This window comes from Variovorax sp. P1_G12, from assembly GCF_056405555.1.
The window spans coordinates 1-54,947 of record NZ_JBFUBW010000030.1 but is presented as its reverse complement, the minus strand read 5'-3'; the positions used below and the strand labels follow the sequence as shown (position 1 = coordinate 54,947).

Below are 54,947 nucleotides of genomic sequence, written 5' to 3'. Positions count from 1 at the left end.
TCGTAGGTGTCGTCGGGCACGCCGTGCTCGGGCAACCGGGTCAGGATCTCGGTCCAGGCCAGCGCGGCGCGCTCGCGCGGGCTGAACAGGGTCGACTCGCGCCAGATGGCCACGTGGTGGAGGCGCAGCTCGCGCTCGCCGTGCAGATTGGCTTCCTTGACGTGCATGTCGAGGCAGAAGCCGCAGCCGTTGATCTGCGAGGCGCGGATGTGCACGAGGTCCAGGATCTTCTGCTCGATGGCGCCTTTCTTCTCCAGCATGCTGAACTCGACGAATTTCTTGAACAGCTCGGGCGATTGCTGCATGGCGTTGAGGCGTTGGGTCATGGTCACTTCCTGAAGAGAGGGCCCCAGATCGGCTGAGGCATCCGCTTGCGAAACTTCGCGGCATGGACAATTTTTTTGCATCCATGCCCACAAGACGTTCCAGCTCGTCGGTTTGTGACAGACCCCGCCTCAACGCCCCCGGAAGGCCGCGGCCAGCCGCGCCAGCTTCTCGGGATTGCGCTGCACGTGGATGCGCGTGATGCGCTCGCCGTCGGTCTCACAGGACTGCGCGGACTCGAGCACGCCGTCGATGAAGCGCAGCAGCGCCCATTCGCCGTTGATCATCGCGAGCTCGATGCGCAGGCCGTCGCCGTAGCGCCGGTTCGCGGAATAGAAGAGCTGGGCGATGCGCCGGCCGCCCAGCAGCGGCTTGCCGAAGCTCGGCACGATGCCGCCGCCGTCGCCGATCAGCTCGGCGTTTTCGGCCAGCATCCTGTTCATGGCGGCGAAGTCGCCGCGCGACAGCGCTTCGGCGAAGCCGCGCATCAGCTGGCGGTGCGTGTCGGGCGGGACCGCGAAGCGCGGCCGCTCCTGGCGCAACTGCGTCTTCGCACGGTGGACGATCTGGCGGCAGGCCGCTTCGCTCTTGCCGATCGCCTGGGCCACCTCGTCGTAGTCGGCATCGAACACCTCGCGCAGCAGGAAGGCGGCCCGCGCCTCGGGCGCCAGCCGTTCCAGCAGGAACAGGAAGGCCACCGAGACATCGTCGGAAAGCTCCTTGGTCTGCTCGGGCGTGCTGGGCGCGTCGGTCAGCACCGGCTCGGGCAGCCAGTAGCCGACGTAATGCGCGCGCTGCACCTTGGCCGCGCGCAGCCGGTCGATCGAGATCCGCGTGGTGGTGGTTACCAGCCAGGCTTCGGCGTTGCCGATGCTCGCCTGCTCGGCCTCGTGCCAGCGCAGCCAGGCGTCCTGCACCACGTCCTCGGCTTCGGCCACGGAGCCGAGCATGCGATAGGCAATGCCCTGCAGGCGGGAGCGGAGGCGGTTGAAGGTGGCGGTGGCGTCGGTCGTCATATGCACTCAGACGTTCGAGGCCTTCGTGTTGTGACAGGAGCCCGACGCGCCCCCCTCACTCGATGTTCTGCACCTGCTCCCGCATCTGCTCCACCAGCACCTTCATGTCCACGCCGATGCGCGTCAGCTCCAGGGTCGCCGACTTCGAGCCCAGGGTGTTGGCCTCGCGGTGCAGCTCCTGGATCAGGAAATCGAGCCGCTTGCCGATCTCGCCGCCCTTCTTGACCAGCCGCTCGATCTCGTCGAGGTGCGAGTCGAGCCGGGTGAGTTCCTCGGCGACGTCGATGCGGATCGCGAATGCCGTGGCTTCCGACAGGGCGCGGTCCTGCGCCGCCTCGGGCGGGGTGGTGCCGCCGCCCAGGCCCATGGCGTCCTGCCAGCGTTCGAGGAAGCGGTTGCGCTGCTGCTCCACCAGCTGGGGCACCAGCGGCAGGGCCTGGGCCGCCAGCTTGCGCAGTTGCGCGAGGTGGTCCAGCAGCATCTTCGCCAGCCGGGCGCCTTCGCGCTCGCGGGCGGCCAGCAGGGATTTCAGGGTCTTTTCGGTGAGCTCGGCCAGCTCGGGTCCCCAGTCGCCGCGCGGCGCCGAATCCCCGGCCGCCAGCCGCAGCACGTCGGCCACGCTGAGGTCGCGGGCGTCCGGCAGCCACGCCTTGATGCTGTCCTGCACGCTGTTGAGCCGCTGCAGCAGCTTGGGCGAGGGGTCGCCGATGCCCGCTGTGGCGGTGGTCTCGATCGCGGCCCGGACCTCGACCTTGCCGCGCTTGAGCTGGCCGGTGAGCAGCTCGCGCAGCGCCGGTTCGTGCTGGCGCAGTTCCTCGGGCAACTTGAAGCTCAGGTCGAGGAATCGGCTGTTGACCGAGCGGATCTCGACCCCGAGACGACCCGCCGTGGAGGGGCGCGCTTCGGCGTCGGAGTGGCTGCCCGTGGGGCCGTTCTGGCCGCTGGCATAGCCGGTCATGCTGTAAACTGGCATCGCGCCTCGCTGTGGTTTGTTTGCTTTTCACCGAGGGCTCGGCACAGCGTTCGCTTGCCGCACCATCGCCTTCGGGCGAAACTCCCTGATTATGTCAAAGGTCAAACCTTCGCCCTTGCTTCCCGATACGGTGATCGGGGGATACCGCGTCGTGCGCCGGCTGTCGGCCGGCGGCTTCGGTGTCGTCTACCTGTCCGTCGACTCGAGCGGCCAGCAGGTCGCCATCAAGGAGTACCTGCCCTCGTCGTTGGCCACCCGCGCCACCGGCGAGCTGGCGCCCCAGGTGCCGCCCGAAAAGCTCTCGCTCTACCGGCTGGGCCTCAAGAGCTTCTTCGAGGAAGGGCGCTCGCTGGCCCAGATCTCGCACGCATCGGTGGTAAGCGTGCTGAATTTCTTCCGCGAGAACGAGACCGTCTACATGGTCATGAACTACCTGGAGGGGGCGACCCTGCAGGATTTCATCGTTACCGCGCGCGACCTCAAGAAACAGAAAGTATTCAGAGAGTCGACCATCCGATCGCTCTTCGACGAGATCCTGCGCGGCTTGCGCATCGTGCACCAGCACAAGATGCTGCACCTGGACATCAAGCCCGCCAACATCTTCGTCACCGACGACGACCGCGCCGTGATGATCGACTTCGGCGCCGCGCGCGAGGTGCTGTCCAAGGAGGGCAACTTCATCCGCCCGATGTACACCCCCGGCTTCGCCGCCCCCGAGATGTACCGGCGCGATTCGTCGATGGGCCCCTGGACCGACATCTACGCCATCGGCGCCTGCATCTACGCCTGCATGCAGGGTTATCCCCCGAATGACGCGCCGCAGCGCATCGAGAAAGACCGCCTGGGCCTGTCGCTCTCGCGGCTGCGCGGCGTCTACTCCGACAACCTGATCGAGGTGGTCGAGTGGTGCATGTCGCTCGACCCGCTGTCGCGTCCGCAATCGGTGTTCGCGCTGCAGAAGGAGCTCAGCCGCGAAGGCGAGCGCCGCTACACCAAGCTCACGGTCGGCGAGAAAGTCAGGCTTTCCATCGACAACATGCGCTCCTTCGAGAAGAAGGGCCTGCCTAAGGCCGCTGCTCCTACGACCCGCCCAGCATGAAATTCTCCGTATTCCAGGTCAGCCGCAAAGGCGGCCGTCTCAAGAACGAAGACCGCATGGGCTATTGCTACACGCGGGAGTCGGGCCTCTTCGTGCTGGCCGACGGCATGGGCGGGCATCCCGAAGGCGAAGTGGCCGCCCAGCTGGCGCTGCAGACCATCGCGGCGCTCTACCAGCGCGAGGCGCGGCCGGTCGTCAAGGACGTCAAGGCCTTCCTCACCGCCTCGGTGATGGCCGCGCACCAGCAGATCATGCGCTACGCCGGCAACAAGGGGATGCTCGACACGCCGCGCACCACCGTCGTGGCGGCCGTCATCCAGGGCAACACCGCGAGCTGGATCCACTGCGGCGACTCGCGCCTGTACGTGATCCGCGACGGCGAGCTGCTGACCCGCACCCGCGACCATTCGCATGCCGAGCGCCCGCGCGCCAACGCCGGCCCCGAGCCGGTCAACCGCAACCTGCTGCTGACCTGCCTGGGCTCTCCCACCACGCCGCTGTTCGACATCTCGGCCCCGCTGCAGCTGGAGCGCGGCGACCGCATCATGCTGTGCTCCGACGGCGTCTGGGGCGTGCTCGACGACAGCGTCATCGTGCACATCCTCTCGTCCGGCAAGCCGGTGTCCGATGCCGCGCCCGACCTGGCCGAGATGGCGCTGCGCAACGGCGGCTCCCACAGCGACAACGTGACCCTGATCGCGCTCGAATGGGAAACCGCCGACGAGGCGGGCCAGAAGCGCGGTGTGTCCACCGACAGCATCAGCGACGGCGTGTTCGCCTCCACCATCCAGGCCGGCATGCCGTCCGACAGCGAGCTCGACGACCTCGACGACGACGCCATCGAGCGCTCGATCGCCGAGATCAACGAGGCGATCAAGCGTTCGGCCGCCCGCAAAGCCTGAACCTTCTTACCTTTTCTCCCGGATCACCATGACAGTTTTCGTTCGAAGCGGCGGCCGTGCGGCCGACCAGCTGCGCCCCGTGCGCATCACCCGCGGCTACACCATCCACGCCGAAGGCTCGGTGCTGATCGAGTTCGGCCAGACCCGCGTGCTGTGCACCGCCTCGGTCGAAGAGAAGGTGCCGCCGCACAAGCGCGGCAGCGGCGAAGGCTGGGTCACGGCCGAATACGGCATGCTCCCGCGCGCCACCCACACCCGCAGCGACCGTGAAGCGGCCCGGGGCAAGCAGAGCGGCCGCACGCAGGAGATCCAGCGCCTCATCGGCCGCTCGATGCGCGCGGTGTTCAACCTGGCGGCGCTCGGCGAGCGCACCATCCACCTCGACTGCGACGTGCTGCAGGCCGACGGCGGCACCCGCACCGCGGCCATCACGGGCGCCTTCGTGGCCGCGCAGGACGCGGTCAACAAGCTGCTGGCCGCCGGCAAGATCCAGGCGACGCCGATCCTCGGCCACGTGGCGGCCATCTCGGTCGGCATCGTGCAGGGCACGCCGCTGCTCGACCTCGAATACACCGAAGACTCGGCCTGCGACACCGACATGAACATCGTCATGACCGGCGCCGGCCATTTCGTCGAAGTGCAGGGTACGGCCGAAGGCGCCGCCTTCTCGCGCGACGAGATGAACGCGCTGCTGGCCCTGGCCGAGAAGGGCATCGTCGAACTGACCGTGCTGCAGACGCAGGCGCTCGCCAGTTGAAGCAAACGACCCCGCGCACCCGCGCCCCGTGGCAATGAAACTGGTCCTGGCTTCCAACAACGCCGGCAAGCTCGCCGAGCTGCAGGCCCTGTTCGCGCCGCTTGGCGTGGCGCTGGTGCGGCAGTCCGAACTCGGCGTCGGCGAGGCCGACGAACCCTTCCGCACCTTCGTCGAGAACGCGCTCGCCAAGGCCCGCCATGCCGCGGCCGCCACCGGCCTGCCGGCCATCGCCGACGATGCGGGCCTCTGCGTCGACGCCTTCGGTGGCCTGCCCGGCGTCGACACCGCCCACTACGCCACCCGGTTCGGTTACGAGAAGGGCGATGCCAACAACGTGCGCGCGCTGCTCGAGCAGCTCAACGGCGTGCAGAACCGCCGCGCCGCGCTGGTCAGCACGCTGGTGGCGCTGCGCAGCGCCGACGACCCCGAACCGCTGATCGCGGTCGGCCGCGCCCCCGGCGAGATCACCCGCGAGCCCGTGGGCGACAACGGCTTCGGCTTCGACCCCGTGATGTTCCTGCCGCAGTTCGGCAAGACCTTCGCCCAGCTGCCGACCGACGTGAAGAACGCCAACAGCCATCGCGGCCAGGCGGCGCGCACCATGCTGGCCCTGATGCGCGAGCGCTGGTTGCTGCCGTGACTGCCGTCATCCCGATCGCCGCCGGCGCCGAACAGGCGGCCGATGGCGCGGCCGGCGCCAACGACGTGCTGCACCTGATGCGGCCGGGCCCGCTGCAGCTCGCGGCACTGCCGCCGCTGTCGCTCTACGTGCACCTGCCCTGGTGCCTGCGCAAGTGCCCGTACTGCGACTTCAACTCGCACGAATGGCGCGGCGGCGGCGACGCCACCGACCAGGCCCTGCCCGAGCAGCGCTACCTCGACGCCCTGGTGGCCGACCTCGACGCCGCGCTGCCGCTGGTGTGGGGCCGCACCGTGCACAGCATCTTCATCGGCGGCGGCACGCCCAGCCTGTTCTCGCCGGCGTCCATCGACCGCCTGATCGGCGACCTGCGCGCGCGGCTCAAGCTCACGCCCGACTGCGAGATCACGCTGGAGGCCAACCCCGGCACCTTCGAGCGCGACCGCTTCCGCGCCTACCGCGCGGCCGGCGTCACGCGGCTGTCGGTCGGCGTGCAGAGCTTCAACGACGAGCATCTGAAGGCGCTCGGCCGCGTGCACGACCGCGCCCAGGCGATCGCCGCGGTGGAGGAGGCCGCGGCCTCCTTCGACACCTTCAACCTCGACCTCATGTACGCGCTGCCGGGCCAGACCCTCGAAGGCCTCGACGCCGACCTCGACCAGGCGCTGGCGCTGCAGCCGCCGCACCTGTCGGTCTATCACCTGACCATCGAGCCCAACACCTACTTCGCCAAGTTTCCGCCCGTCATTCCCGAGGACGACGCGGCCTACGAGATGCTCGACCGCATCACGGAGCGCACGGCCGCCAGCGGGCTCCAGCGCTACGAGATCTCGGCCTATGCGCGCGCCGGCCACGTCTGTGCGCACAACCTGAACTACTGGCAGTTCGGCGACTACCTGGGCATCGGCGCCGGCGCCCACAGCAAGCTGAGCTTCGCGCACCGGGTGGTGCGGCAGGTGCGCTTCCGCGAGCCGCGGCTGTACATGGACAACGCGCTCGCCGGCCGTGCCGTCGCCCAGAGCGACGAAGTCGGCATCGGCGCGCTGCCCTTCGAATTCATGCTCAATGCCTTGCGGTTGAAGGACGGCTTCACGCTGGCGCAGTTCGGCGAGCGCACCGGCCTGGCCATCACCTCCATCCAGCGAGGCCTTGAAGAGGCCGAGCGCAAAGGTTTGATACAAAGAGACTTGGCGCGCGTCTGGCCGACGACGCGTGGCTTCGACTTCTTGAGCGATCTGCAGTCCATCTTCCTGCCGGACTGACGACGAGCAACAGCCCATGGACAAGAACGACACGGACAACTCAGAGACAACCAAGCGCCGCTCGCGGGGCCGGCCCAGCCCCGAGCAGGCGGCTGCGCTGCGCGAAGCCTTCCTGGCGGCGGCGCTGGAGTCCTTCCTGGAGAAGGGCTACTCGGCCACCAGCATCGAGGCCATCGCGCGCGAGGCCGGCGTGGCCAAGATCACGATCTACCGCCAGTTCGACAACAAGGAGGCGCTGTTCCGCGAAGTGGCGCACCGTGCGGTCAGCAATGCGCGCGAGACCATGCAGAACGCCTTGGTGCACCCCGGCAGCGACGACCGCCAGACGCTGATCGACCTGGTCGAGCGGCTGTACCTGAGCGCCACCGAGCCCAAGACCCTGGCCCTGATGCGGCTGGTGATCGCCGAGGCGATGCGCTTCCCCGAACTGGCGAAGTCGCTCTACGTGGAGAACAGCTACGTGATCGCGCCGGTGGTCGAGTACCTGGCCGAGGCGCACCGCGCGGGCCGGCTGCGCGTGCCGTCGCCCGAACTGGCCGCCGTGCAGCTGTCGAACCTGGCTTTCGGCGGGGTGCGCTTCTTCATCTCGAAGCCCCTGGCGGGGCCGGAGGAGCGCCGGGTGTGGGCCGAAGGCATCGCGGACCTGGTGCTGCGGGGGTGGGCGCCGGCTTCCGCGACCGGGGCCGTCCACGGCTCAGTCTAAAATCGCGACCCTGCCTTCCCGCGCGACGAAGGCAGTCCAGGAGAGTTGGGTGAGTGGTTTAAACCAGCAGTCTTGAAAACTGCCGACGGGCAACCGTCCGTGAGTTCGAATCTCACACTCTCCGCCGGATGGCGATGTCTCTCATCGACGCTCGGGCAGTTCGATATCCTTACCCATCCGTATACCCATCCGCCGGCAGTGTGACTGGGTGGTATTTACTGAGGGTGTGTGACACTGGTCAACTTCCGCAGTTGGCCCATCAGCCGACATTGCTCAACGTCCGCTCTCGAGCGTCTCATCACCGCCGTAAGTTCCGGCGTGCATTCTTCAAGAATCGCGTTTCAAGCCCAGAATGCGGCGACGCGCCCGACGAACCAGAATCCCGCTACCGCGCCGATGGCATACGGCGCAGCCTGAGCGAAGCGCCGCCCGACGGCGAACGGGACCCCTACCCGTCGCGCAAACCAAAACGCCCCCAGCAAGGTGCCGATGAAGGCAAGTTGCCCCAATTCGACGCCGATATTGAACGACAGCAGTGCAAGGGGGATGTCGCCTCGCGGCAGGCCGATCTCGGACAGGGCGCCCGCGAAGCCGAAGCCATGCAGCAATCCGAAGCAGAAAGCGATCACCCAAGGCCATCTTGCCGTCAGGCTGGATTCGCCTCGCCTTGCGCGAATGATTTCGCTGGCGAGCAGCAGCACGGAAAATGCGATCGCGGCCTCGACTGGCGGTCCTGGAACATGGACCACGCCCAGCGCGGCGAGCGCGAGCGTGATCGAATGTGCGAGCGTGAAGGCGGTGATGGACCCTATCAGCGCGCGAGTACCTCGCGCGATCAACAGCATCGCGAAGACAAACAGCAAGTGATCGTACCCGCCGAGAATATGCTCGATGCCGTGCCTGATGAACGCGCCCGCGATGGCGAGCGGCTCCTCCGCAGGCGCAGATATTTCGACCCAAGGTTGCGATGACCTTACCAATCTCGTCGTCGTCTGACCATCAGCGAGCTGGATGCGTACCAGCACGTCCGTGATCGTGCCTTGCAAACCGGTGAACTCGATGCGGCGACCCGCGAGGCTGCCCGGCACCTCGATCACGCGGCGTTCGACCAGCGAATCCGAGAGCTCCTGGGTGTGCGGCGCGACAACGTCATGCGTCCCGTCGGGAAGCTCGAGCACAACCGGTAGCCTCATGCCCGCGAGCACAGGGGTTCGCCAGAGCACGTCGTAGCGCTCGGTCGTCGTCTGCCTGAGCTCCAAGTAGGCGGGTCGCGCGTCGTGTGCGGCTGCCGGGAAAGCGAGCGCGATCAGCGAGGCGCCAAACAAAGCGAGCGCGCCCCCGCCCATGACGAGGCGACAAAGCGCGAGCATTGCCTTCACTTCGCAGCGCCAGTGGGAGGCTGAGGGTTCGGCCCATCCTTTGGTGCCGGCAGCACGACGTCGTAGCGCGCGCGCATCGCCTCGTACATCCGGCCCTTTACTTCGTCACGTCGGTCCTCGATCCATAGGGACCTGACGTTCGCCTCGACCTCCTCGTATTCAGGGATCCGCTGAGGTGTGATCGACTCTGCGAACACCACATGCCACCCGTAACCAGACTCGATCGGGCCAGCCCACTGGCCCGGCGCGAGCTTCACCAGGGCACGCGCGAAGTTGGGACCGAACTGCCGCGCGATCTCGTCGAACGGTCGATCACCGTAGTACTGCTGGTACATGAACGGATCTCCCGCCGTAGCGATGCCTGGCGAATCCATCGGCTTGCCGTCAAGTTGGGTCAATGCGCTCTCGGCATCCGCCCGGACCTTCGCGCCGCGGCGATCGGGAGAGAAGTAGATGTGGCCGAACGTGATGCGCGGAGGCAGCGCGAATCTCTCACCGTTCTTCTCGTACCACGCCTTCAGTTCCTCTGGCTTGGGCTCCTCCAGCTTGGAGACGTCCTCGGCCAGGAACTCCATCTTGCGTGCGAGCTGGCGCTGAACGATGGTGTCGCCCTTGTCGAGTCCAAGCGCCAAGGCTTCGCGATAGAGCACCTCCTGACGAATCCTGTCCTCCACGAGCCGTTGCATTTGCTCCGGCGTAGGCGGCGCGCGTCCCGCCAACACCCAGGTGGTGGCAAGCTGTTTCAAATCATCGTCGGTCAGCTCGATGCGACTCCTTCTTTCGAGGGCAGTCGAGTCGGGACTGACCGCCTTCCACGTCGCAAAGAGGAGAACGCCGACAATGAGAAATTGGAGCAAAGGCTCCCGCAACAAGCGCGCAATCATCGCGGCTCAATTGAACGGTGCGAGTTCAGTCACGTTGGGAATGATCTCGTAGTTTGCATACCCGAACTCGTTGCTCCGCGCACCGACGTATTTGTCGCCCACCTTGTAGACCGCAATCTCGATCGGGGTGCCTGCGAGCACAGTGACGATCTTCCCGTTGTTGATGAAATACGAGCTGGCATTCGCGAGATAGCTTGCGTCGGCCACATTGCCTGTCAGGCTGGGGAGCGTCATTTTCTTTCCGACGTAACGCAACTGGAACTGCGACTGATTTCCTGCGAATTGTTGCGTGATGTACCCGGGCTGAAGTGGCTCGGCCGGCTTGCCCGACGCGCTTTTGCCCGAGGCTCCATAGACGACCTGGTACTTGTCGCCGGTGACGTTGTTCTGCAGCCACGGCGACTTCGATACGAGCAGTCCTTTCAACTGAGCGTCGTTGAGGCGCACCGCGCCTTTCGCTTTCAGATCGGCCAGCGTCATTCCTGCCTTTGCATTCCTGCGCGCCTCGGGACTGGGCGTGTACCAGATGGGCGAAGTCCACGCCCGTTCTTGGACCGTAGCGGGGACCACGTCGGGAGGTGCCACGCCGACTTGCTTTGCCTGGATCGTCGTCCAGCGTGGCGTCGGGATCTCCAGCACGCGGGCGTAGTAGAAGGCATTGAGGCTCGGATCGAACTCCGGATCGGTCCACATCGTCTTGAGCTCCACGGATCCGATCGTGTTCGTGTACGTGGCGCTTTCGATGTCAACCGTGCTGCCGATCGGCGGCACCACGCCGGTCCATTTGTCAGCCTTTCGATCGCCGGCCCACGTCACATCGAATATCTTCTCGAAGCTCTGACCGCTCTTGGTCCAGCCCTTGACGATCTGGATGCGGTCGAGGTTGCCCGAAGTCGGGTCCTTCAGTGCCCAAACCAGGAATTGCGGCGCCTTGCCTTTCGCGGGAGGCAGGTCGCCGCCCATCGGCACGCCCTTTGCGTAGCCCGTCTTCACCCAGCCCGCGTCGCCCAGCGTGTTCGCCGCGTAGTCCCACCCACCGAACAGGCGAACCTTGATGTGCGGACCGCTGACCGCGAAAGTTTCCTTGCGCTGCATGGCGTCGAAGATCGAGGCGCGCGTGTTCTCTTCCGCCCAGGCACCGGTCAACCCGGCGGGGCCGACGACGCGCGGATCCATGCCAGCGAAGAGACGGCCGGTGAGGCGCTCCTCCGGCGTGCCGTCGGCCACCCCCGCCTGCCCGAAGTAGTTGTTCTGGCGATAGGACACGGCCGTGTTGTGCGAATCGGAGGCTGCGCCGAAGCCGAACTTGAATGGATTGAAGCCCTTGGTGTCCTGCATCGCAAGACCATCCTTCAGCGCCTGCCTGGCGTAGCTGCCCACGATGTGGGGAAAACGGCCTTCCGGATCGCCCAGCAGGATCGACATGACCTCGAATCCCGCGAACTCGTCGTTGGGTGAAAGCAGGGGATGCGTTTCGGACTGCCCCTTGATCTGCTTGATCTCGATCAATCGCTCGTTGCGCTCCCGCGATGCTGCATAGGCGGCGTCGATCGGCCGTCCCTTGGAGTCGACCTCGGTGGGGTACATGCGCCCGTCCGAAAGATTGGCGTTGTGCGAAATGGCCAGCAGCTCATTGCCCGCCTTGCGCTGAGCATCCATCCAGTTCCAGAGGTCCACGGGATGGTGCGAATCAAGCGCGGTGAAAGGCATGATCGGTACCTTGCTGCAGTCCTTGAAAAAGACATTGCGATGCAGGTTCATGTTGTTCGGGGTTGACGTCCACTCGTAGGAGCAGAAGGCCGTGAACTTCCCGGGCTCGTTCGCCTTGTCGGCGAGCTCGGTGTTCTGCTTCCAGACCGTGCCCGCGACCTCCGGCGACATGAGCGACTTGACCGGCGGCCCGCCCATCAGCTTCACGACGTAGGTGAAGATCCTGTTCAACTCAGCCGTCGAATTCGACTTGAGGATCATCGGCTGCGCCGCGGGCACCTTGCTGATCGGCGAGGTCGGATCATTGGCCAGCCGGATCACGCCAACATACTCCGAATGGTCGGTCACGCCGGCCCAGTCGAGCGGGGTGTCAATCTTGACGTCGTAGCCAGACGGGTGCTTGATGGCTTCGCCCTTGAAGTACTTGTACGCGTCGCCGGGATCGGTCCGGTTCCCGCCGAGCCAAGCGTCCAGCGACCAGCTCGTGTGAACGTGCGTCTCGCCGAAATACGCTTCGCGGTCGGGATTCCTCGTCTGGGCGAGGGCTGGGGCAGCAGCAAGCCCATAGCCCCCCATGGCGATCAACGCGCAGGTCAAGGCGCGGGACAAAATCGACCTCTTCAAGTTGCTCAGCATAGGGAGGCGGGCTCGGAAATTGTACTGGTTAGGGATTCGAGCTTTTAACCCAAGCAACGCTTCAGGGGAACTGCCCTTTAGGGCAGGTCCGAGGCCTACGGCCTGGCCGTCGACATGCTTCGCGTGATCAATGGGCCTCCCACCACTTTTGAGCCTTGTCGCGATCAAAGCCTGGAAGGATCGCCTTCGTAATCTTCGCGTCGGCTAAAGCTGGGAACTTCGAACGGAACACCGCTTCGTCGGACGCGAATTGGTCCGTGATCTCGACTTCAAACGAGCCCCCGGAGGCACCGGCAACAGCCTGATCCAGGAGCGGCAAGGAGGGGCCGGCCTTGAACTCTTCACCCTGACGTTCACGAACTGTTGCCGCAACATGCCCGAGGTAGTAGACCCCCGGCTCCTTCGACTCCAGGGGCGAGTGCATAGGAGCAAAGAAGAAACCGTTGATGGGGAACGAACTCGCCAAACTCGTTAGTCCACGAATTTCGTAGTGGCCTGGTTCAAGCTGCAAACGCAGCAAATAGGTGTTGCCGGACTCTGCCGAGCCCGTCTCGTTCTTGGCCTTCTCGTCCATGACGAAATTGAGCCGGTCGGCAGCCTCCTTTGCTTCGGGCTTCTCCACATTCACAACCAGCAATTTCGGCTGGAAGGAGGTCCGATATGTGTTCTTGATTGTTGCCGTCATGAGAAAAACTGGCTTGCTTTTCTCCGTCAGGCGATCGGCATCGTTCTGAAAAGGCATCTGCGTTCGAGTAGCACAGCCGGTCAACGCAAAAGCAAGGCAGATTGCCCCAAGTACTGGAAGTCGATCTTTCATCGAGAAGTATTCTGGTGATTGAGTAAGGAGGGGATGAGTCAGGCTACTGGCTCTGGCTGCGTGACTTTAGGCGCGCTCGTACCGACGGCCCCCGTCCCTTTTCAGTTTCTCGGACGTTCTGGGCAATTTGTCACGCGGCGCATTGTCGAACGAGCCGCTTGCTGTGGTTTTTTTCTTGCGGCAGCTGTATGGATGGAAACTGAGCGGCACGCCGGCAGGTTGATCTGAGTCGCCCTCTCTGCGATGAACTCGTGGTCGAAGGGGCGTAGTGGCGCAGGGGGGCGTTGGCTGGCATACGGCGGTCCGTCAGCGACCTTGATACGTGGATGACTGCCCCGTCGCCCCATCCGTCCCACTGCTCCCGGACTATGCGTTGTCCCCGACCTCATCCATGCCCCCGCGACTGTCATCGGCCGGGTTCGAGGCGACCGACTTGCTCGCATCCGACCACAAAGCGCTGGTGATGACGTAAACGGGACGTCGACTTTGATCACCGACGCAGCGATAGATCCCGTAGCGCCGCTTGCCGTGCTCTTCAAGACTATGAAGGTAGCCCGAAGCACTCAACACACGGCAGACCAAACCCAGGTCGAACCTTGTGAAGATCTCCTTCCTGAAGACTTCGGTATCGATCAAGTACTCCCGTTCGCTGCCGTCAAAGCGCTTGCGCCAACCTGCGCGGTTGTGAACGATCTTAGGCGTCGTCGGAGCGGCAGCGACTTCTCTTGCGTCGATTTCGACGAACCGCGAGTCTTCATGTCGCGAGATGAATGCGCGCAGCGTTTCGATAATCGTTCCTGACTCCGCGTTTGCCGAAGTTCCGCGAGCGGCTAGCCATTCGCCGAAGCAACGTTTGATCGCATCGTGAGCTTCCCCTGGCGACCGACCAGTCAAGCCCCACTTCGTCGCCGGTGCACCGGCGGCCGCCTTCAGGGCGAAACGCTCGGGAAGCATGGCCTGCGTGCAGGGCGTGCTTGACGGCGATCGAAACATGGCGGCGGGCCCGTCCGCCCTGCGCGTAGACTTGATGGGCAGCGGCCTGAGGGCATCCTAGACCTGGAACATGAAAATACTTGCGCTATCGGGGAGCCTGCGCGTGGCGTCCATCAACACTGCGTTGCTACGCGCCACCCGACGACTCGCTCCCGCTGGCATGACGGTGACTCTCTTCGAGGGCATCGGCGCACTGCCCTTGTTCAATCCTGATAGCGAATTGACGCCACCGATCAACGTCGAAGCATTTCGAGCTGCCGTTGCGGATGCTGACGCCCTGATCTTCGCCAGTCCGGAGTACGCCCATGGTGTAACCGGAGTCATCAAGAATGCGCTCGATTGGCTCGTGAGCTTTGAGCAATTTGCGGCAAAACCTGTCGCCGTCTTCAACGCCTCCCCTAGAGCTCACCATGCTGATGACGCTCTCCGAGAAACGTTGCGAACGATGGCTGCGGTCATTGTTGAGCCTGCGTCAATCACTTTGCCCTTGCTGGGATCAAAGCTGGATGAAGACGGAATGGTGTCTACGATGCCAGTGGCGGCATGCATCCGGGATGCGCTTGCCGCTCTTGCCGAAAGAGTTTCCCAGGTCGAAGGAGGAGTTGAGAACGCTGCATTTTCGGTTCGATGACGGGCAGCAGACGGAGATCGTTTCAAGCGCTCAAGCTCGTCGTGGGCGACGACGAAAAACAACTGGAAGCGTTATGCGACCTCATCTGATACAAGCTTCCGTAGTCCTTTGCCTCTCGGCATGGTTGAGCGCCTGCTCGACGCCCCCATCGACTCCGTATGCGCCGGTGCGCGATGGACATGGGCCATTCGGTTACTCGTCGGAAGCGATGGGAGATCAGTTGTTCCGCGTCGAATTCTGGGGATCGGCCAAGACACCCGTTCGAACAGCCAAGGCCTTCGCACTCTTTCGTGCGGCTGAGCTGGCCAACTCGCTCAACATGGCGGCCTTTACGGTGGAGCAGGGTCCGATCGACCGTTCGGTGTTGGAGGGGACGGACACCTTCTCCGTCAATGAATGGATAGCACCAGAGCTCGCATCCCAGGGAGCCGTACCTTCGGTTCAGATGCGCCGGATCCAAACCGCGACGATCTTGGTGCCGATCTATATCGAGACTCCTGAAGCCCGCGACGCGCGCACGGCTTCAAAGCTGGTGATCCTGCGCGTACGCATGCACCCAGTGCGAGTCGAGTCGGAGGATCCCCGAGTGTTCGTTACCGAGGACGTGTTGCGCCGCTTGGGACCTCGAATACTGCGCGGCCAGTCCACATGGGCGCAAGGTTCGCTCAGAACAGAAACTCATGAAGGGCAGGCCGGCTCGGAGCAAGTCGAAGGTCTGCAAAGGGCTGCACAGGTGATCTTCAGCTGACCACGTTAACTTGCTCTGGTGACCGCGAACGTCGCCCAATCCTGCATGAGCCTGTACTCGCTTCTCCAAGAGGTCGCCGCGCCGGTAGGCTGCCTCGACTTTGGAGCCGACCGCGTGAGCGAGCGCCATCTCTGCCACTTCGACTTCATGAACTCCACGCGGCTCGGTAGGCTGATCACCTTGCTATACGCGTCGTGGAGCTTGTCGATGCCTTTCTCTTCGGGCGCTGCCATGTACTCGCCGAGCTTTCGGAACACTTCGGCGCCGCTCGTCGCGGCCTCGAGTTCGCCAATCAGCGTTCAATGGGCCGGGTTGACCCTCTTGCGGGTGGCGGGCCTAAAGCTCATCGTGTTCGCCCGCTGCTGCAGGTTTTCCGCCGACGAGAAACCTAGAACCGAGGAGCGCTTGCCATGATCCGCAAACTGCACCACAACGCCTACCGCTGCCGCGATTCCGAACAGACTCGCGCCTTCTATGAGAACTTCCTGGGCCTGCCCCTGGTCGGCACCCTGGAGATCCGCGAGACCAAGACCGGCCGCGCGACCCAGGTGCTGCATACCTTCTATCGGCTCGATGACGGCTCACACCTGGCCTTCTTCGAGGCGCCCGACATGCCCTTCGACTTCAAGCCCCAGCATGACTTCGATCTGCACATTGCGCTGGAGGTCGACGCGCCGGTGCTGGCCGACATGTTGGCAAAGGGCAAGTCGCAGAGCATCGAGACGCGCGGTGTTTCGAACCACGGTTTCATCGACTCCATCTACTTCCGTGATCCCAACGGCTACGTGATCGAGTTGTGCGCCAAGCGTGCCGGCCACGATGCCTTGATGGACCCGGCGACCAATGGCGCGCGCGACGCGCTGCAGCGTTGGACGGCCGCCAAGGCGAAGGGGTCGTCCGGCGGAGCCGGACGTAGCTGAGCGCAGGGAACCCGCATGGATTCGGATCACCAGATTCGCCAGAACGGACGGCGGCGCGAAGGCGACGATTCGAGTGGGGCGCTCAGCGTGGTGGCAACACCGAAGCGTCGGCGCACCTCGACCTCGTGAAGCCGAGCACGCTTGCCCGACTCGGAATGACCGCGCAAAGCCAGCAGGCGCAGCTGATGGGCTCGGTTGAGCAGCTCTTCATTTTCGAGATTTCCTGGCTCTGTCATGTTCATTCCTCCTGCTCGCCAGTTTTTTACTTGCCCATCCCGAATCGCTGAAAGAGTGCCGTCTTCAGCCGCTTGATCTCCACCATCGCATCCGATTTGGGGGCCTGCTGCCCCGACAAGACTGCGGCGGCTTCAGCTGCGGCGTCCCTGGCAACGCGGGCATCCAGCGAGCATCGAACCAGTTGGCGCTTCCGATCCCTTGGGTCCACAGTCGCAAAATCCTTCATGAGCGCTTCTGCAACATCCAGCGCTGCAACCGCCGCGGACAGTGTCAGATGGATGCCAGCGCGCACGCGATTCCCGTAGTCGGTCTCTTCCTTCACGTTCGACTCTTTCTCCTGTTCGTCGGGAGAAAGCACGCCGATGTTGGTGGGAGCGAAGTACGGAACAGCCTGGACGCCATGCTCGCGCGCCGAGATGACCTGCTGTAGCGCAACTCTGACCCTCACAACTGTTTCGAGGTCTGGGGTTTGCATGGCCGTTCTCACCTTCCTTCTCATTCACCCTCTAGGGCAGGATCTGAAAGTACGAGCGCCGTGCGGTACGGCGCGCCCCGCGGTCTTGGCATCCGCAGCCAGCTTCTCCCATGGGTTCGCGCTCGAGGCGGGTTCTTCAACGGGCATCGCGCGACTCGTGGCGGCTGCGGGGATGCGGGACCTTTGGCCGAATGTAGCCGGGACGGAGGCGCTACCCGGAGACAGCCGAAGGAAAACCGGAGGGTCGTGGCTTAGTTCCGCTTTTGAGCCGGGTCACGGCCCTCGGCGGCGCGACCCAAGCAACCCAACGAAAGCCTTTCCAGATTGAACTCCGGAGTCTTCTGGTGGCTGCTGGGGGGCTCGTGCTCATCGTTGAGCGAAAGTGGCGACGGCCGCCGGCATCGAGGAACCGCCCTCCATGGGCGGGTGCCGAAGCGTCCTCTACCAGCGCCAGCGGACCATCTGCCCTCAGCCTACACCTTGATTGTGATGGTTGCGTGACGCTCGCGTCCGCCACTGCGCTGGCCGCGGTCTTTTTTCACATCCGCTCGAACTTGCGGCAAGCGTCGAAGGCGCTCCGCTCCTGCCGCGTCCTGTTGCCGAGATACCGCCGAGAGTTCGATCTCGCGTGTTTGCGCACATTGCCCTACGATTCGCCCAAGCAACGAGGAGTCGACGATGCGTCTGATCGTTTGTTCATTTGCCGCGATCGCACTGCTTGCAGGATGCGCAGCACCGGACACGCCGATGGCCGAGTACGGCCCGCAAGCTGTGGCCGGCGTCGCGCCCGCGCCAGCTGCCCCGGTTCCCTACGTGCGTGCATCCAGGCCCACCGGCCGGGACACCTACAACGCCGAGAAGCTCGCCAAGAACCGGGCCTGCGCCGCCCAGCCCTTGGCAAGCCTCACTGCCAAGGGCCCCGGCTTCGAGACCTACAGCGTGCCCTGCAGCGACGGCCGCGCGATCGCGATCCGGTGCGAGTTCGGCAACTGCAGGGTGCTCTAGTAATTTCTTCCAAACCTGAAGGGGCGGCCTGCGTGCCCAACTGGGTGAATCGTGCGCTCAAGAAATCTCCATGACCAAAATCGCCAAAGGTACGTTCGTCGTCTCACTCCAATCCATGCCGTTCGAAGGTGAGGACGCCGAGCCGAAGCTGCTGGGCCGCATGTCGATCAACAAGCGGATCTCCGGTGATCTTGAAGCCACCACCCAGGGACAGATGCTGAGCGCAGGGACGAGCATCAAGGGTTCGGCTGGCTACGTGGCCATCGAGAGGGTCACCGGCGTTCTGGCGGGAAAACGCGGCTCGTTCGTGCTGCAGCACACGGGCATCATGAGCCGCGGCGTCCCCTCCCTGTCCGTGACCGTCGTTCCCGACTCTGGAACGCAAGAACTGACCGGTATCGAGGGCGAGTTCAAGATCGTGATCGCAGAGGGCACGCACTTCTACGAGTTTGCTTATCGCCTACCCGGCAACTGAAAGCCCGACGATCGGAGCAGGGCGCGCGAGTGCCTTCTCGTAGGCGGCCTGCAACTCGCTGAACACCGAGCGCGCCGGACGCGGTGCGCCGAGGTGCAGGTGGCGCAGCTCGTCCATGAAGGCATTCCAAAGGGGAGCGCCGCCCTTTTCCAGCAGCTCCGCGCGCACCGACAGTTCCTTGCTCGGACGCGTGTGCCGGCGGCCCCATGCGCCCATGTGCGCGAGCAGGGGCAGGAGCTGAATGGACGATTCCGTGAGGCTGTAGATCCCCTTCTGCCGGTGGTTCGGATCGGGGCGTCGCGTCAGCAGGCCGGAGTCGGTCAAGCGCTTCAGCCGGTCTGCGAGGATGTTCGAGGCGATGCCTTCCTCGCTCTGCGCAAGCAGTTCGCCATAGCTGCGCCTGTTCCCGAACATGAGGTCGCGGATGACGATCAGGCTCCAGCGGTCGCCGAGCTGTTCGAGCGTCAGGTTGATCGGGCAGCCTGATCGTCCTGTTTGCGTCACGGCGACTCTCCTTGGATTAGTACTTGCATTATGCAAGTGGCATGAGTAGGATTCGACCACTTGCACAATACAAGTAGTATGAACAAGGAGATTCCACCATGTCGCTCGCGCTCTACGGCCATCCCTTCTCCTCGTACACGCAGAAAGTGCTCATCGCGCTGTATGAGAACGGCACGTCCTTCGAATTCCGCTGCCTCGGGCCGGATACGCCGGAGCATTCGGCCGAGTGGCTGCGCCGTTGGCCGCTGCGCAAGTTCCCGCTGCTGGTGGACGACGATCGCAGCGTCGTCGAGACCAGCATCATCATCGAGTACCTGCAGCTCGCGCATCCCGGGCCGGTGCGCCTTCTGCCTGCGGATCCGATGGCCGCGCTGGACGTGCGCTTTCTCGACCGCTTCTTCGACCTGCATGTCATGAACGTGGTGCAGCATGCGGTCGGCGGTGCGCTGACGGGCGACCCGGTGAAGCGCCAGGAAGGATTGGCGTTTGCCGCGGAAAAGCTGGAACTCGCCTACGCCTGGCTCGAAGGGCAGCTGGCCGGCAGGACCTGGGCCGCCGGTGCGGACTTCACGCTGGCGGACTGCGCGGCCGCGCCCTCGCTGTTCTACGCCGACTGGACGCACCGGATTTCCGAGGCGTATCCGGTGCTGCGCGCCTACCGCGCGCGCTTGCTTGCCCGTCCGTCCTTCGCCCGGGCGGTGGAGGAGGCACGGCCACTGCGGCCGCTCTTCCCCCTGGGAGCGCCGGACCGGGATTGAGGCGCGCTGCTGAATTCAGTGGGTCGTCAGCAGCCCCGCGATCCCCGCGTCTCCGACGGCCGCTCCCCAAACCGCGCGCGGTACTGCGCCGCGAAGTGCCCCAGGTGCAGAAACCCGTACTTCTGCGCCACCTCGCGCACACCGCTCCCGGCGACGCTGGCGGACGCCAATAGTTCGGCCCGCACCTTGTCGAGCCGGAGTTCGCGCAGGAACTCCATCGGCCCCTGGCCCGCATGCTGGCGAAACGCCAGTTGCAGGGCGCGCGCGCTGCAGCCGACCTCGCGGCACACGTCGGCCAGCGACAGCGGCTGCTCAGCATGCGCCGCCATGTACTCCTGTGCCTTGCGGACCACGCGCGGCAGCAGGCTGCGCTGCGCTTCGCCGGCCAGGGCGCGCGAATAGCTGTGGCCAGCCGACAGGAGCAGGCTCGACATCAGGTACTCCTCGGCATGCTCGGCGAGGCGGCCGCCGGACTGCAGCGCGTTGCCGGCGTCGAGCGTGAGCCGCAGGTAGTCGATGAAGTGCACCAGCGGCGCCAGCGCGGGGTTGTCCAGCGGCACGCCGAGGTCGAACACCAGGTGCTGCCGCACGGGCGCCTGCAGCAGGGATTCGAGCCGCGAGAGCAGCGCCGAACGGGCCAGCCGCACGATCAGGTGCGGACTGTCGTCGGCCCAGCGCATCGACAGCGGCTCGGTGGGCGAGGGCAGAGACGCGAGGGTGGGGGTCGCATCCACCTGCTGCGCGCCGCAGCGGATCTCGGCGCCGCCGCGCAACGGAATTTGCAACAAAAAGAAATCCTGCAGGTAGCCGGGGTCGATCTGCACGCCCGGGCCGTACTGCACGTAATTGAGGCTCACATCCCGATACAGGCGCGCGCTGTGGTGGCAAGCGTCGAGCTCGGTGCGAGGCCGCAGCATGACCAGGCCGTGCGGGCAGAACACGCGGGCCACGCTCTCGCGCGCCTCGTCCATGTCGTGGCTCTCGAACAGTCGGTAGCGCTGCAGCGGCAGCCGTGAGGTCGTGGCGGTTTCCATCGGGTCGGTCACCGTAGCAAAATCCATCCCCGCCCACAATTCGGGCCAGCCCTTTGATGAAAGCTGCGCGCCAGGGACAGCGCCTGCGTTTCCGGGATCCGCCAGCGCCCCGCTTGCCCCTAACGTTCGCCCCACAGGCCAACCCGGCCTGCCCGATCAACCGAGGAGAGCAAACGTCATGTTCAAGGGACTCGAAGGCAAGAGCGCCATCGTCACCGGTGGCTCCACACTGATAGGCGCCGGCGTGGTGCGTGCGTTGCATGCGGCCGGCGTCAAGGTCGTCATCGCCGACATCGACGCCGACCACGGCCAGCCGCTGGCGGATTCGCTCGGCGCCGGCGTGCGCTTCGTGCGCACCGACATCACCGACGACGCCCAGGTGCAGGCGTGCGTGGCGGAAGCGGCCGCGCGGCACGGTGGCGTGCACTTCCTGGTCAACCTGGCCTGCTCCTACGTGGACGACGGCTTCAAGTCGCCGCGCGCCGACTGGCTCACCTCGTTCAACGTCAACGTGGCGAGCGCCGTGGCCATGCTGCAGGCCGTGCATCCGCACATGGTCGCGGCCGGAGGCGGGGCGGTGGTCAATTTCACGAGCATCTCGTCGCGCGTGGCGCAGACGGGGCGCTGGCTCTATCCGGTGAGCAAGGCCGCGATGGCGCAGCTCACCCGCAACATGGCGATGGACCTGGCGCCGGACCGCATCCGCGTCAACAGCGTGTCGCCGGGCTGGACCTGGTCGGCGGTGATGGACCGGCTCAGCGGCGGCGACCGGGCCAAGACCGACCGCGTGGCCGCGCCCTTCCATCTGCTCGGGCGTGTCGGCGATCCGGACGAAGTGGCGCAGGTGGTGCTGTTCCTGTGTTCGGACCATGCCAGTTTCGTGACCGGCTCCGATTACGCGGTGGACGGCGGTTACTCCGCCATGGGCCCCGAGCAGGCCGTGCCCGCCATTCCCAAGTTGATGGACTAACCAGATCAAGGAGCAAGCAATGAAACGCATCGCCATCGTCGGCGCGGGCCAGTCGGGCCTGCAATTGGGGCTCGGCCTGCTCGCGGCAGGCTACGAGGTCACGCTGTTCAGCAACCGGACGGGGGAGGACATCCGCCGCGGCAAGGTCATGTCGAGCCAGTGCATGTTCCACACCTCGCTGCAGATCGAGCGCGACCTGGGCCTGGACCAGTGGGGGCGCGATTGCCCCACGGTGGACGGCATCGGGCTGGCCGTGCCCCATCCCGAGCTGAAGGGCGCCAAGGCCATCGACTGGGCCGCGCGGCTGAATTCGAGCGCGCAGTCGGTCGACCAGCGCGTGAAGATCCCGGCCTGGATGGACGCGTTCCAGAAGAAGGGCGGCGAACTCATCCTCAAGGACGCGGGCATCGACGAGCTGGAGGCCTGCACCCAGAGCCACGACCTCACGCTGGTCGCCAGCGGCAAGGGCGAGATCTCGAAGCTCTTCGAGCGCGACGCCCACAAGTCCACCTACGACCAGCCGCAGCGCGCACTGGCACTGACCTACGTGAACGGAATGACGCCGCGCGAGCCGTTCTCCGCCGTGTGCTTCAACCTCATCCCCGGCGTGGGCGAGTACTTCGTGTTCCCGGCGCTGACCACCACGGGGCCCTGCGAGATCATGGTGTTCGAAGGCGTGCCCGGCGGCCCGATGGACTGCTGGGCCGACGTGAAGACCCCGCAGGAGCACCTCGCGCGCAGCAAGTGGATCCTCGACACCTTCACGCCCTGGGAGGCCGAGCGCTGCCGCGACGTCGAACTGACCGACGACAACGGCATCCTCGCGGGCCGCTTCGCGCCGACGGTGCGCAAGCCGGTGGCGACCTTGCCTTCCGGGCGCAAGGTGCTGGGCCTGGCCGACGTGGTGGTGCTGAACGACCCGATCACAGGCCAAGGCTCCAACAACGCGGCCAAGTGCGCCGACACCTACCTGAAGAGCATCCTCGCGCGCGGCGACGGTGTGGCCGATGCGGCCTGGATGCAGCAGACCTTCGACCGCTACTGGTTCGGCTATGCGCAGTGGGTCGCGCAGTGGACCAACATGCTGCTCGCGCCGCCGCCGCCCCATGTGCTCAAGCTGCTGGGGAGCGCCGGCGCGATCCCGCCGCTGGCCAGCGCCATCGCCAACGGCTTCGACGATCCGCGCACCTTCTTCCCGTGGTTCGTCGACCCCGCGGAGGCCGACCGCTACATCGAAACCTGCGCCGCCGTCGCTTAAGGCCGAGGCATCGTATGAAGCGACGCGTGGCCATCGTCGGCGCCGGACAGTCCGGCATGCAGCTCGCGCTCGGCCTGCAGCGCGCGGGCCACGAGGTGACGGTGTTCTCGAACCGTACCGGGCAGGAAATCTTCGAGGGCCCGGTGATGTCCAGCCAGTGCATGTTCGAGACCGCGCTGCAGACCGAGCGCGAGCTGGCGCTGGACTGGTGGGCGGCCGAATGTCCCTCCGTGGAGGGCATCGGCATGGTGGTGCGCAGCCCGGAGGGCAGCAAGGCCATCGAATGGAGCGCGAAGCTCGACGGGCCCGCGCAGTCGGTTGACCAGCGGCTCAAGATCCCCGCCTGGATGGCGGAGTTCGAGCAGCGCGGCGGCCGGCTGGTGGTGCAGGACGTGGGGTTGGCCGAGCTGGAAGCCTGCGCGGCAACGCACGAGCTCGTGGTCGTCGCCAGCGGCAAGGGCGAGATCTCGCAATTGTTCGAGCGCGACGCGGAACGCTCGCCGTTCCACCAGCCCCAGCGCGCCCTGGCGCTCACCTATGTGAAGGGCATGAAGCCCGCCCTGCCGTATGCGCGGGTGTGCTTCAACCTGATCCCCGGCGTGGGCGAATACTTCGTGTTCCCGGCGCTGACCACCACGGGGCCGTGCGAGATCATGGTGTTCGAAGGCGTGCCCGGCGGCCCGATGGATTGCTGGGCCGACGTGAAGACGCCGCAGGAGCACCTGGCGCGCAGCAAGTGGATCCTCGACACCTTCCTGCCCTGGGAAGCCGAGCGCTGCGGCGACATCGCGCTGACCGACGACCACGGCATCCTGGCGGGGCGCTTCGCACCGACGGTGCGCAAGCCCATAGCCACGTTGCCCTCGGGCCGCCGCGTGCTGGGCCTGGCCGACGCGGTGGTGCTCAACGACCCGATCACCGGCCAGGGCTCCAACAACGCGGCCAAGTCCGCCGACATCTACCTGAAGCGGATCCTCGAACACGGCGATGCGCCGTTCGACGCCGGGTGGATGCAGCAGACCTTCGACCGCTACTGGGAAGGCTATGCCCGCTGGGCCACCGACTGGACCAACAGCCTGCTCGCGCCGCCGAAGCCGCACGTGCAGAAGCTGCTGCAGAGCGCCACCCACACGCCCGCGGTCGCCAGCACCCTCGTCAACGGCTTCGACGACCCGCGTGGCTTCGCGCCCTGGTGGTTCGATGCCGTCGAGGCCGACCGCTTTCTGGAGGCCAAGGCGCGCGAGGCGGCGGCCGACCGCTTCGACCGGCGCGACTTCCGCAAGGCGCTCGGCCAGTTCACCACCGGCGTGACCGTCATTACGACCCGGGCCCTCGACGGCCGCCGCGTGGGCATGACCGCCAACTCGTTCTCGTCGGTCTCGCTGGACCCGCCGCTGGTGCTGTGGAGCCTGGCCCGGCAGGCGCCGAGCGTGGCCGACTTCACCGGCGCCAGCCATTTCGCGATCAACGTGCTGGCGGCGCACCAGCATCACCTGTCGCGACAGTTCTCGACGCCGCAGGCCGACAAGTTCGGCGGCGTGGACTGCTGCGACGGAACCGCTGGCGTGCCCCTGCTGAATGGCGTCATCGCTCGCTTCACCTGCCGCAACGTGCGACAGTACGACGGCGGCGACCACCTCATCTTCATCGGCGAGGTCGAGCGCTACGATCGCTTCGACGGCGAGCCGCTGGTCTTTCATTCGGGCTACTACCAGGTGACGACGCGACATCCGGAATGCGTGCCATGAGCGCGCGGCCCGCACCCCCATCGACCCATTGAACGGAGCACATCACATGCAGGACAAGACAGCCACCTCCCCGCGCCACATCCGCATCGAGGCCACCGACGGCAGCGGAAGCTTCAACGGCTACCTCGCCGTGCCGCGCTCGGGCAGCGGGCCCGGCCTGGTGCTCGCGCAGGAAATCTTCGGCGTGAACCAGACCATGCGCGACGTGGCCGACTACTACGCCGAGGAAGGCTACGTCGTGCTCGTGCCCGACCTGTTCTGGCGCCAGCAGCCCGATGTCGAGCTCGGCTATTCGCCGGACGACTGGCAGCGTGCCTTTGCGCTCTACCAGGGCTTCGACGAGGCCCGCGGCATGGAGGACATGCAGGCCTCGATCACCGCGTTGCGCGGGCGGCCCGAAGTGCAGGACGCCAAGGTCGGCGTGCTCGGCTTCTGCCTGGGCGGCAAGCTGGCCTACCTGGCGGCCTGCCGCACCGATGCGGACGTGGCCGTCGGCTACTACGGCGTGGGCATCGACGCCGCGCTGGATGAGGCCGACCGCATCCGCTGCCGGCTCGCGCTGCATGTGGCGGAGCTCGACGGCTTCTGCCCGCCCGAGGCACGCGAGCGCATCGTGAATGCGCTGCGCGGCCGGCCGAACGTCGAGGTGCATGTGTACCCCGGTGTCGACCATGCGTTTGCGCGGGTGGGCGGCGAGCACTACCACCGGGCCTCGGCGCTGATGGCGCACGAGCGCAGCATCGCCGCGCTGAAGAGCGCCATCGGCCCGCACTACGACCTGGCCGCGCTGTGGGACAAGCACTGCGAGTACGAGTTTGCGACGCGCAACGTCGACGACACGATGGGCACGATGGTGGCCGAGCCCTACGTCAACCACATCCCGACCATGACCGGCGGCGTGGGCTACAAGGCGCTGCACCACTTCTACTCGAACCACTTCGTCAACAGCAATCCGCCCGATACCTCGCTGGTGCCGATCTCGCGCACCGTGGGCGCGTCGCAGGTGGTCGACGAGATGCTGTTCTGCTTCACGCACACCACCGAGATTCCGTGGATGCTGCCGGGTGTGGCGCCGACGGGCAAGCGGGTCGAGATACCGCTGCTGGCGGTGGTCAAGTTCCGCGGCGACAAGCTCTACCACGAGCACATCTACTGGGACCAGGCCAGTGTGCTGGTGCAGATCGGGCTGCTCGATGCGGCGCGGCTGCCGGTGGCCGGCGTGGAGACGGCGCGCAAGCTGCTGGACGAGACGCTGCCATCGAACACCTTGATGGACAGGCAGCGCCCTGAATCCTAGATCGGGGCACGAAACAGGTGCAGTTCGTCATTCCCCATGACCAGACGCGATCAGCGCAGCATCGACGACATGGCTGAACAGCAGTTCAGCATGCGCACCGCCGCTTCCACCGTGTCGGCGGTGAAACGCAGGGTGGCGCCGTCGAGGCGCTCGAACGCGGGCCACTGGCAGAACAGGTCGGCCAGCGAAGGCGACTGGGTGCGCAGCGTGACCACCTGCGGTCCCTTGAAGACCAGTGGGCTGGCATGGGAGCGCGCAGCCAGCGCCTGCGCCACGCCGGCACGGATCGCCTGGCGCGACTGTTCGGGCGAGAGCGACACGCCGCTGTGGAAGCCCGTGGCCCGCTTGGTCTGCACGAAAGTGGCATGCGGAAAGATCGGCCGGTTCTCGGCGATGAACACATCGTCCCCGCTGCCCATCACGACCGGCACGCCGTATTCGCCGGCCAAGGCGCCGTAGAGCCCGGCCTCGCCCAGCTCCTGATCGGCCAGCCAGATGCCGGCAAAGGCAAAGCTGTTGATCGTGTGCGCGAGGATGCCGCGTCCCTGGGCGCGCGAGTGGTAGCCGACCATGCAGACCGCGTCCACGCCTTCCTCGACGCCCGCCACCATGCTCAGGTAGCGCGGCTTGCCCTGCACGACGCGGGCGCGTGGGTCGAGCACGTCGGGCGGCATGTTGCGAAAGCCGCCGTGCGAGTCGTTGACCAGCACCTCGGTGGCGCCGGCGTCGAAGGCGCCGGCGATCGCGGCATTGGCTTCCTGCGTCATCAGCAGGCGGGCGCGTTCGAACTCCGGGTTGCCGGGGCGGGTCTGCTCCGAGTGGTAGACGCCTGCGACGCCTTCGATGTCGGTGGAGATCAGGACTTTCATGTGGGAACGCGCAATTGCGCGAAGGAGGAAAGGCAAGAGGGAGGCAGCAGCTCGCCGAGTGCCGCCCGGTGGTTGCCATCGCGGCCCGTCACGGGCGTGGCGCGCCAGAGCGCGTGCAGGATGGCCTGCTCCGTGCTGTCGGCTGCCGCCTGGAAGAGGCCGTCCAGCAACCCGTCATGCACCATCGCCATGGCCGGCATCGGGCGATCGACCCGGTCCGGCACCGTGTAGGCGGTGGAGAAGGCCAGCACGATGTCGCCGCTGCCATGGCCGAAGACCGAACCGGTGCGCGCCAGCCCGGCGCCCGCGCGCAGCGCCAGCCGGCGCAACTGACGCGCATCGAGCGGCGCATCGGTGGCGACGACGATGATGATCGAGCCCTTTTCCGGTTCTTCGGGCACAGCCGGACTTTGCGCCGCCAGTCGTTCGCCGACCGCGTGACCGGCAAGCACCATCTGCGGCTGGCGCCCGTAGTTGGCCAGTACCAGCGCGCCCACCGTGTGCAGCCCGCCATCGGCTGCCGACACGCGCCGCGAGGCGCTGCCGATGCCACCCTTGAGCTGAAAGCTCGACATGCCGCGTCCGGCGCCGACCGAGCCTTGCGCGAATTCGTCATCGGCGCTGGCCAGTGCGTGCAGGTAGTCGGCTTCGGTGACCGCCAACCGCTGGATGTCGTTGAGAAAACCGTCGTTGCACTCGAAGACCAGCGGATTGACCGTGGGCAGCGACCGGCCGCTCTCGGGATTGGCTGCCACGCAATGGCGGATCTGCGCCGTGGCCACCGTGCCGACCGAGAAGGTGTTGGTCAGCGCAATCGGCGTCTCCAGCACGCCGAGCTCGGCCAGCTGCACCAGGCCCACGCTCTTGCCGAAGCCGTTGAGCACCACGGCGGCCGCCGGCACCTTGTCGCGGAACGGATCGCCGGCGTGCGGCCGCACGACCGTTACGCCGGTCTGCACGTCGCCGTCGTCCAGCGTCTGATGACCGACCGTGACGCCTTCGACGTCGGTGATGGCGTTGCGCGCGCCCTGGAGCAGGTTGCCGATGCGGGGCAGGGGAGTGGATGACATGAAGAAAGAACTACTGCCGGTCGATCTTCGGATCGAGCGCATCGCGCAGTGCGTCGCCCAGCAGGTTGAAGGCCAGCACGGTGAAGAAGATGGCCAGACTCGGGAACAGCGCCACATGCGGCGAGGTGACCATGTCGGCGCGGGCCTCGTTGAGCATCGCGCCCCACTCGGGCGTCGGCGGCTGCGCCCCCATGCCGAGGAACGACAGGCTGGCGGCCGTGATGATCGAGGTGCCCACGCGCATCGAGAAGTACACGACGATCGACGAGATGGTGCCTGGCAGGATGTGCCGCACGATGATGGTCCAGTCCGACGCGCCGATGCTGCGCTCGGCCTCGATGTAGGTCTGCTGCTTCAGCACCAGCGTGTTGCCGCGCACGAGGCGCGCGAAGGCCGGCACGCTGAACACCGACACCGCCACCACCACGTTGGTCATGCTGCTGCCCAGGATGGCGACAACGCCCAGCGCCAGCAGGATGCCGGGGAAGGCGAACAGCACGTCCGAGATGCGCATCACGATGCGGTCCCACCAGCCTTCGTAGTAGCCCGCGAGCAGGCCGAAGGCCGTGCCGATGAAGCCGCCCACCAGCACCGACAGGAAGCCGGCGGCCAGCGAGATGCGCGTGCCCATCAGGATGCGGCTGAAGATATCGCGCCCCAGCGGGTCGACGCCGAACCAGTGCGTGGCCGAAGGCCCGCTGTTCAGCATGTCGTAGTCGAAGAAGTTCTCCGCGTCGAAGGGCGCGACCCACGGTGCGAACACCGCGATGAACACCAGCAGCAGGACGAAGATCGCCGCGACGATGCCCACGGGCTGCTTCTTGAAGCGGCGCCAGCATTCGCCCCAGGGCGTGCGGACCTTGCCCGCGCTTTGCACCGCGGCGACGGGGGAGAGAGGAACGATGGATTCGGCAGGCACGCCGATAGCTTGCGTCATGGCTGCTTGCTCACTTGTAGCGGATGGTGGGGTTGATGAAGCCATAGAGCACATCGACCACCAGGTTGATCAGGATGAATTCGAGCGAGAACAGCAGCACCAGCGTCTGGATGACCGGGTAGTCGCGCATCTGCACGGCATCGACCAGCAGGCGGCCGAGGCCGGGCCAGTTGAAGACCGCCTCGACCAGGATCGAGCCGCCCAGGAGAAAGCCGAACTGCAGGCCCATCATCGTGACGACCGGAATCAGCGCGTTGCGCAGGCAGTGCTTGATGATGACGGTGCGCTCGCGCACGCCCTTGGCGCGCGCGGTGCGCACGAAGTCTTCCTGGATCACCTCGACAAAAGACGCGCGCGTGAAGCGCGCCATCACGGCGGCCACCGCCGCACCCAGCGTGATCGAGGGCAGGATGTAGTGCTGCCAGGTGGCGGCGCCCACCGTGGGCAGCCAGCCGAGCTGGACCGAGAAGATCTGCATCAGCAGCATGCCGAGTGCAAATGCAGGAAAGGAGATGCCCGACACGGCCAGCGTCATGCCCAGCCGGTCGGGCCATTGGTTGCGGAACACGGCAGAGACGATGCCGATGCCCATGCCGAAAATCACCGCCCACGTCATGCTGGTGATGGTCAGCATCACCGTCGGGAAGAAGCGCTCGGCGATCTCCGTCGACACCGGCCGCCGCGTGCGGATCGAGGTGCCGAAGTCGCCTTGCAGCATGCGGGTGAAGAAGCTCGCGAACTGCTGAGGCAGCGGCTTGTCGAGGCCCAGGTCCTGGCGCACCACGGCCACGGTCTGCTCGTCGGCGTCCTGGCCGGCGGCAAGGCGCGCCGGGTCGCCGGGCAGCATGTGGACGAACAGGAACACCAGCACCGCCACGATGAGCAGTGTGGGGATCAGGCCCAACAGTCGTTTGAGAAAGTAATTCAGCATGGGGTGCGGGTGTCGCGAGCGGGCGGCAGCAAGCGTTGCCGCCCACCGGACAGTCAGTCAGAGAACGAAGGACCTGCGATCAGTTCGACACGGAAATCGCGTCGATGTTGATGTTGGCGTCAGGCATCACGAACACGCCCGACAGACGCTTCGAGTGCGCCGACAGGTTCTGCTCCGTGACCAGCGGCACGCGCGGCAGGTCCTTGCGGATTTCGTCTTGCGCGGTCTTGTAGAGCGCGGCCTTTTCCTTGTCGTCCACGGTGATCAGCGCCTTGGCGATCGCGGCGTCCACCACGTCGCTCTTGTAGAACGACATGTTGTTGAGCTTCGGCGCCCACGACTCGGAGGCGAACAGCGGGCGCAGGCCCCAATCGGCCTCACCCGTGGACGAAGACCAGCCCGTGTAGTACATGCGGACCTTGGCCGTCTTGGGATCGGGCCAGGCATCGACCTGCTCCGTGCGCTGGCCCACTTCGAGCGCCAGCACCTGCAGCTTGATGCCCACCTGTGCGAGCTGCTGCTGCACGAACTGGATGGTCTTCTGGCTGGTCGTGTTGTTGTAGGCACTCCACAGCACCGACTCGAAGCCGTCCGGGTAGCCGGCTTCCTTCAGCAGCTCCTTGGCCTTCTTTACGTCGTACGGAATCGGGGCCATCTTCTCGGCGAACTTCACGCCCTGCGGCATCACGCCCTGCGCGGGGAAGGCATAGCCGCCGAAGGCGACCTTGGCGAGCGCTTCCTTGTTGATGGCGTAGCCGATCGCCTCGCGCACCTTCGGGTTGTCATACGGCTTCTGCAGCATGTTGAAAGCCAGGAAGCGCGTGATGATCGAGGGCGACGCCACCACTTCGAGCTTGTCGCTCTTCTTCAGCAGCTCGGCCTGCTCGTAGGGAATGGGGAAGGCGAAGTCGGCCTCGCCGGTCTGCAGCATCGCGGCGCGCGTGTTGTTCTCGAGCACCGGCTTCCACGAGAGGTTGTCGATCTTCGGGTAGCCCTTCTTCCAGTAGCCGTCGAACTTCTTGGCCTTGACGGCATCGGTCTGCTTCCACTCGACGAATTCGAAGGGGCCGGTGCCCACGGGATGGAAGGCGATGTCCTTGTTGCCCCACTTCTGCAGCGCGGTGGGCGAGATCATGGCAGCCGAGGCGTGGGCCAGCGAGTTGATGAAGGGGCCGAAGGGCTCCTTCAGCGTGATGCGCACGGTGCTGGCGTTCACCGCCTCGACCTTGCCCACGCGGTTGAACTGGTTGTAGCGCAGCAGCTTGTTGTCCTGGTTCAGCACGCGCTCGAGCGTGACCTTCACGGCCTCGGCGTTGAAGTCGGTGCCGTCGTGGAACTTCACGCCGGTGCGCAGCTTGATGGTGTAGACCAGGCCGTCCTTCGACACGTCGTAGCTCTCGGCGAGCACGTTCTGCACCTTCAGGTCCTTGTCGAACTGGAACAGGCCTTCATAGAAGGTCTTTGTCACCGCCGTGGTGATGGTGGTGTTGGTGTTGTACGGGTCCAGCGTTTCCGGCTGGTAGCCGATCGACAGCACCACGTCGCGCGCGGCGAGTGCTGTGCCCGATGCGGCCAACGCGGCCAGGCCCAGCAGTGCGGATGCCCATCGCAGGGAGGAAGAGGATTGCTTCATGGAAGAACTCCGGTCGGTTCGTGGAAAGAAAGCAGGAGGGCCTGCGGGATGAAAAATCAGAAAGCGCCGCCGATGGCGTCAAAAATCAAAAGGCCCCGCCGATGGCGTGGCGGGCAACGAAATGGCCGGGTGCGACCTGCACCAGCGGCGGCACGTCGGGCTCGTCGCCGACGGCGCGGATCGGGCTCGGGATCTCGCCTTCGAGCAATGCGTGCGGCTTGTGGCGGCGCGACGGATCGGCCACCGGCACGGCCGCCATCAGCTTGCGGGTGTAGGCGTGCTGCGGCGCCTCGAACACCGCGCGGCGCGGGCCGATCTCGACGATCTGGCCCAGGTACATCACGGCCACGCGGTGGCTGATGCGTTCGACCACGGCCATGTCGTGAGAGATGAACAGGAAGGCCACGCCCAGCTCGCGCTGCAGATCAAGCATGAGGTTGACGATCTGTGCCTGGATCGACACGTCGAGCGCCGACACCGATTCGTCCGCCACCACCACCTTGGGGTTGAGCGCGAGCGCACGTGCAATCGCAATGCGTTGACGCTGGCCGCCCGAGAACTCGTGCGGATAGCGCTGTGCCACCTCGGGCGGCAGGCCGACCTTCCGCAGCAGCCAGTCGACGCGCTGCTGGGCCTCGGCGCCTTTGGCGATGCCGTGGATCAGCAGCGGCTCCATGATCGAGAAACCGACCGTGACGCGCGGATCGAGCGAGGCGAACGGATCCTGGAAGATGAACTGGATGTTGCGGCGCAGGGCCTGGAGTTCGCGCGTGGGCAGCTCGCGGATGTTCTTCCCGCCGAACTCGATCGCGCCGCTCTGGCTCTCGACCAGGCGCAGCAGCGAACGACCGGTGGTCGATTTGCCGCAGCCCGATTCGCCCACCAATGCCAGCGTCTCGCCGGGGTAGAGATCGAAGCTGATCTTTTCCACCGCATGCACGCGGCGCTTCACGCGGCCGAAAATGCCGCTGCGCACGTCGAAGCGCGTGACCAGATCGCGCACGCGAAGGATCGGGCCGGCCTCTTCGCGCACGGTGGTCTGCGGCGTGGTGTTGGTGCACGGCACGGTCTCGGGCCTGCCCTCGGTGCGAAGCAGCTCGAATTTGGCCGGGAGATCGGTGCCCTGCATCGCGCCCAGCTTCGGCACCGCCGACAGCAGGGCCTTCGTGTAGGGGTGCCGGGGCGCCGCGAACACGGCGTCCGAGGTGCCCGCTTCCACCTTGTCGCCGCGGTACATGACGAGCACGCGGTCGGCAATCTCGGCCACCACGCCCATGTCGTGCGTGATGAAGAGCACGCCCATGCGCATCTCCTTCTGCAGCTCGCGGATGAGCTGGAGGATCTGCGCCTGGATGGTCACGTCGAGCGCGGTGGTGGGCTCGTCGGCGATCAGCAGCTGCGGCTTGCACGACAGCGCCATCGCGATCATCACGCGCTGGCGCATGCCGCCCGAGAGCTGGTGCGGAAAGCGGTCGAGCACGTTGCGCGCTTCGGGAATGCGCACCAGCTCCAGCATGCGCAGCGCTTCGGCGCGCGCGGCCGAATTGCTCTTGCCCTGGTGGATGCGGATGGCCTCGGCAATCTGATCCCCGGCAGTGAACACCGGGTTCAGCGAGGTCATCGGCTCCTGGAAGATCATCGCGATGTCTGCGCCGCGAATGCCGCGCATCGTGCCGTCGCGCGCCTGCGCCAGGTCGAGCACCTCGCCATTGCGGCGGCGAAACGCCATGCGGCCGCCGAGTATGCGGCCGCCGCCATGTTCCACCAGCCGCATCAGCGCGAGCGAGGTGACCGACTTGCCCGAGCCTGATTCGCCCACCACCGCGAGCGTTTCGCCATGGTCGACGTGGAAGGACAGATTCTTGACGGCATCGACGGTGCGCTCGGAAGTCGAGAAGCGCACGGTGAGGTCGTCGACGGCGAGAACGCGACCGTCCGGGAGGGCGAGGGCAGGGGTGGACATGCGAGTGCGAGGGGAAGAGGGCGTGTGCGTCAGGCGAAGATGGCCGTGACCGGCGCTTCATCGCCGCGGGCGTGGCCGCGGTACATGCCTTCGGTGTTGAAGGCGAGGCTCAGGTTGCCGTGGCGGTCGACGGCGATCAGCCCGCCGCTGCCGCCGATGGCCGGCAGCGACTGCTGCACGACGGCGTGCGTGGCGGCTTCGAGCGTTGCGCCGCCGTAAGCCATGCGGGCGCAGACGTCGTAGGCCGCGGCAACGCGGATGAACGTCTCGCCGCTGCCGGTGCACGAGACGGCCGCGGTGCGGTCGTCTGCGTAGGTGCCGGAGCCGATGAGCGGCGTGTCGCCGATGCGGCCGACGCGCTTGTTGGTCATGCCGCCGGTCGAGGTGGCTGCCGCCAGGTGGCCGTGCATGTCGAGCGCCACGGCGCCCACGGTGCCGAACTTGCGGTCTTCGTCGAGCGGTGGCGTCATGGCCGCGCCCTCGTGGTCCACGACCACGCGGCCGGTGTCGCGTACACGGTAGAGCTGTTGGCGGCGCGCCTCGGTGGAGAAGAACGAAGGCTCGACCATGTCCAGCCCGTGTTCACGCGCGAAGACTTCGGCGCCCGCACCGGCCAGCAGCACGTGGGCGCCGTCTTCGAGCACGGCGCGCGCGGCATGCACCGGGCGGCGGATGCGGCAGACGCCGGCAATCGCGCCGGCGGCGAGCGTGGTGCCGTCCATCACGGCAGCATCGAGCTCGTGCGTTTCGTCGTGCGTGAACACCGCGCCGTGACCGGCGTTGAAGAGCGGGCAGTCTTCGAGCATCTCGACCGCGAGGCACACGGCGTCCATGGCGGATGCGCCCTCGAGCAGCATCGCCTGCGCGGCGCGCGTGATGTTCTGCAGGGCGTCGTGGTAGCCCTGAGCCTGCGTGGCGTTGGTGGTGGCTGCGCTGATGGTGCCTGCGCCGCCGTGAATGGCGATGACGGGAATGCCGGGGAGTTTCATCGGGAAGATTTGTTCTTTTGCTTGCGGGTGTCGGCCTCGTCGGCCGCGCCGTTCAGGCCGGCGCGGTGCGTGCCGGTTTCGGCGCGCGGCAAGCCGTTGGCACCGTGCAGCCACGGTCGCACGGCCTGCAGGACGCGGCTTGCGGACTGCACCGCGCCCGGCGCACGCAGCGCGACGGCGCTGGTCAGGGCCTCGATCAGCGCGAGCACGCTGGTTTCGCAGTTCGGGCGGTAGCTGGTTTCGGTCTGGCAATACAGCGCCACGTCGGCCAGCGGCGCGAGTGGCGAGCTTGGCCGGTCGGTCAGCGCGAGCACGGCGCAGCCCTGGCCCTTGGCGATCTGTGCGAGCGCCACGGTGTCGGTGAGGTAGCGCGGAAAGGTCAGGCCGATGAACAGGTCCTGCGGCCCCGCATGCATCAACGTGCGCGCCGCATGCGTGACGCCGCTGACGCTGGACAGCATCCGAACGTCGTTGCAGCTGCCGTCGAGCCCGTGCTGCAGCAGGCCCGCGAGCCAGCCGCTGGCGCCGAAGCCCGCGATGTAGATCGAGCGCGCCCGGCCGATGCGCTGCACCGCGGCGTCGCAGGCGGCGTAGTCGAGCGTCTGGCGCGTGGCTTCGATGTTGCGGCGACTCTCGTCGAGGGCGGTGGCGAACACCTCGGCCACGGTGGTGGGGCGCTCGAGGTTGCCGCGCAATCGCTCCACCGGCGCCACGAGCGGCTCGAAGCCTCGGACGAGCTCCGCGCGAAAGGTGGCGTAGCCATCGAAATCCAGCGCGCGAGCAAAACGGTTGGCCGTGGCGATCGACACGCCCACGGCGGCGGCGAGTTCGTCGATGGGCAGCGTCGCGACCTGCAGCGGGTGTTCGAGCACGTAGTCGGCCACTTGCCGGTGCGAGCGGGTCAGTCGCGGCAAGGCCTGCGCAATGCGCTGGGCCACGGTGGTGCCCGGGGTGTCGACGTTGGTGCTCATGCGTGGGTTCGTGCACCTTGGAAGGCGCGTCCGATGTAAATTAATTTACAAAACTAAGTCAGTGGGGAAATTTTCGGTCATTTTTGATTGGAACTGCAAGAACCGGGCCGGAAAGCAGGGTTTGTCCGGATGCCGCCGGGTGATAGGAGCCTCGCTCGGTTCGTCATCTCTTCCGATGACGACGCGCCGAGGGCGATCACCTAATCTCGCGGTGTAGCCCTGGGAGAAACGTCATGAAGCCCATCAGCGCAACTCGCGCAGCGATGTTTTTCGTTTGCATCGCGTTCGCCGTGTCCGGGTGCCACGAACTCGGCAGCCCATCGATGGTGCTGCCGGCCAAAGCGGTGGTTGACCAATTTGCGCAAGGGCCGGCCGGTGCCTACATCGGTGACGTTTTCTCGGAGGCCGAGAAGGTGCTCGCGGCCCTGCCTCCGAGCGAGCCAATGCCGAACGGATACTGAATCGAATGGGAGATGCCCCACAGGCTCAGGCTTGAACGGCCCGGCCTTCAGCGCGATCAGATCGGCGCCAGGCCAGGCCCATAGCGATCCAGCTTGAGCGTTTTCATGAGGGCCGCAAAGCGTGGCTCCGATCGAAGGGGGGTCCAGTGCGGATCGTCCTTCAAAAAGATCATTCGGGTGTCGCGCGTCATGAAGCCCTGCTCCAGTGCCGCGAGCGCCGGCGCCGCCTCACCCAGCGCGGCGTGCAGCGATGCGATCGACGTCGGTGTGACGTACCGCGTCTTCGATTCAGCAAGCAGCTGGATCAGGATCCGTCGCGTCTCTTCGGTTTCGCCGAGACGTGCCAGTTGCACGCCCAGCACGGAGCGGGGCCGGGTGGTGCCGTCGGACAGCGCCACGGCCCGCCGGATGGCGGCAATGCCTTGGTCCGGATGCTGCTCGGCCATGTGCAGCAAGCCGATCGCCAGATGGGTCAGCCACAGGTTCGGCGCAATTTCAAGCGACCGGTTCAGCCTCGCCCGAGCCTCTGCCAGCTGCCCGTTGGCCAACAAGCAACTCCCTTCCACCGTGTTGAACATCGGGGACATGGGGTCGAGCGACCGCGCCGTGCGCTGATGCGCGAAGCCCTCGGCGAGGCGATCCTGGCTCAGGAGCAGGGTTGCCAGGCCCCAATGGCCGGCCGCCGTGTTGGGGTTGAACGTCAGCGCGCGGCGATACGCCTGCTCGGCGCCAGGCCAGTCGAAATCGAACCAATGGCGGCTGAAGGCGAGGCCGGCATGGGCATCCGCCAGATCGGGGGCCAGTGCAAGCGCACGCCGTAGCGCTGCGTTGCCCGGCTCGAAAACCTCCGAGGCCAATGCATCGGCGATCCATATCTTGCGGCGGTAGAGATAGGCCAGTTCCACCCAAGCCAGCGCATAGGCGGGGTCGATGCTGAGCGCCTGGTTGAGCAGCGCGATGCCTTTCTCGATTTCGGCGGCGCGGCCACCCCGAGCCTGCCACCGGGCAGCCACGTAGAGCTGATAGGCCTCCATGTCGCGCGTGCCGCCGATCTCGGACAGTGGGGGGGCGGCGCCGACTCGCGGGTGCAGCACCGGCAGCAACGCCTGCACCACCCGATTCGAGATCTGATCCTGCACTTCGAAAACGCTCGTGAACGTCTCGTCGAATCCGCCGCTCCAGGCGGCGACGCCATCGGACGCGTGCAGCAGGCGGGCGGTGGCGCGTACCAGATCGCCGCGCCGCTGCAGCGAGCCGTCGACGATCCAGGTCACCTCGAGTTCCCGCGCGGCACGCACCGGGTCTTGGCCTGCGCCGGCATAGCGCAGCACGGAACCGGTCGAGCGCACGACCAGCCCGGGTACGGTGGAGAGCCTGGCGATCAGGCTGTCGGCCATCCCGACCTCCAGCAGTTCGTCCCGGTTGGTCGCTTCGAGCGGTTTGAAAGGCAGGACGGCGAGGGTGGCGATGGAGGCTGGCTCGGGCGGCGGGCGGTGCCAGGCCCACCAACCGGAGCCGCCCAAGGCGATCGCCGCGCCGGCCCCCAGTGCCAGGCGCAATCGGCGGCGCCGCGCGGGATCCGCTGGAGGCGAACCGGGCGCCGGCGCAAGCGCCTCGATCTTTGCAGCGACCTTCGTCGCGTCGGCGTCGGCCTGCCTGACGACGGGCGCAACGAAGCGGAACCCGCGCCGAGGCACGGTCTGGATGAAGCGGCTGCCCTGCGTGTCGTCGCCCAGGGCCCGCCGCAAGCCCGCCACGACCTGGCTCAGGTTGTTTTCCTCGACCACCAGGCCAGGCCAGAGCGCCTGCAACAGGCGCTCCTTGTCGAGCAACTCGCCGGGATGCTCGACGAAGAAAAGGAGGGCGCTGAACAGGCGCGGCGTGAGCTCGACCGCCGTGCCGTCGCCGCGCAGCACCCGCTGCTGCGACCGTTGCAGCACGAACCCGCCGAACTCGTAGGCGTCTGGGTCGAACATGGCTGAATTTCAGGCCTTTTTCAGGAATCTTTCAAGGATTGCTTCGTGACGAGGAGCCTGAAAGCGCCGAAGGTGCAAGACGCTGGTCGGCGTTGCCGGCCAGGCAGCCCTCAACTCCTGGAGGCAGTCATGGTCAAGCTCCTCGAACGCCTCAAGCGCCTCAGGCCCCAAGCCCTCTACACGTTCACCCTCGTGAGCACATCGGTCGCCGTGACCATGATGCTGATCCAGACGTGCAGCGGCGGGGACGGTTTCGGGAACGCCTTTGCCGCCGCAGGCGCCGGGGGCCATCCGGTCGGCGCGACGGACCCCATCGTCGGCGTATGGGAGTCGACGGCCGCCGCCAAGGACTGCCACACGGGTGCCGTGCTGACCCGCCTCAAGGGGTTGTCCGTGTTCAACAGCGGAGGCACGGCGTCGTTCGAAAGCTCTCGCCCCGCTGCCACCGGAACCTCCGGACTGGGAACCTGGCAGCGCGAGCCCGGCGACAGCTACAGCTTTACCCTGGTGCTCATGCGCTTCAATCCCGACGGCACGTTCGCCGGAACGCAGAAGGCCAAGGGAACCCGCACCTTGTCTGCCGATGGCAACAGCTTCACCAGCACGATCGCCGGTCAGGTCATCGACTCGGCGGGCAACGTGGTCTCGTCGACTTGCGCGACGGATACGGGTTCGCGAGTGAGTTGGTAATCGCTGCGTAGGGGGAGGGGGCGCGCAGAAATCCGGAAACTCCCGCGTTCCCTTCGCTACGATGGCGGCACTTCGTTCGTCATCCATCCCGCGACCCGATTGCCCGCCTCTCATCACCCAACCCTGACCACACCCGGGTCGCCATGGCGTCGACGCACAACCAAGTTGCTGCTGTGGACGCTAGGGCTGCTGCTTGCCGCGGCTGCCGGCGTGATGCTCTTCCTGAAGACACTCGACGCCGAGGTCTACAAGCGAGCCGTGGAGCGAGAGCTTTCATCCGTCCTGGGTCGGGAGGTGTCGATAGGCAGTCTGTCGTTCGAACTTGCCTTGCGGCCGACCTTTTCCGTGCGCGATCTGCGCATCGCCAACCCTCCCTGGGCATCGCGACCGGACTTCGTGACCGCTGCGAGCGGCGAGGCGCGCCTCGATCTCATCGCCCTGTGGAAGGGTCGGGTCGAAATGCGCGCCGTGCGCCTGGAGGGCGTGGACCTGCTGCTCGAGCGCAATGCGCAGGGCGAAGGCAATTGGTCGTTCGGCACGCCCGATCGGGGCACCCAGCGCGCGGCATTGCCTGACTTCGGCACCGTGTCGCTGACCGACGCACGCATTGGCTGGCGGCCAGGCGGCGGCTCCGTCGAGCAGGTTCGTGTCGATACCGCCGAGGCCACGATCAGCGACGGCGTGCCGTTTCGGGTTCAAGCGCTTGCCGACTATCGAGAAACTCCGATGCAGGTCACGGTGGAGGCCGACGCCTCGCTGCAGGCTGCACTCCACGGCGAGCCCTGGCGTCTGTCCGTCGGCCTGCGACCGAAGGGGGCGTCCCTCACGCTCGACGTGCGATTGGCATCGATCGCATCGCTCGAGGGCGTCGAACTCGGCATCGAGGCGACGGGCGAGCATCTCGACGCGTGGTCCGGCGTCCTGGGGCGGACATTGCCGGGATGGGGCCCCTATCGCCTGTCGGCGCAGACTCGCTACGGCCGAGGCAGCCTGCAGGTCGAAGACTTGAGCCTGTCGCTCGATGGACTGCCGATGCAGCCGTCGCGCCTCGAGATCGGGTCGGGCAAGGCTCAGTTCGGCGCGAGCGTGGACACGCGGCTGACGGTCGAGGGAAAGATCGGCGAAGCGGCGTTCTCGCTCGAGGCCAGCAGCGCGCCATGGCTCGAGCTGCAAAAGACCGATGGCGTCGCGCCACTCGCGCTGCGCGCCAAGCTTGCGGACTTCACGCTGAGCGCCGATGGAAGCATCACGCCCGCGGCCGAAGCCACGGACTTCGACCTGGCGCTGACCGCCCGGGGCGACGCGCTGGCGCCGCTGCGCCTGCTTGCGGGCCTGCACCGGAGCCAACCCTTGCCGGTGGATCTCGCGGCGCACGTGACGCATTCCAAGGAAGGCTATTCGGCCAGGAACATCCGTGGCCGGGTGCTCGCCTCGGCGGTGTCAGGAGATCTCGCGTACGCAAGCGCGCCGCGTGCGCTGCTCAGCGGGGCGCTGAACCTCGGCCGGTTGGACTTGGATCAGCCCGATGTCAAAGCGCTCGAATCGGCCGCCCCTGGGTCACGACCACGGGACGCCTCCGGTGCGGGTGCGCCGGCGTGGCTCCAGCGCGTCGACGCGGATCTTTCCCTGCGGATTGCAGCGATCACCGGCCTGCCGGTCCCGGCCAGCAATTTGTCCGGCCGGGTGCGCTGGCGCGACGACGCAGTTCGGCTGGAAGCGCTTGCCGCCACACTGGCCGGCACGGTGGTCACGGGAGACGGCACGCTTCGCTGGCGCGATGGCCGGCCGCAGATCGATGGCCATGCGAGCATTGCGGTGCTCGACTTCGCCAAGCTCGGCGGCAGCGTGGCGAAACCAGGACCGCGCAGTGCATTCGACGACCCACTGCCGCTGGCGCCGCTGCGTGCGTTCGATGCCAGGCTGGATGTCGACATTGCCCGCATTGCGGGCGCACCGGTGCCGATCGGCAAGGTCGCTGCGCTCGCGCATCTGCGGGGCGGCAAGCTCGCCATCGACCTGACATCTGCCACGGTCGCCAACGCGCCGGTGCAGGGCCATGTCTCGCTCGATGCGAGCGGGCGGGCATGGCGCGTCGATGCCAACGCGAGGGCCGACCGCATCGACGTGGCGGCGCTGCTGCGCTCGCCGAATCGGCCGGACACGACGAGCGGCGCGATCCAGGGACTGCAAGTCCTGTTTGGCTCGCGGGGTACGAGCGTGCGCGAACTCATGAAGCAGGCGAAGCTTTCCGTTCGCACCGCTCCCTTCTCCCTTGCGGTGGGTCGCGACCGCTCCCCGGTCCAGGTGCAGCAGGCGAACATCGAGGTTGAGCCGGGCGGCCCGGTGCGCGCGAGCGCGGTGGGCCATGCGCTCGGCGCGCCGATGGATCTGACGGTGGTCGCCGGGCCGCTGGCCGAACTGCTGAACCCCGAGACCGCGTGGCCGAAGATGGAAGCGAATCTGCGCACGGCGCTGGAAGGAGACACACTCCACGTCCTTGCGACCAGCGGGCCGCTGCAGCGTCTGATCGGCCTGCGTGACGTGCCGCTGGCGTTGCAGGCGACGCTGCCTGGCGCGCGCGCCACCCTGGAGGGCAACGTGGGCAACCTTGCGGCGCCCACGGGCACGCGGCTCGCCGCCCGGATCGAGATCGACAACCTGGCGCAGACGGCGAGGAAGTTCACCGCTTCGCGCCTGCCTGCCCTCCCGGTCAGCGCCTCGGGACGGATCACGCTGGGAGACGGGGAGGCGGCCGTTGACGATCTCAGCGCGCAGGCCGGCAAGTCGGATGCGGCGGGGCGGCTGCGAATTCGGTGGCGCGACCGGCCGGATCTGTCGGCGGATCTCACGTCCAGACTGATCGATGCCACACAGTGGGAAGAACCCACGGCCAATGAGACACCGCTGCTGGACCGGCCCATTCGCATGCCGTCCCTGCTCTCACGCGACGCGCAGCTGCGGCTGCGAGCCGAGCGCCTCCTTTTGCATCGATACGACCTGGCGAAGCTGCAACTCGATGGCACGCTCACGAACGGACTGATCGAGGTGTCGACCGCAGCGGCCGAAGGCGAGCTGCGCGGGGAACTGCGCCTCGACTTGCGCCAGGAAGTGCCTGGTGCGGCGTTGCGTCTGTCGCTCAAGAATGTCAATACGGAGGCGCTGTATACGGCGCGAGTGGAGCCGCCGAGCGGGGCCGCCAGGCCGCCGCTGTCGATCAGCGCGCAGTTCGCCGGCGCCGGTACCACGCTGCGCAACATGCTCGCGGCCGGGCGCGGCGAGTTCCTGCTGACCGCCGGCGCGGGCACATTGCCCATCAATTCGGGCTATGGCTTCGAGAGGATTGCCGGCAACCTCCTCCTGACGCTGGTGCCCGGCCGCAGGGCGGCGGACCACGCCCAACTCGAATGTGCGGCTGCGCGCTTCACCATCGCCGACGGCGTGGCCACCTCGAGCGACGGCGTCGCGCTGCGCCTGAAGCATCTGGACATCCTGGGCGGTGGCGCGGTGAACCTGAAAACGAGCGAGATCCTGTTCGGGTACCGGGCGGTGCGACGCGAGCTCTTCCAATTCAGCTTGATAGGCCTGACGAGCGGCGTCGCGAAAATCACCGGAACGATCAGCCACCCGACGGTCGAACTGGACCCCAGCGGCATATTGCTCGTAGGGACCGCGGCCTGGGCCACCGCCGGGGCGTCGCTGTTGGCGGGCGACTTGTGGCGCAAGCTCCAGTCGACCGCCGACCCCTGCGCCCGCATCGCTGCCGGCGCCCAGCTTTCGGGCGACCCACTCGACGTGCTGATGCGATCGTCGCCATCGGTCGACTTGCCTTTCCGCATGTCGACCAAGCAATGATTGACGGTGACGACACGCACGCCTTGGATGCCAGAAAGCAGCCGCTCGACGCCGCTCTCGATCCGTACCAGCCCCATCGCACACCCGAATTTCGCCAGGTGCCTCAGTGCTCCACCGCGAACAGTCGCCACTCGCCAGGGATGCCCTTGAGGCTTTGCACGCCTCGATCCTGAAATACGAGCCCGGAACCTGCGACAAGATCCTTGACTGTGCCCGAGACCAGCACTTCGCCGGCGCGCGCCTGTGCAGCCACGCGTGCGCCGGTGTGCACAGCGATGCCGCCGACCTTGCCTCCCATCCACTCGCACTCGCCGGTGTGTAGCCCGGCGCGGATTTCGAGCCCGAGCGCACGCACCTCCTCGGAGATCGCACAGGCGCAACGCACGGCGCGCGCCGGCCCATCGAAGGCGGCGAGGAAGCCGTCGCCGGCGGTGTCGATCTCGCGGCCGCGAAAGTGCTCCAGCTCGTGGCGAATCAATGCGTGATGGCTGTCGAGCAAATCGTGCCAGCGGCGGTCGCCGAGGCGGACGGCGCGCTCGGTGGCGCCGACGATGTCGGTGAACAGGACCGTGGCCAGGAGCCGGTCGGGTTCCGCGTCGTGTCGGGCGCCGGTGAGGAATTCTTCGATCTCGTCGACGATGGTGTCGCAGTCGCAGCCCCAGGGAACGTGATCGATGCCGTGCAGTTCGACCAGCTTGGCTCCGGGGATGTGCTCGGCCATGTAGCGGCTTGCGCCGAATTCGATCGTGCGGTCGTTGCTGCTGTGCAGCAGCAGCGTGGGCACGCGCACGGCCGGCAGGACATGCCGGATATCGATCTCCATGTTCATGCGCACCAGCGTTGCCGCGGCCGCCGGGCTGGCGCTGGCGCGCAACCAGCGGGCCCACCACCGTCGGTAGCGCTCGTCTTGAGCCAGACTAGGGCACCGGGCATCGATGCCTACCGGTCCGCCCCAGTCTCGTTCGATCTGGTCGGCAAATGCCAGGTGCTGCTCGGCCGTCGGCCCCCAGGGGTAGTCGGGCGCCCGCGTGCGTCGCGCGAAAGCGCCGCCCATGATGAGCGCCGAAGACCGTTCCGGATACGTGGCGGCGAATAGAGCGCACATCGCGCCCCCCTCGGAATAACCGAACAAGGCCGCACGCTGCGTGCCGACCGCATCCATCACCGCGCGCACGTCGTCCATGCGAACCTCGAGGCTTGGCATGTCGCTGACACGGTCGGACAGGCCGGTGCCCCGCTTGTCGAACAGGATCAGTCGGGAGAACGAGGCCAGCCGCGTCAGCAGCCGGGCCAGCGTCGGCTCCTCCCAGAAGACGTCGATATTCGACACCCAGCCGGGAACCAGCACCAGATCACGCGCACCGCTGCCGATCACCTGGTAGGCGATGTTGACGCCGCCGCTCCTCGCATATCGGGTTTCGGGAGTCATAGAGGGTTGAGCCTCCACACGCCGGTCCACCGGCACTTGTCCACGAGCAGGAGCTTGCCACAAAACGCACCATCGCACCCTTTGTGTTTAGTTCCCGCGCCTGTTACGTCTTGCTGCGGGCGTTTCGGTGTCATCCTTTGACGCTGGGCGATTGTTGCGTCACAGTGCCAAGTCCGTCACACCAACCTCGACAAGGAGCTTCCTCATGATCAGGTCCATCGTTCGCACCCTGCCGGCCGCCGTGGCCCTGGCATTCGCGTGCATTGGCGTGTCGGCCGTCGCACAAAGCGAAACCAAGAAACTGGAAAAAGACGCCGAGAAAGCTTGGGACGCGACCAAGACTGACACCAAGAAGGCCGAGAAGGCGACCGGCAAGGCGGTTGACAATGCGGCGTCCGGCGCTGCATCAGACACACGCAAGGTTGGCAACAAGATCGGCGAGGAGATTCCGGGCACGCCCCAGAACGAAGCCGACAAGAAAAAAGCTGCCAAGCCCTGATCCTGGCATGGTTTGGCGTCACGCGGACGCGAACTAGACCCCGGGTGCCTGCGGAGCCCTCTTTCTTCGCGCCCCACTAGCGCCAGACGCGGTGGCCCGCAGGATGCGACGGAAGGTGGGGCATTCCATTTGGCTCGTGCGGGGCAGGCAGCGGCGTGGCGCGATAAGCCTTCATGCCCGGAATAGAACCTCGTCAGAAAGACGTTTGATACGTCTCAAATTCGAGTCCGGCTTCAAGGAATACATTGGGTGCTTCTTCATGGGCATCCATGCGTCTCGCCGAGTGCGCCGACGAATCGAAGCCCAGTACGCTGAGTGCCCCGCCGTGACCAAGAAGTTCCCGATCCATCCCAAGCATCCCGAGCGCGTCTGCTGGGGTTGCGACAGGTACTGTTCTTCGGACGCGCTGGCGTGCGGCAACGGCAGCGTGGCGACGCCGCATCCGTCCGAACTCTTCGGCGAAGACTGGATGTCTTGGGGCCTGGATGCCCGCGAAGCAGACCCGGTCGATGAGCCCGTTCGTTCACACATGCCGAAATACGCACGCACCGAGGGCGCCATCGACGGTCCGGACGAGCCCGACACCCAGCCGCCCATCGGGTGACGCCTTGCCCCGACCGCGTGCGATGAGCTCGCGGCGCTGCATGATCAAGTAATCGTCGGCCAGTCCCTGCGCAAGTCATCGTCGATACCGAAGGCAACGCGCAGCCCGCCTTCAGGTGGAGTTCCGACGTAGCGCCGTATGAATTGCGTCCAGCAGTTGCTGCTGCGGGTAGGGTTTCTGCAGGAAGTCCACGGCGCCGTCCCTGACCGCTTGGACGGCTGTTGGAATGTCGACACTACCGCTGATGAACACAATCGGGAGGCGGACACCCAGCTCGTGCAGGTGCGCCTGCAGCGCGCGACCGTCCATGCGCGGCATGCGCAGGTCCAACACCAGGCAGCCGCGCCAAGTAGCGTCAAAGGCAGCCAGGAACTCGAACGCCGAGCTGAAGACCGCGGCCGTGAGTCCGACCGCAATGACCAACTCGCGGATCGAGTCACGACAAGCGTCGTCGTCATCAATGATGAATACAGTAGGTTCTCTCACGGTCCCAACTCTGAATCCGTCCTAACTGAGCGGCGTGCCGCCCGCACTTCACGGCTCCGGCGTCCAAAGGGCACCAACCTAACCTTGGATTGAGGTTTTGAATACTGCCCTTTGGGGCAGTGCACCCCGTTTTGTCGACGCGCTTCGACGGAATTTGCCCCGCCCAAGTCTGCGGCATGCCGACTTGCCAGGTCGACCGGCTACAGTCGGCCAGACCCCGTTCAAGGACAAGCTGGGCATCCAGGCCACGATGCGATGGCGCACCTGGCGCCTCGCTTCGCCACGGCAAGCCCAAGCCGGGGCGGTCTTCTGGCGAGCAACAAGCTAGGAGGTCAGAATGCGCGCCATGAGCAGACCTTCCCCTTGCGTCCCGCCAATCTGGCGAGAGTTCTTGGGGACGACGCAAGTAGTACTTAGAACAGCTTCACGTCTTGCGATTGTGGAGAATCAAAGCCCCAAGGCCGAGCGCAGGGTCAAGAATCGCAAAGGCTACGAACGTATGGGGAAATATTCCAGCGATCACCAGGGGCACGAGCACCGCGGGAACCAGTATCACTCGATCGAGCACGGAAGCGGGGCCGAAATTTCGCCCACCGGATCGACCACCGAATACGTAGAGCCAGCCAATGACGGCGACCGTCATACCTAGTGCGCGAAAGAGTGCTCCCTCGTGTCCAGCGAAAGGCGGGTCCATGAATATCGTCTGCACGGCACCCGGCCACACGATGAGCAAAGCTCCGAACCCAAGATAGATGTAGCCGTTCGTCACCGCCCATTTCGATTGGGCGGACAAGTTAGCGGGTTTCTCAAGAAGATCGCCAAAAAATGACATATCGGTCCCTCTTGGGTGGTGTACTTCTGGAAGGGAGAGGCTTCGGAACCCGTCTTGGCATTGAAGAAAACATGTTGGGCCCAATCGCTGCGGTTGACAATCCCGACGGCCACGCGTGCCCTCGTACGTGGAGAGACCGGGGAGTGACCTGCTGCTCGAAAGGGACCACCGACAGCTCGATATTCGAATGACGCTTTCGGGCCCTAACGGCTGTTCGCGCCCTGGCGCCGGCGGCTCGTCCCCCGCCCGCGGGTATCGGCACGAGGGACGGCGCGGTTGAGCGCAGGTACGGTCCTGGTCCAAAGTGTCTCAGCGCCTTGCGGTCACCGGACGTCACCGCCCACCAACTCCGTTCGCAACGCTGATGGCGGCATACCAAACCAACGTCGGCAAGACCGCGTCAGCGCGGAGTGCTCCGAGAAACCGAGAATGTCTGCGAGTTGGCCGAGTGGAACATCGGTCGTTCCCAGATAGTGCAGGATGGCGCTCTTGAGCGCTTCCTCGCGGATCATCTCGAATGTGCTCCCTTCGGCCGCCAGGTAGCGTTGGAGCGTGCGCGGATGCATGGCCAGCAGCGCTGCCACGTCGGTCTTGCCGGCCTGCGGCGTGCCAAGTGTGTGTCGCAACGCCAGGCGGACCCGGGAAGTGACGCTCTCGCCAGGAACGCGGAAGTGCCTCGCCACATAGTCTTCAGTGATCTTGCGCATCGCATGGTTCGCGCCCTGCAGATCGGCGTCCAGGGTCCCCTGACTGACGTGCAGGGCGGCATGCGGTTGCTCCACGAAAACGGGCGCGCCAAAAAAGCGCCTGTACACCTCGAGGGTCGCCAGGGGCTTGTGCGGCAGCGTCACGGCCAGCAGTCGATATTGTTCCGCGGCCAGCAGCTTGGTGATGTTGTGAAGGTCCGCCAGACACAGATCGATCGTCTGCCGTTGCGCGGGAAGCCTGTCCAATCGAACCTGCGCAGTCAACTCCGATGCGCCTTCAATGACCGAACTCTTGTCATGAATACCCAGCACGAGGCCTGGGCTTTGTACAAACAGGTGGCGAGAGGTGTAGTCCCACGCCTCCCTGACCGTTGGCGCGTTCTGCAGAACGATGCTCAGTGGACCGAGCACGCTGATGTCCTGAACCTGTGACAGGCGCAATCCGAAATCCGGGCAGCCGGTCCGCACGGCGCTGGCCTCGAGAAGTTGGATACAGGAACGCAACGACAGCATCGCGTCGTCGTCGGCCAATGACGCTGCAGGAATGCGAAAGCGCCGCAGCAACGGCGCCGGATCGGCCCCCAGACTTCGCATGAGGGTCGTGTATCCCTGCAAACCGCTCGACCTGAGCATTGCTGTCATGTCTCGCAATGTCAAGCAGATGTCTCGCATTGTCAAGCGCCGAAGCGTCGGCTTGGGAATACTCCAGCACCGTATCAACCCCTAGAGGTTTCGAAAATGGAGACAAACTACGACGTGCTGGTCATCGGCGCTGGCCTGTCGGGCATCAGCATGGCCTGCCACCTGCAGATGGAGTGCCCCGGAAAGCGAGTCGGCATTCTGGAGCGGCGCAAGGCGATCGGCGGCACCTGGGACCTGTTCCGCTACCCGGGCATTCGCTCCGACTCGGACATGTTCACCTTCGGCTACAAGTTTCGGCCGTGGCACGAACTGAAGGTGCTGGCCGACGGTCCGTCGATCAGGCGGTACGTCACCGACACGGCGCGCGAATATGGGATCGACAAGAAGATCCGCTTCGGCACCAAGACAACGCAGGCAGCCTGGTCGAGCGAGCGACGGCGTTGGACGATCACCGCTGTCGATGAAGACAGCGGCGAGCCACTCACGTTCACGTGCAGCTACCTCGTCAGCTGCACCGGCTACTACAACCACGACGAAGGTTACTTGCCGAGCTTCCCCGGCGTCGAGAGATTCAAGGGGCAGTGCATTCATCCTCAGAAGTGGCCCGAAGGACTGGACTACCGCGGCAAGCGGGTCATCGTCATCGGAAGCGGCGCCACTGCGGTGACGCTGGTGCCGACCATGGCCCGGGACACGGCGCACATCACGATGCTCCAGCGCTCGCCCAGCTACGTGTTTTCCGTACCGGGCTACGACACGATGTCCGCCGTATTGAAGCGGGTCCTTCCGGATCGCTGGGTCTATGCGATGGCGCGCCGGCGCAATCTTTTCCTGCAGCGGACGATCTACAAGCTTTCGAGGCGGTGGCCCGACCTGATGAGATGGTGGCTGCTCTCCGGCGTCAAGAAGCACGTGGGCAAGGATTTCGACCTTGCCCACTTCTCGCCGCGCTACAAGCCATGGGAAGAACGCCTGTGCGCGGTCCCCGATGCCGACCTTTTCAAGGTGATCCGGGAAGGCAAGGCCTCGATCGTGACCGACCAGATCGACACCTTTACCGAGACCGGAATTCGCCTGAAGTCCGGCAAGGAGTTGCAAGCCGACATCATCGTCACCGCGACCGGACTTCAGCTCCAGTCCTTCGGCGGCATGGAACTGCGTGTGGACGGTCGCAAGCGAGCCGTGAACGAGTTGATGACATACAAGGGCGTGCTGCTTCAGGACGTGCCGAACATGGCCTGGGTCTTCGGCTACATCAATGCATCCTGGACGCTCAAGGTAGACATGGCGGCCAGCTACTTCTGCCGCCTGCTCAATCACATGGACCGCAGCAAGGCCGATGTGGTGACGGCCCGCGCACCTGAAGGAGAGATGCTGAGCGAGAACATCGTCGCGTCGCTCCAGTCCGGCTATGCGCGGCGCGGCGAGGCCATGGTGCCGCGGCAGGGCCGTGCGCTGCCATGGCGTGTGCTGCACAGCCCCGAGAGCGACCATGTGATGCTGATGAAGGACCCCGTGGAGGACCCGGCGCTCGAGTTCCGCGGAACCTCGCTGGGCGGCACGCTGCGCCCTGCCACGGCCTGAGGCGACCGCCGATGAAATCCGTGTCGTCTTCGTTCGTCAGCCGGGGCCTGCGCTGCGCGGGCACGCTGCTGTCGCCCGACCGGGGCGAACCGCCGCCCGTCATCGTGATGGCGCACGGCTTTGCCGGTGTGCGCGCGATGCTGCTTCCGCATGCCACCCGCTTCGTGGAGGCCGGCTACGCCGTATTCCTGTTCGACTACCGCAATTTTGGCGACAGCCAGGGCGAGCCACGCCACTGGGTGGACCCGGGCCGGCATCTGGATGACTGGGATGCTGCCATCCGCCACGTTCGCACGCTCGAGGGCATCGACGCCCAGCGCATGGTGCTCTGGGGCACGTCCCTCTCCGGCGGCCACGTGGTCTGCATGGCGGCGCGGGGATATCGGCTCGCCGCGGTCATCGCAGCGCATCCTCTCATGAGCGGTTGGGGCGCGATCACTTCTCTCCGCCCGATGGTGGTCCTGCGCCTGACCCTTGCGGGCCTGCGCGACGTGGTCGGCAGCCTGATCGGCAGGCCGCACTACGTGCCCGTCGTGGGTCGGCCCGGAGAACACGCCGCGCTGACGGGCGCCGAAGCCTGGAGCGGGATGGAAAAGTTGAAGGCCATCGCCGACGTCGAGTGGGAAAACAAGGTGCTCGCCCGCGTATTGCTCAAGATTCCCCGCTACAACCCGATCCGGCTCGCCCGCAAGGTACGCGTGCCAACGCTCGTGATCGCCGGATCCCACGACACCATCGTTTCCGCAGACGTCGCACGCCAGGCGGCGAGCCGCATGCCGAACGCCGAGTTCGCGCTGCATGCCTGCGACCATTTTCAGCCCTACTACGGCGAATACCTCGACAGGAACGTCCAGGAACAGCTCGCCTTCCTGCACAAGCACGTAGCGGTCTGAATCACCCCTCTCGAACCATCAAGCATCCTCTCATGAACTATTCCTTCAAAGACAAGGTCGCCGTTGTCACTGGCGCCGGCTGCGGCATCGGTCGCGCCCTGGCGCTGCAACTGGGCGCAGCCGGCGCGCGCCTGGCGCTGTCGGACATCGACGCTGCCGGACTGGCGCAGACGATTCGGCAACTGCCGGTCGGCACCGAGGTCCGGGGCTATTCCCTGGACGTCTCGTCGCGGGAAGCGGTCTTCGCCCATGCCGACGCCGTGCGTCGCGACTTCGGCACTGCCCATTTCGTGTTCAACAATGCCGGCGTCGCCATGGTCGGCACCTTCGAACACACGGACATCGACGAAATCGAGTGGCAACTCGGCGTCAATCTATGGGGCGTGATCTACGGCAGCAAGGCCTTCCTGCCGATGATGCTGGCGCAACGCGAAGGCTGCATCATCAATATCTCGAGCGTCTTCGGCCTGGTCGGCTTTCCGTCGCAGAGCGCGTACAACATCTCCAAGTTCGGCGTGCGCGGCCTCACCGAATGCCTTTGGCGTGAACTCGAAGGCACGGGCGTTCGTGCACTCAGCGTTCACCCAGGCGGAATCAAAACCAATATCGAACGCGCCGGCCGACGCTGCAGGCTTGCCGGCGAGCAGGAAGCGCGCTTCGCCGCGCTGGCTGACAAGTTGCTCACGACCCCGCCCGAGGACTGCGCCGCCGCCATCCTCAAGGGCGTGCGGCGAGGCAAGAAGCGCGTGGTGACGGGCAACCAGTCCTCGTCGCTGTTCTGGCTGTCGCGGTTGCTGCCGAACAGCTATCACAACGTTGTCAAGCTGATCGCCTGAGCGGGCCTCTTCGCCGCCATCTCATCAGAAAAAGAATTCAAGAGACAACTCCATGCCCCAGCACTTCACGCGCACGCCGGTCACCAGGCACCGCCTCAGCGCATTGACTTCCGCAGCGCTCGCGCTCCTCGCGATCGCCTCAACCTCACGCGCCATGGAGATCGATACCGGGAATCCGGATGTCGTGCTTCGCTGGGACAACACGGTGCGCTACAACCTGGGCTATCGCACGCAGGACCAGTCCAAGGCGATCCTCGGCAATCCGAACAACGACGACGGCGACCGCAACTTCGGCAACGGCGCCCTGATCGCCAGCCGGCTCGACCTGCTGAGCGAGTTCGACATGGTGGTCGACAAGAAGTACGGCTTTCGCGTGAGCGGCGACGCCTGGGCCGACGGTGCCTACAACAGCCTGGACAACCACAACAACGCCACCGCCAACACCCTGTCGTACGGCCTGCCGACCGCGGGCATCCTGTCGCCCTACACCAGCCGCTATGCCAAGGGCCCGTCGGGCGAACTGCTCGACGCCTTCGTGTTCGGCAGCCGCGACTTCGGCGACACCAACGTCGGCCTGCGGCTCGGCAAGACCACCGTCTACTGGGGCGAAAGCCTGCTGGGCGGCGGCGCGATCCACGGCATCTCCTACGGCCAGTATTCGCTGGACCTCTGGAAGGCGCTGGCGACGCCCGGCATCGAGGCCAAGGAGCTCTATCGCCCGCGCACGCAGATGACCCTGCAGGTGCAGCCGGCCCCGGACCTGGCGCTGTCGGCGCAGACCTTCTTCGACTGGGAAGCGGCGCGCTATCCGGAATCGGGCAGCTACCTGACGGTCAACGACGCACTGCTCTATGGCGGCCAGTCGCTGATCACGGGCCCGGGCCAGCGGCTGCTGCAGGCCACCGCGGGCGAGCCCAACAAGAACGGCGACTTCGGCCTGTCGGCACGCTGGAGCCCCGACTGGCTCGACGGCACCGCCGGCCTCTACGGCCGCCGCACCGCGGACATCCAGCCTCAGCTCGCGCTGACGCCGGCAGTGGCCGCCGTGCCGGCCGCCGCCTGCGCCCGTGCCGGCGCGACCGCCATCGGCCCGACCACCTGCTACATCAACCCGGGGGCCGCCACGCTGCAGCAGATCCGCGCCGGCTACCTCGGCCAGTACCAGGCCTTCTACGGCCGCGACATCGACATCTACGGCCTGAGCCTGGCGAAGAACATCGCCGGCCTGAGCTTCGGCGCCGAACTGAGCTACCGCCACAACATGCCGCTGCAGAGCACGCCGGTGCAGGTACTCCCGGCCGGCCTGGCGAATCCGGCGCTCGGCCAGATCACTCCCGCGCAGCTTGCCAACGGCGGCGCGCCCGGCGCGGTGGGCAACACCATGCACGGCGTGTTCAATCTGATCGGCTCGGTCTCCAGGACGCCGCTGTGGGACAGCGCCACCTGGATGGCCGAAGTCACCTGGAACCGCTGGCTGAGCGTGGCGCAGAACCCCAATGTCTTCAAGGGCAGCGCGGCCTACCGTGCGGTCGCCGCCAACGTCGATGCGGTGACGCGCGACTACTTCGGCCTCGCGATCAACTTCACGCCGACCTGGTTCCAGGTCTACCCCGGCGTGGACCTGTCTTTGCCGCTGAGTTGGGGCGGAGGTCTCTCGGGCATCTCGGCCGTGACGACGGGCGGTGCCAAGAACAACGGCTCCTACTCGCTGGGCGTCGCCGCGGATGTGCGAAACAAATACAACTTCGCGCTGCGCTATGTCGGCTTTTATGGCAACTACAGCACCACGGCGGCCGGTGCGATGAACGTCGCCGAGAGCGTCAACGCGCTGCTGTCCGACCGCGGCCACGTGCTGCTGACTTTCAAGACGACCTTCTGAGGTCGACCGATCCCCTACCGAACGGAGACATTCCCATGAAGAAACTCACCCTCGTGGCCGGCGCAGTGATCGCGCTCGCCGCCCAGTCCGTCCTCGCTGCCGTCGGGCCCGATGAAGCGAAGAAGCTGGGCACCACGCTCACCCAGACCGGCGCCGAGCGCGCCGGCAATGCCGACAAGACGATCCCCGAGTACACCGGCGGCCTGACCACGCCGCCGGCCGGCTACGAGAAGGGCTCGGGCATCCGTCCCGACCCGTACGCCGCCGAGAAGCCGCTCTACGCCATCACGGCGCAGAACATGGCGCAGTACGAATCCAAGCTGACCGCCGGCACCAGGGAGATGCTGAAGAAGTACCCGACGATGCGCGTCGACGTGTACCCGTCGCATCGCTCGATGGCCTTCCCGAAGTACGTGCTCGACAACACGGTGAAGAACGCCACCGCCGTCAAGACCACCGACGACGGACTGGGCCTGGAAGGCACCTACGCGGGCATTCCCTTCCCGATCCCGAAGACCGGCAACGAAGCGATGTGGAACCACCTGCTGCGCTTCACCGGCCAGAGCTCCTACACGCAGTACGACTCGATCAATGTGGATTCGTCCGGCAAGGCGGTGCTCGCCACCACCGGCCAGATCCACATGGACTATCCRTACTACGACCCGAAGCGCACCGGCGCCTCGAGCGACAGCGACATCTACTTCCGCACCAAGATCGCCTACACMGCGCCGGCCCGCCGCAAYGGTGAAGCGCTGCTGGCGCAGGACTACATCAAYCCGATGAAGTACGGCCGCCGCGCCTGGCAGTACCTGCCCGGCCAGCGCCGCGTCAAGCTCGCACCCGATATCGCCTACGACACGCCGAACCCCGGCTCGGCCGGCGCATCGACGTACGACGACGCCTGGGTCTTCAACGGTGCGATGGACCGCTACGACTTCAAGCTGGTCGGCAAGCAGGAGATGCTTGTCCCCTACAACGCGTTCAAGCTGATCTACGCGAAGGATCCGTACGCGACCACCACGCCGAACCACCTGAACCCGGACTACGTGCGCTGGGAACCGCATCGCGTGTGGGTGGTCGAGGCCACGCTGAAGGCCGACAAGCGCCACATCTACGCCAAGCGCACCTTCTACATCGACGAGGACAGCTGGATCGCCGTGGCTTCGGACGAATACGACGCACGCGGCCAGCTCTACCGCGCCGGCTTCGTGTACTCGAACCCCGCCTACGAAGTGCCCGCACCGACCAGCGTCGGCCAGTCGTTCCACGACTTCACCACCGGCGGCTACAACATGACCGGCCTGATGGGCGCCTACAACGTCGGCCTGAAATTCATGGAGCCGCAGTCGGCCAACGCCTGGTCCGCGGACGCCCTGGCCGGCTCCGGCGTGCGCTGACGGGAGAAGGCATGCAGCGTCGCAGCATCCTCCTGGCCGCCCTGGCTTCCGGCGCGGGCGTGTCCGCCCGCGCCGGCGAAGCCGGCCGAGCCCATAGCGGCAGCGAGATGCTCGACCTGCCGGCACGCATGAGCGCGGTGGCCGACCAGCGCCTCATCACCGGCATCGCGCGCGCCGGCAACCGCCTGGTGGCCGTCGGGCAGCGCGGCCACATCGTGCATTCGTCCGACGGCGGCCGCCAGTGGTTGCAGTCCATGGTGCCGGTGAGCATCGACCTCACCGCCGTCGGCTTCGTCGCCGACAGCATCGGCTATGCCACCGGCCACGACGGCGTCGTGCTCGGCACGCGCGACGGCGGCGTCGGCTGGACGCGACTGCTCGACGGACGCCAGGCCAATGCACTGGTGCTCGACCAGATGCAGCAACGCACCGCCGCGCCCGATGCCGGCGATGCCGACCGCAAGCTGCTCGACGAAGCCAGGCGCAACGCCGAGGCCGGCCCCGACAAGCCCTTCCTCGACCTGCATTTCCACAGCCCCAGCCAGGGCTTCGTGGTCGGCGCCTACGGGCTCGTGCTGCGCACCGCGGATGGCGGCAAGCGCTGGGAGTCGTGGTTCGACCGCGTCGACAACCCCGGCTTGCTGAGCATCTATGCCATCTGC

53 protein-coding genes, 1 tRNA gene and 3 pseudogenes (1 of these 57 running past the window's edge) are annotated in these 54,947 nt (G+C 66.0%); 30 read left to right on the top strand and 27 right to left on the bottom strand.

What is annotated here, in order from left to right:
* The 3 genes from AC1D2O_RS28365 to AC1D2O_RS28355 all read right to left on the bottom strand — a co-directional run.
* Positions 1 to 326, bottom strand: the 5' portion of a protein-coding gene (locus AC1D2O_RS28365; RefSeq protein WP_478089685.1) for a carboxymuconolactone decarboxylase family protein. It extends 154 nt beyond the left edge of the window; 326 of the gene's 480 nt are visible here — the first part of the coding sequence; its start codon is at positions 324 to 326; its stop codon lies beyond the left edge, outside the window.
* A gap of 129 nt (positions 327 to 455) precedes the next feature.
* Positions 456 to 1,340, bottom strand: a complete 885-nt coding sequence (locus AC1D2O_RS28360; RefSeq protein ID WP_478089684.1) for an RNA polymerase sigma-70 factor — start codon at positions 1,338 to 1,340, stop codon at positions 456 to 458.
* A 55-nt stretch (positions 1,341 to 1,395) separates the two neighbouring features.
* Positions 1,396 to 2,313, bottom strand: coding sequence for a YicC/YloC family endoribonuclease (locus AC1D2O_RS28355; protein WP_478089683.1), 918 nt, complete (start codon positions 2,311 to 2,313; stop codon positions 1,396 to 1,398).
* A gap of 91 nt (positions 2,314 to 2,404) precedes the next feature.
* Here AC1D2O_RS28355 and AC1D2O_RS28350 point away from each other — a divergent pair, with 91 nt between their 5' ends.
* From AC1D2O_RS28350 to AC1D2O_RS28320, 7 genes are all read left to right on the top strand, one after another.
* Entirely contained in the window at positions 2,405 to 3,412 is a 1,008-nt protein-coding gene (locus AC1D2O_RS28350; RefSeq protein WP_478089682.1) for a serine/threonine protein kinase, read from the top strand.
* Positions 3,409 to 4,314, top strand: a complete 906-nt coding sequence (locus AC1D2O_RS28345) for a PP2C family protein-serine/threonine phosphatase (RefSeq protein WP_478089681.1) — start codon at positions 3,409 to 3,411, stop codon at positions 4,312 to 4,314. Before AC1D2O_RS28350 ends, AC1D2O_RS28345 begins: the two co-directional genes overlap by 4 nt.
* A 28-nt stretch (positions 4,315 to 4,342) precedes the next feature.
* Positions 4,343 to 5,071 (top strand): ribonuclease PH, encoded by a 729-nt coding sequence (gene rph, locus AC1D2O_RS28340; protein WP_478089680.1) that lies wholly within the window; start codon positions 4,343 to 4,345, stop codon positions 5,069 to 5,071.
* Positions 5,072 to 5,105: 34 nt separating this feature from the next.
* Positions 5,106 to 5,711 carry an RdgB/HAM1 family non-canonical purine NTP pyrophosphatase gene (gene rdgB, locus AC1D2O_RS28335; protein ID WP_478158279.1) on the top strand — a complete coding sequence of 202 codons (606 nt, stop codon included), beginning with the start codon at positions 5,106 to 5,108 and terminating at the stop codon, positions 5,709 to 5,711.
* A 77-nt stretch (positions 5,712 to 5,788) separates the two neighbouring features.
* On the top strand, positions 5,789 to 6,973 hold the full coding sequence (gene hemW / locus AC1D2O_RS28330) for a radical SAM family heme chaperone HemW (RefSeq protein WP_478158278.1): 1,185 nt from the start codon (positions 5,789 to 5,791) through the stop codon (positions 6,971 to 6,973).
* Positions 6,974 to 6,989: 16 nt separating this feature from the next.
* On the top strand, positions 6,990 to 7,676 hold the full coding sequence (locus tag AC1D2O_RS28325) for a TetR/AcrR family transcriptional regulator (RefSeq protein ID WP_478093789.1): 687 nt from the start codon (positions 6,990 to 6,992) through the stop codon (positions 7,674 to 7,676).
* 39 nt (positions 7,677 to 7,715) lie between these two features.
* A tRNA-Ser gene (locus tag AC1D2O_RS28320) sits at positions 7,716 to 7,800 on the top strand.
* 217 nt (positions 7,801 to 8,017) lie between these two features.
* Here AC1D2O_RS28320 and AC1D2O_RS28315 read toward each other — a convergent pair.
* The 5 genes from AC1D2O_RS28315 to AC1D2O_RS28295 form a co-directional block, all read right to left on the bottom strand.
* A complete protein-coding gene (locus AC1D2O_RS28315; RefSeq protein ID WP_478093794.1) occupies positions 8,018 to 9,046 on the bottom strand; it encodes a HupE/UreJ family protein in 1,029 nt (342 codons plus the stop codon).
* Positions 9,047 to 9,051: 5 nt separating this feature from the next.
* On the bottom strand, positions 9,052 to 9,939 hold the full coding sequence (locus tag AC1D2O_RS28310; RefSeq protein WP_478093790.1) for a peptidyl-prolyl cis-trans isomerase: 888 nt from the start codon (positions 9,937 to 9,939) through the stop codon (positions 9,052 to 9,054).
* 6 nt (positions 9,940 to 9,945) lie between these two features.
* The gene (locus AC1D2O_RS28305) at positions 9,946 to 12,285 is read right to left on the bottom strand and encodes a DUF3604 domain-containing protein (RefSeq protein WP_478158267.1); all 2,340 of its coding nucleotides are present in this window, start codon (positions 12,283 to 12,285) and stop codon (positions 9,946 to 9,948) included.
* Positions 12,286 to 12,412: 127 nt separating this feature from the next.
* Positions 12,413 to 13,102 carry a hypothetical protein gene (locus tag AC1D2O_RS28300; protein WP_478158266.1) on the bottom strand — a complete coding sequence of 230 codons (690 nt, stop codon included), beginning with the start codon at positions 13,100 to 13,102 and terminating at the stop codon, positions 12,413 to 12,415.
* Positions 13,103 to 13,468: 366 nt separating this feature from the next.
* On the bottom strand, positions 13,469 to 14,056 hold the full coding sequence (locus AC1D2O_RS28295; protein WP_477650416.1) for a hypothetical protein: 588 nt from the start codon (positions 14,054 to 14,056) through the stop codon (positions 13,469 to 13,471).
* A gap of 109 nt (positions 14,057 to 14,165) precedes the next feature.
* On the opposite strand from AC1D2O_RS28295, the gene AC1D2O_RS28290 reads away from it, so the two are divergent.
* Both AC1D2O_RS28290 and AC1D2O_RS28285 read left to right on the top strand, forming a co-directional pair.
* The gene (locus AC1D2O_RS28290; RefSeq protein WP_477650417.1) at positions 14,166 to 14,726 is read left to right on the top strand and encodes an NADPH-dependent FMN reductase; all 561 of its coding nucleotides are present in this window, start codon (positions 14,166 to 14,168) and stop codon (positions 14,724 to 14,726) included.
* Complete coding sequence (locus tag AC1D2O_RS28285; RefSeq protein ID WP_478158265.1) at positions 14,650 to 15,474, top strand: CC0125/CC1285 family lipoprotein; 825 nt, start codon at positions 14,650 to 14,652, stop codon at positions 15,472 to 15,474. The genes AC1D2O_RS28290 and AC1D2O_RS28285 overlap by 77 nt, the downstream gene beginning before the upstream one ends.
* Before the next feature lie 5 nt (positions 15,475 to 15,479).
* Here the strand turns inward: AC1D2O_RS28285 and AC1D2O_RS28280 are convergent.
* A pseudogene (locus AC1D2O_RS28280) lies at positions 15,480 to 15,615 on the bottom strand (integrase); the annotation flags it as partial.
* Here AC1D2O_RS28280 and AC1D2O_RS28275 point away from each other — a divergent pair.
* Entirely contained in the window at positions 15,589 to 15,888 is a 300-nt protein-coding gene (locus tag AC1D2O_RS28275) for a hypothetical protein (protein WP_478158264.1), read from the top strand. The pseudogene AC1D2O_RS28280 and the gene AC1D2O_RS28275 overlap by 27 nt on opposite strands.
* Complete coding sequence (locus tag AC1D2O_RS28270; protein WP_478158263.1) at positions 15,885 to 16,394, top strand: VOC family protein; 510 nt, start codon at positions 15,885 to 15,887, stop codon at positions 16,392 to 16,394. Before AC1D2O_RS28275 ends, AC1D2O_RS28270 begins: the two co-directional genes overlap by 4 nt.
* Positions 16,395 to 16,420: 26 nt before the next feature.
* Here the strand turns inward: AC1D2O_RS28270 and AC1D2O_RS28265 are convergent, their stop codons facing one another.
* Positions 16,421 to 16,636, bottom strand: a complete 216-nt coding sequence (locus AC1D2O_RS28265) for a hypothetical protein (RefSeq protein WP_478158262.1) — start codon at positions 16,634 to 16,636, stop codon at positions 16,421 to 16,423.
* A 20-nt stretch (positions 16,637 to 16,656) separates the two neighbouring features.
* A complete protein-coding gene (locus AC1D2O_RS28260) occupies positions 16,657 to 17,106 on the bottom strand; it encodes a hypothetical protein (RefSeq protein ID WP_478091943.1) in 450 nt (149 codons plus the stop codon).
* A 678-nt stretch (positions 17,107 to 17,784) separates the two neighbouring features.
* On the opposite strand from AC1D2O_RS28260, the gene AC1D2O_RS28255 reads away from it, so the two are divergent.
* Positions 17,785 to 18,111 carry a hypothetical protein gene (locus AC1D2O_RS28255; protein ID WP_478091944.1) on the top strand — a complete coding sequence of 109 codons (327 nt, stop codon included), beginning with the start codon at positions 17,785 to 17,787 and terminating at the stop codon, positions 18,109 to 18,111.
* A 70-nt stretch (positions 18,112 to 18,181) separates the two neighbouring features.
* Positions 18,182 to 18,586 carry a DUF3224 domain-containing protein gene (locus AC1D2O_RS28250; protein WP_478158261.1) on the top strand — a complete coding sequence of 135 codons (405 nt, stop codon included), beginning with the start codon at positions 18,182 to 18,184 and terminating at the stop codon, positions 18,584 to 18,586.
* On the opposite strand, the gene AC1D2O_RS28245 is transcribed toward AC1D2O_RS28250, so the two are convergent.
* Positions 18,572 to 19,090 carry a winged helix-turn-helix transcriptional regulator gene (locus tag AC1D2O_RS28245; RefSeq protein ID WP_478091948.1) on the bottom strand — a complete coding sequence of 173 codons (519 nt, stop codon included), beginning with the start codon at positions 19,088 to 19,090 and terminating at the stop codon, positions 18,572 to 18,574. The two genes, AC1D2O_RS28250 and AC1D2O_RS28245, sit on opposite strands and share 15 nt — an antisense overlap.
* A gap of 98 nt (positions 19,091 to 19,188) precedes the next feature.
* Here AC1D2O_RS28245 and AC1D2O_RS28240 point away from each other — a divergent pair, with 98 nt between their 5' ends.
* Entirely contained in the window at positions 19,189 to 19,848 is a 660-nt protein-coding gene (locus AC1D2O_RS28240; protein ID WP_478158260.1) for a glutathione S-transferase family protein, read from the top strand.
* Between the two features lie 26 nt (positions 19,849 to 19,874).
* Here the strand turns inward: AC1D2O_RS28240 and AC1D2O_RS28235 are convergent, their stop codons facing one another.
* Positions 19,875 to 20,882 (bottom strand): AraC family transcriptional regulator, encoded by a 1,008-nt coding sequence (locus tag AC1D2O_RS28235; protein ID WP_478091955.1) that lies wholly within the window; start codon positions 20,880 to 20,882, stop codon positions 19,875 to 19,877.
* Positions 20,883 to 21,060: 178 nt separating this feature from the next.
* Here AC1D2O_RS28235 and AC1D2O_RS28230 point away from each other — a divergent pair, with 178 nt between their 5' ends.
* The 5 genes and pseudogenes from AC1D2O_RS28230 to AC1D2O_RS28210 all read left to right on the top strand — a co-directional run bounded on the left by AC1D2O_RS28230 (position 21,061) and on the right by AC1D2O_RS28210 (position 26,155).
* Entirely contained in the window at positions 21,061 to 21,852 is a 792-nt protein-coding gene (locus AC1D2O_RS28230) for an SDR family oxidoreductase (protein ID WP_478091951.1), read from the top strand.
* Positions 21,853 to 21,871: 19 nt separating this feature from the next.
* On the top strand, positions 21,872 to 23,110 hold the full coding sequence (locus AC1D2O_RS28225) for a styrene monooxygenase/indole monooxygenase family protein (RefSeq protein ID WP_478091953.1): 1,239 nt from the start codon (positions 21,872 to 21,874) through the stop codon (positions 23,108 to 23,110).
* Between the two features lie 14 nt (positions 23,111 to 23,124).
* Positions 23,125 to 24,360, top strand: a pseudogene (locus AC1D2O_RS28220) (styrene monooxygenase/indole monooxygenase family protein); the annotation flags it as partial.
* Positions 24,334 to 24,858: a flavin reductase family protein gene (locus AC1D2O_RS28215; RefSeq protein WP_478091193.1), complete on the top strand. Its 525-nt coding sequence runs from the start codon at positions 24,334 to 24,336 to the stop codon at positions 24,856 to 24,858. The pseudogene AC1D2O_RS28220 and the gene AC1D2O_RS28215, both read left to right, overlap by 27 nt.
* A 46-nt stretch (positions 24,859 to 24,904) precedes the next feature.
* On the top strand, positions 24,905 to 26,155 hold the full coding sequence (locus tag AC1D2O_RS28210; protein WP_478091192.1) for a dienelactone hydrolase family protein: 1,251 nt from the start codon (positions 24,905 to 24,907) through the stop codon (positions 26,153 to 26,155).
* Positions 26,156 to 26,205: 50 nt separating this feature from the next.
* Here AC1D2O_RS28210 and AC1D2O_RS28205 read toward each other — a convergent pair whose 3' ends face one another.
* The 8 genes from AC1D2O_RS28205 to AC1D2O_RS28170 all read right to left on the bottom strand — a co-directional run bounded on the left by AC1D2O_RS28205 (position 26,206) and on the right by AC1D2O_RS28170 (position 35,518).
* Entirely contained in the window at positions 26,206 to 27,024 is an 819-nt protein-coding gene (locus tag AC1D2O_RS28205; RefSeq protein WP_478091191.1) for a M55 family metallopeptidase, read from the bottom strand.
* Positions 27,021 to 28,094 carry a P1 family peptidase gene (locus AC1D2O_RS28200; protein WP_478091190.1) on the bottom strand — a complete coding sequence of 358 codons (1,074 nt, stop codon included), beginning with the start codon at positions 28,092 to 28,094 and terminating at the stop codon, positions 27,021 to 27,023. The genes AC1D2O_RS28205 and AC1D2O_RS28200 overlap by 4 nt, the downstream gene beginning before the upstream one ends.
* 10 nt (positions 28,095 to 28,104) lie before the next feature.
* Positions 28,105 to 29,031: a glutathione ABC transporter permease GsiD gene (gsiD, locus tag AC1D2O_RS28195; RefSeq protein ID WP_478091189.1), complete on the bottom strand. Its 927-nt coding sequence runs from the start codon at positions 29,029 to 29,031 to the stop codon at positions 28,105 to 28,107.
* Positions 29,032 to 29,041: 10 nt separating this feature from the next.
* Positions 29,042 to 29,962, bottom strand: coding sequence for a glutathione ABC transporter permease GsiC (gene gsiC / locus AC1D2O_RS28190; protein ID WP_478091188.1), 921 nt, complete (start codon positions 29,960 to 29,962; stop codon positions 29,042 to 29,044).
* 79 nt (positions 29,963 to 30,041) lie between these two features.
* Positions 30,042 to 31,595 carry a glutathione ABC transporter substrate-binding protein GsiB gene (gsiB, locus tag AC1D2O_RS28185; RefSeq protein ID WP_478158259.1) on the bottom strand — a complete coding sequence of 518 codons (1,554 nt, stop codon included), beginning with the start codon at positions 31,593 to 31,595 and terminating at the stop codon, positions 30,042 to 30,044.
* Positions 31,596 to 31,680: 85 nt separating this feature from the next.
* Complete coding sequence (locus AC1D2O_RS28180) at positions 31,681 to 33,558, bottom strand: dipeptide ABC transporter ATP-binding protein (protein ID WP_478158258.1); 1,878 nt, start codon at positions 33,556 to 33,558, stop codon at positions 31,681 to 31,683.
* Between the two features lie 29 nt (positions 33,559 to 33,587).
* Positions 33,588 to 34,547: an isoaspartyl peptidase/L-asparaginase family protein gene (locus tag AC1D2O_RS28175; protein WP_478094440.1), complete on the bottom strand. Its 960-nt coding sequence runs from the start codon at positions 34,545 to 34,547 to the stop codon at positions 33,588 to 33,590.
* Entirely contained in the window at positions 34,544 to 35,518 is a 975-nt protein-coding gene (locus tag AC1D2O_RS28170; protein ID WP_478158257.1) for a MurR/RpiR family transcriptional regulator, read from the bottom strand. Before AC1D2O_RS28170 ends, AC1D2O_RS28175 begins: the two co-directional genes overlap by 4 nt.
* A gap of 233 nt (positions 35,519 to 35,751) precedes the next feature.
* On the opposite strand from AC1D2O_RS28170, the gene AC1D2O_RS28165 reads away from it, so the two are divergent.
* Positions 35,752 to 35,979 (top strand): hypothetical protein, encoded by a 228-nt coding sequence (locus AC1D2O_RS28165; RefSeq protein WP_478094015.1) that lies wholly within the window; start codon positions 35,752 to 35,754, stop codon positions 35,977 to 35,979.
* Positions 35,980 to 36,035: 56 nt separating this feature from the next.
* Here the strand turns inward: AC1D2O_RS28165 and AC1D2O_RS28160 are convergent, their stop codons facing one another.
* A complete protein-coding gene (locus AC1D2O_RS28160; RefSeq protein WP_478094017.1) occupies positions 36,036 to 37,955 on the bottom strand; it encodes a winged helix-turn-helix domain-containing protein in 1,920 nt (639 codons plus the stop codon).
* A 129-nt stretch (positions 37,956 to 38,084) separates the two neighbouring features.
* Between AC1D2O_RS28160 and AC1D2O_RS28155 the strand changes: the two genes are divergently transcribed.
* Together AC1D2O_RS28155 and AC1D2O_RS28150 are read left to right on the top strand one after the other, a co-directional pair.
* On the top strand, positions 38,085 to 38,645 hold the full coding sequence (locus AC1D2O_RS28155; protein WP_478094019.1) for a hypothetical protein: 561 nt from the start codon (positions 38,085 to 38,087) through the stop codon (positions 38,643 to 38,645).
* A 99-nt stretch (positions 38,646 to 38,744) separates the two neighbouring features.
* Positions 38,745 to 42,497: an AsmA family protein gene (locus AC1D2O_RS28150; RefSeq protein WP_478090337.1), complete on the top strand. Its 3,753-nt coding sequence runs from the start codon at positions 38,745 to 38,747 to the stop codon at positions 42,495 to 42,497.
* A gap of 103 nt (positions 42,498 to 42,600) precedes the next feature.
* On the opposite strand, the gene AC1D2O_RS28145 is transcribed toward AC1D2O_RS28150, so the two are convergent.
* Positions 42,601 to 43,926 (bottom strand): adenylate/guanylate cyclase domain-containing protein, encoded by a 1,326-nt coding sequence (locus AC1D2O_RS28145; protein ID WP_478090336.1) that lies wholly within the window; start codon positions 43,924 to 43,926, stop codon positions 42,601 to 42,603.
* A gap of 205 nt (positions 43,927 to 44,131) precedes the next feature.
* Between AC1D2O_RS28145 and AC1D2O_RS28140 the strand changes: the two genes are divergently transcribed.
* Positions 44,132 to 44,425, top strand: a complete 294-nt coding sequence (locus AC1D2O_RS28140) for a hypothetical protein (protein ID WP_478090335.1) — start codon at positions 44,132 to 44,134, stop codon at positions 44,423 to 44,425.
* A 33-nt stretch (positions 44,426 to 44,458) separates the two neighbouring features.
* Here the strand turns inward: AC1D2O_RS28140 and AC1D2O_RS28135 are convergent.
* Positions 44,459 to 44,586: pseudogene (locus AC1D2O_RS28135) on the bottom strand (MerR family transcriptional regulator); the annotation flags it as partial.
* Positions 44,587 to 44,750: 164 nt separating this feature from the next.
* Here AC1D2O_RS28135 and AC1D2O_RS28130 point away from each other — a divergent pair.
* Positions 44,751 to 45,029 (top strand): DUF3079 domain-containing protein, encoded by a 279-nt coding sequence (locus AC1D2O_RS28130; protein ID WP_478090334.1) that lies wholly within the window; start codon positions 44,751 to 44,753, stop codon positions 45,027 to 45,029.
* 111 nt (positions 45,030 to 45,140) lie between these two features.
* Here AC1D2O_RS28130 and AC1D2O_RS28125 read toward each other — a convergent pair whose 3' ends face one another.
* From AC1D2O_RS28125 to AC1D2O_RS28115, 3 genes are all read right to left on the bottom strand, one after another.
* Positions 45,141 to 45,515: a response regulator transcription factor gene (locus tag AC1D2O_RS28125; protein WP_478090333.1), complete on the bottom strand. Its 375-nt coding sequence runs from the start codon at positions 45,513 to 45,515 to the stop codon at positions 45,141 to 45,143.
* Positions 45,516 to 45,939: 424 nt separating this feature from the next.
* Positions 45,940 to 46,347: a hypothetical protein gene (locus tag AC1D2O_RS28120; protein ID WP_478090332.1), complete on the bottom strand. Its 408-nt coding sequence runs from the start codon at positions 46,345 to 46,347 to the stop codon at positions 45,940 to 45,942.
* 323 nt (positions 46,348 to 46,670) lie between these two features.
* Positions 46,671 to 47,696: an AraC family transcriptional regulator gene (locus AC1D2O_RS28115; protein WP_478158256.1), complete on the bottom strand. Its 1,026-nt coding sequence runs from the start codon at positions 47,694 to 47,696 to the stop codon at positions 46,671 to 46,673.
* 96 nt (positions 47,697 to 47,792) lie between these two features.
* On the opposite strand from AC1D2O_RS28115, the gene AC1D2O_RS28110 reads away from it, so the two are divergent.
* The 6 genes from AC1D2O_RS28110 to AC1D2O_RS28085 form a co-directional block, all read left to right on the top strand.
* On the top strand, positions 47,793 to 49,280 hold the full coding sequence (locus AC1D2O_RS28110; protein WP_478090330.1) for a flavin-containing monooxygenase: 1,488 nt from the start codon (positions 47,793 to 47,795) through the stop codon (positions 49,278 to 49,280).
* A gap of 11 nt (positions 49,281 to 49,291) precedes the next feature.
* Complete coding sequence (locus AC1D2O_RS28105; RefSeq protein ID WP_478090329.1) at positions 49,292 to 50,173, top strand: alpha/beta hydrolase; 882 nt, start codon at positions 49,292 to 49,294, stop codon at positions 50,171 to 50,173.
* A gap of 32 nt (positions 50,174 to 50,205) precedes the next feature.
* Positions 50,206 to 51,009 carry an SDR family NAD(P)-dependent oxidoreductase gene (locus AC1D2O_RS28100; RefSeq protein WP_478158255.1) on the top strand — a complete coding sequence of 268 codons (804 nt, stop codon included), beginning with the start codon at positions 50,206 to 50,208 and terminating at the stop codon, positions 51,007 to 51,009.
* Between the two features lie 52 nt (positions 51,010 to 51,061).
* On the top strand, positions 51,062 to 52,888 hold the full coding sequence (locus AC1D2O_RS28095; protein WP_478092357.1) for a DUF1302 domain-containing protein: 1,827 nt from the start codon (positions 51,062 to 51,064) through the stop codon (positions 52,886 to 52,888).
* Positions 52,889 to 52,923: 35 nt separating this feature from the next.
* Positions 52,924 to 54,285, top strand: coding sequence for a DUF1329 domain-containing protein (locus AC1D2O_RS28090; protein ID WP_478092355.1), 1,362 nt, complete (start codon positions 52,924 to 52,926; stop codon positions 54,283 to 54,285).
* Positions 54,286 to 54,296: 11 nt separating this feature from the next.
* Positions 54,297 to 54,947: WD40/YVTN/BNR-like repeat-containing protein (locus AC1D2O_RS28085; RefSeq protein ID WP_478158254.1), on the top strand; the 651-nt coding region annotated here is incomplete at its 3' end.

What these genes read in the sequence shown, in the direction of transcription:
- AC1D2O_RS28145 (WP_478090336.1), bottom strand. Translation starts at nt 43,926, where the DNA reads ATGACTCCCGAAACCCGATATGCGAGGAGCGGCGGCGTCAACATCGCC.
- AC1D2O_RS28300 (WP_478158266.1), bottom strand. Translation starts at nt 13,102, where the DNA reads ATGAAAGATCGACTTCCAGTACTTGGGGCAATCTGCCTTGCTTTTGCG.
- AC1D2O_RS28100 (WP_478158255.1), top strand. Translation starts at nt 50,206, where the DNA reads ATGAACTATTCCTTCAAAGACAAGGTCGCCGTTGTCACTGGCGCCGGC.
- AC1D2O_RS28180 (WP_478158258.1), bottom strand. Translation starts at nt 33,558, where the DNA reads ATGTCCACCCCTGCCCTCGCCCTCCCGGACGGTCGCGTTCTCGCCGTC.
- AC1D2O_RS28315 (WP_478093794.1), bottom strand. Translation starts at nt 9,046, where the DNA reads ATGCTCGCGCTTTGTCGCCTCGTCATGGGCGGGGGCGCGCTCGCTTTG.
- AC1D2O_RS28345 (WP_478089681.1), top strand. Translation starts at nt 3,409, where the DNA reads ATGAAATTCTCCGTATTCCAGGTCAGCCGCAAAGGCGGCCGTCTCAAG.
- AC1D2O_RS28115 (WP_478158256.1), bottom strand. Translation starts at nt 47,696, where the DNA reads ATGACAGCAATGCTCAGGTCGAGCGGTTTGCAGGGATACACGACCCTC.
- AC1D2O_RS28165 (WP_478094015.1), top strand. Translation starts at nt 35,752, where the DNA reads ATGAAGCCCATCAGCGCAACTCGCGCAGCGATGTTTTTCGTTTGCATC.
- AC1D2O_RS28360 (WP_478089684.1), bottom strand. Translation starts at nt 1,340, where the DNA reads ATGACGACCGACGCCACCGCCACCTTCAACCGCCTCCGCTCCCGCCTG.
- AC1D2O_RS28285 (WP_478158265.1), top strand. Translation starts at nt 14,650, where the DNA reads ATGCGCTTGCCGCTCTTGCCGAAAGAGTTTCCCAGGTCGAAGGAGGAG.
- AC1D2O_RS28155 (WP_478094019.1), top strand. Translation starts at nt 38,085, where the DNA reads ATGGTCAAGCTCCTCGAACGCCTCAAGCGCCTCAGGCCCCAAGCCCTC.
- AC1D2O_RS28310 (WP_478093790.1), bottom strand. Translation starts at nt 9,939, where the DNA reads ATGATTGCGCGCTTGTTGCGGGAGCCTTTGCTCCAATTTCTCATTGTC.
- AC1D2O_RS28270 (WP_478158263.1), top strand. Translation starts at nt 15,885, where the DNA reads ATGATCCGCAAACTGCACCACAACGCCTACCGCTGCCGCGATTCCGAA.
- gsiC (WP_478091188.1), bottom strand. Translation starts at nt 29,962, where the DNA reads ATGCTGAATTACTTTCTCAAACGACTGTTGGGCCTGATCCCCACACTG.
- AC1D2O_RS28095 (WP_478092357.1), top strand. Translation starts at nt 51,062, where the DNA reads ATGCCCCAGCACTTCACGCGCACGCCGGTCACCAGGCACCGCCTCAGC.
- AC1D2O_RS28230 (WP_478091951.1), top strand. Translation starts at nt 21,061, where the DNA reads ATGTTCAAGGGACTCGAAGGCAAGAGCGCCATCGTCACCGGTGGCTCC.
- AC1D2O_RS28210 (WP_478091192.1), top strand. Translation starts at nt 24,905, where the DNA reads ATGCAGGACAAGACAGCCACCTCCCCGCGCCACATCCGCATCGAGGCC.
- AC1D2O_RS28200 (WP_478091190.1), bottom strand. Translation starts at nt 28,094, where the DNA reads ATGTCATCCACTCCCCTGCCCCGCATCGGCAACCTGCTCCAGGGCGCG.
- AC1D2O_RS28265 (WP_478158262.1), bottom strand. Translation starts at nt 16,636, where the DNA reads ATGAACATGACAGAGCCAGGAAATCTCGAAAATGAAGAGCTGCTCAAC.
- rph (WP_478089680.1), top strand. Translation starts at nt 4,343, where the DNA reads ATGACAGTTTTCGTTCGAAGCGGCGGCCGTGCGGCCGACCAGCTGCGC.
- rdgB (WP_478158279.1), top strand. Translation starts at nt 5,106, where the DNA reads ATGAAACTGGTCCTGGCTTCCAACAACGCCGGCAAGCTCGCCGAGCTG.
- AC1D2O_RS28255 (WP_478091944.1), top strand. Translation starts at nt 17,785, where the DNA reads ATGCGTCTGATCGTTTGTTCATTTGCCGCGATCGCACTGCTTGCAGGA.
- gsiB (WP_478158259.1), bottom strand. Translation starts at nt 31,595, where the DNA reads ATGAAGCAATCCTCTTCCTCCCTGCGATGGGCATCCGCACTGCTGGGC.
- AC1D2O_RS28110 (WP_478090330.1), top strand. Translation starts at nt 47,793, where the DNA reads ATGGAGACAAACTACGACGTGCTGGTCATCGGCGCTGGCCTGTCGGGC.
- AC1D2O_RS28355 (WP_478089683.1), bottom strand. Translation starts at nt 2,313, where the DNA reads ATGCCAGTTTACAGCATGACCGGCTATGCCAGCGGCCAGAACGGCCCC.
- AC1D2O_RS28175 (WP_478094440.1), bottom strand. Translation starts at nt 34,547, where the DNA reads ATGAAACTCCCCGGCATTCCCGTCATCGCCATTCACGGCGGCGCAGGC.
- AC1D2O_RS28205 (WP_478091191.1), bottom strand. Translation starts at nt 27,024, where the DNA reads ATGAAAGTCCTGATCTCCACCGACATCGAAGGCGTCGCAGGCGTCTAC.
- AC1D2O_RS28290 (WP_477650417.1), top strand. Translation starts at nt 14,166, where the DNA reads ATGAAAATACTTGCGCTATCGGGGAGCCTGCGCGTGGCGTCCATCAAC.
- AC1D2O_RS28235 (WP_478091955.1), bottom strand. Translation starts at nt 20,882, where the DNA reads ATGGAAACCGCCACGACCTCACGGCTGCCGCTGCAGCGCTACCGACTG.
- AC1D2O_RS28105 (WP_478090329.1), top strand. Translation starts at nt 49,292, where the DNA reads ATGAAATCCGTGTCGTCTTCGTTCGTCAGCCGGGGCCTGCGCTGCGCG.
- AC1D2O_RS28120 (WP_478090332.1), bottom strand. Translation starts at nt 46,347, where the DNA reads ATGTCATTTTTTGGCGATCTTCTTGAGAAACCCGCTAACTTGTCCGCC.
- AC1D2O_RS28250 (WP_478158261.1), top strand. Translation starts at nt 18,182, where the DNA reads ATGACCAAAATCGCCAAAGGTACGTTCGTCGTCTCACTCCAATCCATG.
- AC1D2O_RS28295 (WP_477650416.1), bottom strand. Translation starts at nt 14,056, where the DNA reads ATGCTTCCCGAGCGTTTCGCCCTGAAGGCGGCCGCCGGTGCACCGGCG.
- AC1D2O_RS28170 (WP_478158257.1), bottom strand. Translation starts at nt 35,518, where the DNA reads ATGAGCACCAACGTCGACACCCCGGGCACCACCGTGGCCCAGCGCATT.
- AC1D2O_RS28350 (WP_478089682.1), top strand. Translation starts at nt 2,405, where the DNA reads ATGTCAAAGGTCAAACCTTCGCCCTTGCTTCCCGATACGGTGATCGGG.
- AC1D2O_RS28305 (WP_478158267.1), bottom strand. Translation starts at nt 12,285, where the DNA reads ATGCTGAGCAACTTGAAGAGGTCGATTTTGTCCCGCGCCTTGACCTGC.
- AC1D2O_RS28240 (WP_478158260.1), top strand. Translation starts at nt 19,189, where the DNA reads ATGTCGCTCGCGCTCTACGGCCATCCCTTCTCCTCGTACACGCAGAAA.
- AC1D2O_RS28140 (WP_478090335.1), top strand. Translation starts at nt 44,132, where the DNA reads ATGATCAGGTCCATCGTTCGCACCCTGCCGGCCGCCGTGGCCCTGGCA.
- hemW (WP_478158278.1), top strand. Translation starts at nt 5,789, where the DNA reads ATGCGGCCGGGCCCGCTGCAGCTCGCGGCACTGCCGCCGCTGTCGCTC.
- AC1D2O_RS28260 (WP_478091943.1), bottom strand. Translation starts at nt 17,106, where the DNA reads ATGCAAACCCCAGACCTCGAAACAGTTGTGAGGGTCAGAGTTGCGCTA.
- AC1D2O_RS28325 (WP_478093789.1), top strand. Translation starts at nt 6,990, where the DNA reads ATGGACAAGAACGACACGGACAACTCAGAGACAACCAAGCGCCGCTCG.
- AC1D2O_RS28160 (WP_478094017.1), bottom strand. Translation starts at nt 37,955, where the DNA reads ATGTTCGACCCAGACGCCTACGAGTTCGGCGGGTTCGTGCTGCAACGG.
- AC1D2O_RS28225 (WP_478091953.1), top strand. Translation starts at nt 21,872, where the DNA reads ATGAAACGCATCGCCATCGTCGGCGCGGGCCAGTCGGGCCTGCAATTG.
- gsiD (WP_478091189.1), bottom strand. Translation starts at nt 29,031, where the DNA reads ATGACGCAAGCTATCGGCGTGCCTGCCGAATCCATCGTTCCTCTCTCC.